A 57,671-nucleotide genomic window follows, 5' to 3' on the forward strand; every position below is an offset into this window, starting at 1 on the left:
CTTCTAGGGGTCGGGTTTGCACCGCCATCCAGATGAATAGTTATAACTCTTTTTGGGGTTTTCCCCGCGAGTTACCTGAGTCATACCCCTCCCGGTGAGGGAGGCTCCTACTCAGAACAAGCCGCACCTGACCAAAGAATCGATATCGAAGTAGTGGATATTGCCTGTCTGAGCATTTGACATGACTCTGACCCAACGCCTTGGTTTTGTCTGAGCTATAGCAGTCTGAGACAGGTAAGCGATCGCAGATAAGATTAACAGAAATTTACCCATAGAATTTACCAATAGTAGTATCAAACTATTAAGTATCAATTTAGTATCAACGGTGACAGCTGGGGTAGATGCCACTGTGTTATAGTTAATAGTAAACTCTAGCAGGATTTATTCAACTGTTTCCGAAGCAACCAGGCAAGCCCTATCACTCCTAAGGAGGCAGAAGAAACTGGTTCTGGTACAGACTTAGTCTTAGCCTTGTCTTGGGACTTCAGTGCGGCTAAGGTTGATTCCGCTATGATCTGATGGCCAGCTGTCGTTGGGTGGAAGCCATCCCAGAATAAAAACTCGTCTGGATTAGCACAGGCAATAAATGTTGTTCCATCTAAGCACGTTTCCGTCACATTCGTGAAACCAAAGTTTCCAGGATTGGTCAAAACCTGATTAAATAGGTCATACTGATCAACGGATATCAGGTTAATGTCAGGTAAAGATTGCCTCAAAACGTTAAGGGTGGAGTCCAATACAGAGTTATGCTGCTCGCTCAAATCCGTGAGGCCAGACGATAATACACTATCTAGTCTCAGTGATTGAGGTATCTTTCCCAAATCTGGTAAGTTAAGCACTAGGAAATTGCGAGCACCAAAGTTATACAGGGAGTTCAGGGCTGTCTGTATATTGCTCACCACCTGGTTAGGATTAGGAGGGTCCGCACTCTGGTAATCATTAGCACCTGACCACAGAATATAGAGGGCGTTGGGGTCAGCCATCTGATCAGATAGGATTAGGTCATTGGTAAACCCTGGGACTTGGGTGAGTAATCCCGGTAACAACGCCCCGAATTCACCAAGGCCAGCTAATCCGGCTTGAGAACCACCAAAAGCAAAGTTTACGCTTTGATTAGTCGTCGCACCATTGAAGAAAAAACTCACCCGAGGGCCATCGGGAGTGATAGTGATTGGAGAAAGTATCGGCGATTCCGGTAATACCACGGACAAGTCAGTAGATGGCTTCACCTCTATGTCCAGAGCATCTGCTAGATAATCTACCCAGATAGGACCATTGCTAAAACGTCCCTGAAAGTAGGGTGGACTCTGGGGGGTGATGGGAATGGTGGGATTTAGCTGATTGCTTGCCTTACTGATATTGAACAAATTGCCAGAATCCGATAGGCTATCACCAAACACATAAAGATTACTAAAATCTAAATCATATGCCCTAGCTTCAGAGGGCAACATTAAAGAGAATAGAGAAAATCCGAAGGCCGTAATTGCGTTTTTCATCGTTGATTGTCTGTGATTGTGGGCAGGTTTCAAGCCAAAACTAAAAACCTACAGAGATAGAGTACTGCTTTGGGTGACTCTCGTTATTAAGATATTGCAAAATTTTTGGGTTATAGTATAAATAAACAATAAAGTATTAAAATAAATTTAATCAGCCTAGATATGGTATCATGTCCGGAAACATCGCTCTTGTAAAGCATGGGTAATTGATAATTGGTAATGGGGAATTGGTAAGTAGTGTGATTACTACCAAGCTATTCCCTATTCACCCTTACCGATTCCTAAAACAAACAACAACAAAGAATACTACCGAAACAACCGGACACGATCTGAAAGGTTAGTCGCTTTTAAAAAAAATACGGTTATGGCATTTAGATACTCTACCAGTGGTGCTACATCAGTCATTTCCAGAAGAGTAGCTGAAAAACATTCTACTTATTCTCCTAGCAAGAATGAACTCCATGATGTCCAGGAGCCGATTATCACTGCTCCCCTAGAAGTGCGCCGAATTATAGAGCGAGTCTTGCAGGCAGAAAAGGATAAACTCTATATGAAAACTCCCCGTAATATTAATGATGATATCCTGAAAATTGTCAAGGAAGAAGTTCAGTCAATAACCCCATCCTCTTAGGTTGGGGCTTGGGTAGACGACCAACTGTCCGTGTTTGACTAGACCATTGAGCCGAATTTTGGTACGAACATCCGGATGCTTCCCCAGTCCGGATCTCTTCAAAACTGTGTCGTCAGTTGCTGTTAGACAGGACATCTTAGATTCGGTGGTCGTTCGCGTAGCGTGGCCTACGGCCAGGGGACGGGTAATCAACCCAAATACTTTTCTCGTGAGGTTTATCACCATGCTACGAGTTCCAGTTATTTCACCTGATGGCAAACCATTGATGCCTACAAAAGCCTCTCGTGCTCGGCGTTGGCTTAATCAAGGTTTAGCTGTTATTTACCAAAACGATCTAAATGTTTTTGCTGTTCAGTTAGTCAACCAACCGTCTGGAGAACAAACTCAGGACATTGCTATTGGGATTGATCCTGGAAAAATGTTTTCTGGTATTGCTGTTCAGTCAAATAATGCCACTCTTTGGACAGGGCATTTAGTGTTGCCGTACAACAAAGTCCGCGTGCGCATGGATACTCGACAAATGATGCGAAAAACTCGTAGAAGCCGTCGAATAAACCGCAAGGTACCTTACTCGCAAAGGTCTCATAAACAAAAACGATTCTCAAATAGAGTAAGCAAAAAGGTACCTCCTTCAATTCGAGCAAACCGCCAGTTAGAGCAAAGAGTAGCCAAAGAACTTAGTCTTTTGTACCCAGTAAAAGTCATCGTTTATGAAATAGTCAAGGCTAGGGGAAACAAGGGTTTTTCTCCTGTTATGGTAGGCCAATATTGGTCAATATCTCAGCTAGAAAAAATAGCCCCAGTCACTCAAAAAAAAGGCTGGGAGACTGCTCTAAAAAGGGAAGCGTTAGGACTAGTCAAGGACAAAACCGACAAAAGTCGGCAGTCAGTCAACACTCATGCGGTAGATGGGATAGCTTTAGCTGCTACTCAATTCTTCCGGCGCAATAATTACTATCACAGTAAAGGCAAATTGAGTGTTCCAGAAAACTGCAATATAACTAACACTTTACTCTTTGTTATTAGACGTGCTCCTATAAGTCGTCGTCAATTACACCTGTTGCAATTTTCTAAAGGTGGAAAACGGCGCAAATATGGTGGAACAACTACTAGTCATGGTTTTCGCAAAGGAGATTATGTTGAAGCTGTTAAAGCCGGAAAAGTAACCCGTGGTTGGGTGAGCGGCGGAACAGCAAAACAGGTTTCCGTTAGCGATATCGATTGGAAGCGGATAGGACAATTCACTGCCCGCAAAGTCCGACTCCTAAAACGTTCAACGGGCTTAATTGTAAACCACTAATTGGAGGCGCGGCTTTCGTACCCACCCTGTAGAGGGATGGGGACGAAAGCCGCGAAGACTTATGAAGCTGCTATCGATTCAGCTATGTAATTTTCGTCAGTTTTATGGTAAGACTCCCGTGATTGTGTTAGCTAGTGGCGAGCGAAACACTACGATTATTCATGGGAATAATGGTGCTGGTAAGACTACCATCCTGAATGCTTTTTCGTGGGTACTCTATGAGAGATTTAGTGCTGCTTTTGCTTCAGAAGACCAACTGCTGAATAAGCGAGCTCTTGCTGAAGCTCAGTTCAATAAACCAGTAGACTGTTGGGTAGAAGTAGCATTTGAACACAATAATAAACGCTACCAAGTCAAACGTCTATGTCGTACTTACAAAACTGAGGTAGGAGTCGAGCAAGGTAACACAGAATTGTATCTCCAAATCGCTGGAGATGATGGACGCTGGTTATTGCCTCAACAACTACCTGAGGATATTATTGGTCAAATTTTACCAGCTAGTTTGCACCAATACTTCTTTTTTGATGGAGAACGAATTGAACAACTGGTACGCTCCGATAAAAAGTCAGAAGTTGCGGAAGCAACCAAGACCTTGCTAGGGGTAGAAGTTTTAAATCGCTCCATTAAACATTTAAGGGAAGCGAAAAAAACCTTAGACTATGAATTATCTTTAATTGGTGACTCTGAAACTAAGCAATTGCTTAAACAACAGCGAAAATCGGAAAAGAAGAGCCAGAGTCTAATCAAGCGTCAAAGGGAAATCAAGCAGGAGTTAGAGGATCAAGATGAGCTAAAGAAGACAATTGGTCAACGGTTATTAGAACTCGGTGGCGCTCAGGAGTTACAACAGCTGCGGGATGAACTAGAAGCTAGAGAAAAGTTAATTAGAGAACAGCTAAAACAAAGTCAACATATTTTGAAACGAGCTATATCAACTCGTGGCTATACCGTGCTGCTCTCAGAGGTAAGCTCAACTTTTCAAGAAATTGTCAAAGATTTAATCACCGAAAGAGGGGAATTACCTGTTGGAATTAAGCGGCAATTTGTTGGGGATTTACTTAAACACAAGCGCTGTATCTGTGGTGTAGAATTAACTGAGGGAACTCATGCTCATCAGCAAGTAGCAGCCTGGATGGATAAAGCCGGAATGGCTGAAGTGGAAGAAACCGCAATAAGGATGGGTTCCCAGGTTGATGAAATTAACCAACAGGTGCCTGAGTTTTGGCAGGATGTTGACCAACAACAAGATACTATTGCTCAGGGAAGAACTGAGCTTTCTAGAATTGAGACCCAACTAGATGATATCAAGAAAAAGTTACGTAACTTTCCCGATGAGGATATCAGTCTGCTCCAACAACAATTAGATGAGATAGATACTAGGATTCGGGAGCTAACTCTAGAACAAGGAGGGAATCAACAACAACTTGAACAGTTGGATACAGACATTGACTTAAAGGATAAGCAGATTGCTAAGCACAAAATGAATGAAAGTAAGCAGGCGTTGATACAGCGACGGATTGCTGCTGCTCAAGATTCTATTGAACGGTTAATTGAAGTGAGGGAACGTTTGGAAACTCAGTTTCGTACTTCTTTGGAGAAGCGGGTCCAGGAGATATTTATCTCAATTTCTTTTACACCCTATATCCCTAAGTTGAGTGATAAGTATGAGTTAACCTTAGTAGAAAGTACTCTTGGAGAAGAAAATCTAGTTGCTGCGTCTACGGGAGAAAATCAGATTCTAAGTTTATCCTTTATCGGCGGAATTATTGACCGAGTTAGGGATTGGAGTCAAGAGCATTCTCTGATGGGACCTGATAGTAGTACTTTTCCTATTGTAATGGATTCTCCCTTTGGAAGCTTGGATGAAATCTATCGTCGGCGAATTGCTAATATCTTACCTAGACTGGCGAATCAATTAGTAGTTTTAGTGACTCAGACTCAGTGGCGAGGAGAAGTGGCTGATGAGATACTTCCTTTTCTTGGTAAAGAGTATGTGTTGACTTACAATTCTCCTAAGTCTGATTGTGAAGAAGATGTTATTGAGCTAGCTGGAAATCGTTATGATTTGGTAAGGCGTAGTCCAAATCAGTTTGAATATACTGAGATTGTCGAGGTCGATAATGATAGCTAGTTTGTTGAAGCTTCATGGTTTATTACCCAAGTAAGTGGGGAGTTTAGCGTGAATTAGACTGTGCTTTAAGGTGATACCGTTTTTTTTAACTAATTCTCCCTCTACCTATTTGGTATTATTCCGGTAATCCTTAAGCCAGTATTCTAAAGAGATAATTTTTGCTACCTGACAAACTAATGTTGATGCTACCATAATTAGTTACTATTTTGTTATTCTACAAGCTGAGTGCGATGCTCTTTCAGAGCCGCTACGCGAACGCATCTAGTAATCCCATCTAGTAATCCCATCTAGTAATCCGATTTTTTTTTGGCAACAATACTCCCCTTAACAATACGTCAAATTTATGAGTTATGAATCCTGACTCCCTATCTCTACTCCCTACTTTCTACTCCCTACTCCCATTAACCCATCACTTTCTCCCTAAACCGATAAAAAACATCTGTATATAGATATAAATCAAATCTATATAGTTAATACAATGTCTTACAGTGAATTTACTCTAGATACACTCAAAAATAAATTTAACCTATCGATTCAAGAACGAGTTAATTTATTTGAATCAGTTGAACCAGTTACTCCTAGCCCTTTATTAAACGAGATTTTGGAAGAAAACCTTCCTCTAGGATTGGAAATCGATACCGAAAAAGCCCGCTCTGAATTGATTGTTGCTCCTATTTTAGTTGAAATTCGCAAGCAATTTAACCGTAAAATTAGCCTTTTCTCTGGGACAGAGTTTACTATTGATAAGAGTAAAGGGCTAAACGGTAGGTGTGATTTTATCATTAGTCATTCTCCTGAACAGTTGGATGTTACTGCTCCCATTGCTATTCTAGTTGAAGCAAAAAACGATAACCTTAAATCCGCTATCCCTCAGTGTATTGCTGAAATGGTTGCTGCTCAAATTTTTAATGAGCACAAAAATAATCCTATTCCGTTTATCTATGGTGGAGTAACAACTGGCAGCCTCTGGAAATTTATGAAATTGGTCAAAAATTCGGTTTATATTGAGTCAGAAGAACACTTTATTGGTAATTTAGAGGCTCTGCTCGGTATTCTGTCACAGATTATTAATAGCACTCGCCCTCAATCTCTTGCTGAAACCTAGTGATAATTCTGGGATAGTGGCCAGAAAAATCGGGAAGTATAGCGCTACGCGCAAGTCAGAAGTTAGAAGTCAGAAGTCAAAAGTAAGCTATGACTAAGTTTCGGAGTTTATGAATGTCAAACATCTGAATGCGTAGTGCTATATAATATAATAGAGACTAAATCAAGGGGTAAGCAATAATATTATTGGTTTCAGTAGTTTTTTGGTTCTTGTTATGATTATCAATATTGTTAATAGTTATGATTTGGTATTGAGATGTTGATGCTCCTTCTGGAGAATAGTGTGAATTGTCACAAGTAGTCAATATTATTGAAGTGACTAGGGTTGAGGGTTACCTTGCTGCTTATGTTGAAGAATCTAAGGGGTAAATTGTGCTATAATATTGTAAGTTTTAACATCATCTCACGTAAAACAAAGAACATAAGCTGATAGCTGACGGCTGAATGCTTACAATAGCACTAGATACCCTACTCATTGCACAATAGAATAGTTATTTGCTATATCCTCTACTATGCCCATTGTCCTAACCGATACCAAAAACTTACTCTGTGACCTAATTGCTCAATATGGCTCCCGCGTCGATTACTTAGCCATTCGCTTAGAAGAAGCCGAAGGAACTAGCATTTTATTACGGGGTGACAAGATAGAAACCCTGAGTGAAGGTCTGTCTATCGGTGGACAAGTAAGGGCATGTTATAATGGAGGATGGGGTTTTTCGAGTTTTAACCAGCTTAGCGCTATTAAAGAACGAGTCGAAGATGCGATCGCAGCAGCTAGGATTGTGGGTAATCAAGAAACCACCCTTGCTCCCATTGAACCAATACAGGATGTTTGTAAGTTACCCCTGACTGGTACAGACCCTAGGGAAATTCCCTTGGCGCAGAAGAAAGCATTATGCGATCGCTACAATCAAATTCTCAGAAGTTATGACAATAGCATTGCTACTACTTCTGTCCGGTATGGGGATATTAACCAACGCATCATCATTGCTACTTCCGAAGGTACCTTGATAGAGCAGTCTTGGGCAGATCTGGAAATGCGTTTTGCTGCTACTGCTCGTAATGGCGATAGTGTCCAAACTGGTAGAGAAACCATTGGTTCTCGCCAAGGCTATGAAGATCTAACCAATCTTGATCAACAAGTCCATGGAGCAGCTCAACGCGCTGTCGATGCTTTGTCATTACCACCTGTAACTGGTGGCAATTATACAGTAGTCATCGACCCCATCCTTACTGGTTTGTTTGTCCACGAAGCCTTTGGACACCTATCTGAAGCTGACATGGCTTATGAAAATCCTGACTTACTAGAAGTGATGAGTATAGGGCGTCGTTTTGGCCCAAAAGAATTGCAAATCTTTGATGGAGCTGCGACCCAAGGACACCGAGGTAGCTATTTCTACGATGATGAAGGCACTCCAGCCACTACCACCCAGTTGATTAAAGATGGTGTATTCGTTGGACGTCTTCACTCCCGTGAAACTGCTGGTAGATTAGGTGAAACCCCTACTGGTAATGCTCGTTGTCTCAATTACCACTATCCGCCGATTGTTCGGATGACTAATACTTGGATAGGACCCGGAGCTACTCCAGTAGCAGACTTATTCGATGATATCACAGTAGGAGTCTATGCTCGAAATTGGCTAGGAGGTATGACTAATGGTGAAATGTTTACCTTTAGCGCTGGAGAAGCTTGGATGATTCGCAATGGTCAAATTGCTGAACCTGTGCGAGATGTCACCCTTTCTGGTAACGTGTTCAAGACCTTAGCTGATATTGAAGCTATTGGTGATGATTTCTATTGGGATGAATCCGGTGGCTGTGGTAAAGGTGGACAAAGTGGCTTAGCTGTAGGCTGTGCAGGACCAAGTTTAAGGATTCGGAATGTGGTAGTTGGTGGAGAAGTTGAAGGTTGAAGGTTTGAAGGTTGTTCGCGTAGCGTGGCCAAAGGCCAAGGTTTGGAGGTTGAAGGTTGGAGGTTTGGAGGTTGAAGGTTGGAGGTTGAAGGTTGGAGGTTGAAAAACAAAGGAGTAATGGCTAATCGAGCATTAGTAACAGTCGAAAACTATTCTCCAAAGTCCCACTCTGCTATCTGTCGTTGTCTGTGATCCAGAGTTCCCTACAACTGTAGCAAAAGCAATGAGTATCCAACGCTTGGTGATATCACCTACACAGTGTCAAGACCAAGGGATTGTTTTAACTGATGCCCAACAGCATTATCTAATTAGAGTGTTGCGGCTGAGAAAGGGCGATCGCTTTATTGCTATGGATGGAGAGGGTGGCTGGTACGTTAGCGAGCTAGAAGGTGATTTGACTCAAGCTAAAATTGTCGCATCTGAGCACATTCAAACGGAATTGCCTAAACAGGTAACCTTGATGGCGGCTATGCCTAAAGGGAGTGGATTTGAGCAAATTTGTCTGATGGCAACGGAGTTGGGAGTGACTCGGATTGTGCCGTTGAAAAGCGATCGCACTTTACTCAATCCTAGCCCTCAAAAGCTCCAGAGGTGGCGACGGATTACCCAAGAAGCAGCAGAGCAATCAGAACGGGAAGTTGTACCGAAAATTCTTGACCCTGTTGACTTTTCCGATAGTCTTCAGTTACCGGAAACCCTAGAAGCCTATCGCTATATTTGTGTAGCTCGGGGAAAGGCTCCCCATCTACTCAATTGCTTATTAGATTTACGATTAGGATTGGATACTGGCCAAACAGACCCTGCTCAACATCCTGGCATTGTCATTGCTACCGGACCTGAGGGTGGTTGGACAACTCAAGAGCTAGAACAAGCCACTGCTGCTGGATTTATCGCTGTTTCTCTAGGAAGTCGTATTCTCCGAGCTATCACTGCTCCTATTGTTAGCTTGTCTATAGTAGCAGCAGTGTCGGAATCATCAGTTAAGGCAAACGGTGAGGATTTTGCTTAAGCAATTAATAACATCCATGGGCAACTTAGGCAATAAACTGGGTTTGTCCATGGTTCAATTCAATTACTATAGCGCTAGTTTAAGTGTGAAATTCAATCTAATCAACCCATACAACCCTTAACTCTTCTAAAAGGGTAGGGCTAGTAAAAAAAATTTGATCACCAAATTTTCGCAAACTATAGCGTTATAGTAAGCTAACTGAAATAAAAATAGCGCTAGATAATTTTTGCTCGAAATAAATATAGCGCTATTTTAAAAAAAGATTAAATCCAATTACTTTATACACCCCGTAAGCCCTGAATAAGGTTCGCGCTATAGTATAGCTTCCATGAATCCCAAAATTAAATTAGCGCTATAGTATAGCCATCAACACTAATCATCCCATATACTCTTTACAACCCCTAAAAGAGTAGCGCTATTTAAATTTCCGGTATCACTTTATGAATTTTTGTAAAAATTTGGCAAATACAGAAATAATGTGTTATTATAAGTATAGCGCTAATTAAAGGAGCAAAAAAAATGACCGTAGTCGGAACTACCCAAGCAGCTTTTCTTCTAGGAATTTGTGTCCAACGAGTCCGTCAACTTCTCAAAAATGGCAGAATTAAGGGTGCTCAAAAAGTTGGCAGATTTTGGCAAATTCCCCTATTTAACGGCTTGCCCAAGGTCAGTCCCGGTCGCCGTGGACCAAAGGGAACCTGGAGAAGAGGTTTCCAAAAGGTGGCCACTTACGTTCATGTCAACCAGAACGTCATTAGGCAAAATAAAAAGAACGACACCTACGAGCCTGTCCTAACCGTCAAACAAGGTAATCGCAACACCTACGGTCATTATGTGGAAATCAAAGGACCGTCTCGGTTAGTTTATCAACCTAATTGTCCCAAGGATTGTGGAGCTACAGTGTGGCTGGAAGTTGATCCTTCTGTGGAAATTTTGACCAAACTTTTTGGCTAGTGGGACTTTACTATTTTTGGGTCTGTTTAGGGGAACTAGCAGTGAATCGTTAAATACTTTTAGACTGTGACAAGTAATTTATATTCAAAGAAAACTGTAGTTGTTGCTAAATCGGATAGGGCTGACTACACAACAATTGCGGAGGCGATTAAAAATGCCCAACCTGAAACCATAATTTTAGTAAAGCCAGGGATTTATAGAGAAAGCATTGTTATTGATAAATCTCTAGAAATTTTAGGAGATGGGAAAGTCTCCGATATTGTTATTGAGGCCACTAATCTGAACTGCATTCTGATGCAAACAGACTATGCAATAGTGCGAGGCTTAACTTTGCGAGAATGCACTGTAGGTGTGTGTGTCCCCAAGGGACAGTTAATCCTTGAAAATTGTGATATGACCGCCTATGACTGTGGTATAGTTATTTGTGATTCTAAAGCAAATCCCATTATTCGTCGCTGCTGTATTCATGATGGACAAGGTAACGGGATTCAGATTCAAGATAATGGTCAAGGAGTAATAGAAGACTGCGACATCTATGGCAATACTTATTCAGGAGTGAAGATCGATAAAGGTGGCAATCCCATGATCCGTCGCTGTCGTATTTATGATGGTAAACAAACCGGAATTTGGATTACAGACAATGGATTAGGAACCCTAGAAGACTGCGATATCTATGGCAATACTTATCCAGGAGTGTTTATTGATACAGGTGGCAATCCCACGGTCCGTAACTGTCGTATTTATGATGGTAAACAAACCGGAATTTGGATTACAGACAATGGATTAGGAACCCTAGAAGACTGCGACATCTATGGCAATACTGCTCCAGGAGTGTTTATTGATACAGGTAGCAATCCCACGATCCGGCACTGTCGTATTTATGATGGTAAACAAATCGGAATTGCGATTCAAGACAATGGATTAGGAACCCTAGAAGACTGCGACATCTATGGCAATACTGCTTCAGGAGTAGATATCTCTAAAGGTAGCAATCCCACGATCCATCGCTGTCGTATTTATGATGGTAAACAAATCGGAATTTTGATTCAAGACAATGGATTAGGAACCCTAGAAGACTGCGACATCTATGGCAATACTGCTCCAGGAGTGTTTATTGATACAGGTGGCAACCCCACGGTCCGTCGCTGTCGTATTTATGATGGTAAAAGTTTCGGAATTTTGATTATAGACAACGGATTAGGAACCCTGGAAGACTGCGACATTTATGGTAATACTTATGAAGAAGTGGTTATCTCTGAAGCTAGCAATCCCACTATCCGTAACTGTCGTATTTATGATGGGAAAGGATACGGAATTTGGATTAAAGACAATGGATTAGGAACCCTAGAAGACTGCGACATCTATGGTAATACTTATCGAGGAGTTGATATCGATAAAGCTAGCAATCCCACGCTCCGTCGCTGTCGTATTTATGATGATAAACAAAACGGAATTTGGATTACAGACAATGGATTAGGAACCCTAGAAGACTGCGACATCTATGGTAATACTTATTCAGCAGTGCAGATCGATAAAGGTAGCAATCCTACTCTCCGTCGCTGTCGTATTTATGATGGTAAAAGTTTCGGAATTGGGATTACAGACAATGGATTAGGAACTCTAGAAGACTGCGATATCTATGGTAATACTAGTCTAGGAGTGTCTATTGATAAAGGTAGCAATCCCACGCTCCGTCGCTGTCGTATTTATGATGGTAAAAGTTTCGGAATTGGGATTACAGACAATGGATTAGGAACTCTAGAAGACTGCGACATCTATGCTAATACTAGTCTAGGAGTGCAAATTAATAATAACAGTAATCCTACTCTCCGTCGTTGTCGAATTGAAAACCATCCTTTTCCAGGAATTCAAATTGAAGAAGGATGTAATCCATTGTTTCGTCGCTGTATTCTTAGGAGTAATAGACCATTCTATTTAGGAATTGCTGGTATACTAAGTCTTTCTATTGCCTTACCTGTAGCTATAGCTGGGGGTTTGGTAATTACTCCCACTATAGCTTTAGCCTTAGCTGTGATTGGATTTGTATTTTACAAACTGCGTAAAAATAGGTTTAATAAACAATATATTATCGAAATAATATCTCTCACCCTAGTATTAGGCGCAAATTTAGGATATACTTTTTTGCTAAGTTTTAATATTTATAGCTTTTTAGCCTCATTGATAACGGGTTGGGCCTGGCAAAGTAGGCTTTTTAAGCCACTTTTTAAGCAATCTAAGTTAGTATCCAAGTATCAGCTTAATAGATCTCTTTAATTCAATTATTTTTCGGTGAACTATGCTCTAAATCTTGAGGTATAACCAGTTTTAAAGACTGGGTAATTATCAATAATGATAAGTTAATGACATAAGGTTGGGATAAGTTTTTCACTCCAATTCGTTGACTGTCGGATATTTCAGCAATTTTTGATGATCATGCGTACGCCTTCAGCCTTGTTGATCGCCCTATCATTCACATTGGCCAGCAAAAGCGGTCAATAACTATAACAGTAGTTAAATTTTTCCACTCAATCCTCCGACTGTCGTAAATTCCAGCAATTTGGGCTAATCGCGATCGCGTAGCTTGACTGCATGTCAATCGCACTAGCAACAGCAACAAAGCCGTGAAAATCCTTGGATTATCGAAAATTCCAGCAATTTGGGCTAATAACAATAGCGCTAGCTTAATCAACCCACGATAGTTATCGAAAATTCCAACAATTTGGGCTAATAACAATAGCGCTAGCTTAATCAACAAAGGGTGAAAATCCTTTACTGTCGAAAATTTCAGCAATTTTGGGTAATCACGATACTACTAGCAACAGCAACAAAGCCGTGAAAATCCTTACTGTCGGAAATTTCAGCAATTTTAGAAATAATGCGATCGCGTTAGCTTGAGCAACGCGCGATAGTTATCGAAAATTCTAGCAATTTGGGCTAATAACAATAGCGCTAGCTTAATCAACCCACGATAGTTATCGAAAATTACAACAATTTCGGATGATCACGATAGCGCTAGCAACAGCAACAAAGCCTGAAAATCCTTTACTGTCGGAAATTTCAACAATTTTAGAAATAATGTGATCCCCCCTTGTTGAGCAACAAAGCCGTGAAAATCCTTTACTGTCGGAAATTTCAACAATTTTGGATAATCTCGATACTGCGTTGGTTGAGCAACAAAGGGTGAAAATCCTTTACTGTCTGAATTTCCAGCAATTTTAGAAATCATGCGTTCGCGTAGCGGCTCGTAGCGAGCATCGCGTTAGCAACAGCAACGGGCGATAGTTATGGAAAATTACAACAATTTCGGATGATCACGTTCGCGTAGCGTGACCAAAGGTCAATAGCGCTAGCAACAGCAACAAAGCCTGAAAATCCTTTACTGTCGGGATTTCCAGCAATTCGCGATCGCATAAGCGCGGAAGCTGAGCCCTTTGGCCACGCGGGGCGCGTTCGCGTAGCGTCGGCTTTGCCGAAACGCTTCCGGAGCGTAGCGTGACTGCATGTCAATGGCGCGTTGGTTGAGCAACGGGCGATAGTTATCGAAAATTCCAGCAATTTGGGCTAATAACGATAGCGCTAGCTTAATCAACGCGCGATAGTTATCGAAAATTACAACAATTTCGGATGATCACGATAGCGCTAGCAACAGCAACAAAGCCTGAAAATCCTTTACTGTCGGGATTTCCAGCAATTTTCGATAATCAGGATACTACTAGCAACAGCAACAAAGGGTGAAAATCGTTCACTGTTGGAAATTTCAACAGTTATCGTAAATTCCAACAATCTAAGAAATTATGCGATCGCACAAGCGATCACATTCTTCGATCTTACTCTTCAGATTCTTTCTCCATAGGCTCAGGTAAATCAAAAATAATAATAAATTTCCCATCAGGCATCAGTCGTTTAAGTGCCTGCAAATGCCCTTCGGCATCGGACCGGTTCCGGTAACGACCAACAACGACCCGTTGCATTTGTGGCAATAGGTGAATGACCGCCCATGGATAGAGGCGTTGGGAGTAGGTCATAATTCTAAGTATCTCCTTAAGTGGGGTACTAGAGCCAGCCCTAGAGCGTCGAAAATCCGTGGCTGGCTCTTAACGTTTTCACGTCTATAATCCTATTATAGCATATAAATAATCTTTAATTATAACATTTTTTTAAAAGTTTTGTAACAAACTTGTCAGGGAGTAGGGAGTAGGGAGTAGGGAGTAGGGAGATAGAGAAGATTCTGATTAACGGTAATTATCTTGATTTACAGCAATTTTCGCCCCCCTAGCCCCCCAATTTTGGGGGGAAATTGAGTTAAAGTCCCCCAGAATTGGGGGACCCACGGGGGCTTGTAGCTAAAGGGAGTGAGGTCGATTCATCTGAAAACAGCTGTAAATTAGCGCTAGATAAATTCGACCAAAGTATAGCGCTAATTTAACCTACTCCCTCAATTATCCCAAATACTCCTTAACACCCCAAAAATTCAGCGCTAGATAAATTCGGCTAAAGTATAGCGCTAATTTAAACTACTCACTTAATTATCCCAAATACCCCTTAACACTTTAAAAAGTGAGCGCTAGATAAATTCGGCTAAAGTATAGCGCTAATTTAAACTACTCACTTAATTACCCCAAATACCCCTTAACACTTTAAAAAGTGAGCGCTAGATAAATTCGGCTAAAGTATAGCGCTAATTTAACTTAATACCTTAATAATCCCAAATATCCCTTAAGACTACAAAAAGTCAGCGATTTTAACTGCTCCCTAGGAGCATCTGATTTTACACTTAAGTTAAAGGCGAGAGACCGAATGTCTAACACTTGGTGATCTAACACCTAACGCTATCATGCTTAAGCAAATTGCTGATGCTTTTGAGCACCATGATTATCAAACTGCTGCGCGATTAATTAAACAACTTCTGAAGCAAGAGCCCAATAATCCCTGGACACAGCTTTATCTAGGACGGCTCCAGGAAGTCAGAGGTAAGCTAGAAGCAGCTGAAAGAATCTATCGACAGTTACTGAAAGGAACACCTGTTCCTAAAATTATGGCGCAAGCTCGTCAGGGACTAGCACGCTTAGAAGCTACGGCAAAAGAACAGCGCCGACAAGCCCTAGCCCAAGCAACGGCTGACCCTGAAAGTAATCAATTGGGAGTATTAGTCCTAAAGCCGATCAGCCAAGAAGAGAAACCAACAGCAGCTCAAAACTTAGCTCGTATCCTGGGGATAGACCCTTACACCGCAAGGCTACAGCTACCTACGAGAGGCTGGCGTTTATACCGCACTGGACCTGTGGGAGAACTTAAGTATTATGGCTCCTTACTGCGAGAAGCATCAATAAAATGTTTGTGGGCAGCAATAGCAGATATCAAAACAATTAATATCTATCAAGTTAAGTATTTTTCTGACAGTAGTGACCAGGAAACTACTGTAGTTTGTCACAACTCTCAGGGACAGTTGGGGTCTTTTAGCTTTAACTGGTCCGAAGTGACCCAACGAGTAGAAGGACGGTTGCCTTTGTTTGAGAAGGTAGTAGACTTAGATGCGCGACGGAATTTAACTCGTAAAACCCAAACCTTAGACTATGCCCTGGTTTGTGACTTGCATTTACCAAAGCGCCACAGTATTCTCAGACTATGCGATCGCAATTATCAATTTCAGCAAGGAATTGCTCTAACCCTCAAGCCAGTTTCTCATCAGAACAAGCAATCCCAAGACTCTCGTATACACCAAAGCACTACAAGAGTCAACTGGAACAACTTAGCTGATTACTTAAATGTTCGATTGCTTGAGAAGCCAGTATGGTCTGACTTTAGCACCTTTGCGCAAACTGCTCTAGACTACCAAGATATGCTAGAAAAATTGGAGTCTCATATCGACTTATTTCGCCTGGTCGAGACTCCTTGGGATCCAGCATTTCAGTTGTATAGTGGACTAGTGTTTCTTGAGTAATAACTAATCTATTAACGAGGGGTCTGCATCTGAGCAGCCATGTCGAGGAACTTATTCATGCTAGGACCAGGACGCCGACGAGGCATGATCATTGGTACGTATTTGGTCGCAAAGGTCGTTTCCGGCTGCCCTTTTGCCTTGTTATTGACAAGTGCTGCTGCTGAATTGATTGCCGCTACTGGTGTTGGCTCAGGAGCAGCTGCCTTGTTTTTAGCTTCTGCTTCAGCTTGTTTCTTAGCCTTTGCTTCAGCCTTAGCCTTTGCTAGTTGTTCTTTCTTCGCTTGACGAGCAGATTTAGTATCAGCAGCAACAGCTGTTGGTTCTACGGTCGGAGTTTCAACTGTTGCTTCAGCTGTTGCTACTGGGGTCGGAGTTTCCACTGTTGCCTCAGCTTTAGCCGGTTCTGGCTTCTGTTCTACCGCCGGTTGCTCGGGGGTGCTAGTTTCGCTTTCGTCTAGCTCCAGATAAAAGCCCTTGGATTTATTGCGCTTAAACAAACCTACCATTTACAAATACCTCTCTAAATTAGTTTTAATGGAAGCTATTACCCTCAGTGCGATCGCAGCTGGGGCTACAAGCTTGGCCCAGGACATATATCGGTAATCGGTAATCGGTAATCGGTAATTGTGCTTAATCCTTACTGATCACCTTTACCAACTAACCATTTACTGACAAACCCGACTCTGTCCTGGCTTAAGTGAATAGGCTCACTGCTTATCTTGGGTGACCAATCGTTTGATGAAACTTAACCAAACGTTGCATTTGTTTAATAATTATGAGTGACTACTTCACTTATTGCAACATTTTAAAGAGTTTTGTTCATTAAACTTTACATTAAGCCCTTTCTAAGTATATTTACTTAGATTTTTAGAGCTAAAGACCACCAGGTAATTTAGAAAAGTTTACAGTTATCTCAGATTTTTGAGGAAAGCTATGGAAATTCGACGGATTGCTGAAGTTTTGCGCAATGGTCAACCAGATCAGTCTTTGACCATTCAAGGCTGGGTACGGACAAAACGAGAATTAAAGGACTTTGCCTTTATGGAAGTCAACGATGGCTCCTCCATGGCAAATTTACAGGTAGTGCTCAATCCAGACTTGTCAGATTATGAGACTATCCTGAAACGGCTTAATACTGGCTCATCAGTAGAAGTCACTGGTATACTAGTAGAATCTCTTGGCAAGGGACAGCGCATTGAAGTAAAAGCATCATCGGTGACAGTATATGGGGAAGCAGATGCCAATTATCCCCTACAGAAGAAACGGCACTCCTTTGAATTTTTGCGCACCATTAGCCATTTGCGATCGCGTACCAATACCCTAGGTGCAGTGTTCCGAGTTCGGAATGCCTGTTCCAATGCCATTCATCAGTTTTTCCAAGAACGAGGCTTCTTGTGGGTTCATACCCCAATTATCACCGCTAGTGACTGTGAAGGAGCGGGGGAGTTGTTCAGTGTCACTAACCTAGACTTAAAGAACATTCCCAAAACCGATAATCAAGCAGTCGATTACACTCAAGACTTTTTTGGACGACCCACTTACCTGACCGTCAGTGGTCAATTACAAGCAGAAATTATGTCAATGGCGTTTCGGGATGTGTACACCTTTGGTCCTACATTCCGAGCCGAGAATTCTAATACCTCTCGACATCTAGCAGAATTTTGGATGGTCGAGCCTGAGATGGCATTCTGCGATTTGAAGGGGGATATGGATTTAGCAGAAGCCTTTCTCAAGCATGTATTTAAGTCAGTATTGGAAAACTGTCCAGAAGATCTGGAATTTTTCAACAAGCGGATAGATAACAATGTTCTCGCTACTGCTGATAATATTATCAATAATCAGTTTGAGCGGATTACTTATACAGATGCGATCGCATTACTGGAGAAAACGGATCGTAAGTTTGAGTATGCGGTCAGTTGGGGTGTAGATTTGCAGTCAGAACACGAACGGTATCTAGCCGAAGAGTTGTTTAAAAAGCCCGTCATTGTCACGGATTATCCAGTAGAGATTAAAGCCTTTTATATGCGCTTAAACGACGACCAAAAGACTGTAGCCGCAATGGATGTGCTTGCGCCTAGGATTGGGGAGATTATCGGTGGTGCTCAGCGGGAAGAACGGCTGGATATATTAGAGAAGCGAATTCAGAATCAGGGGATGAATCCAGAAGATTTATGGTGGTATTTGGATTTGCGACGTTATGGTACAGTGCCCCATGCTGGATTTGGTTTAGGATTTGAGCGATTGGTGCAATTTATGACTGGTATGGCAAATATTCGGGATGTAATTCCGTTTCCCAGAACTCCTTTAAGTGCAGAGTTCTAAAAATCAAAACTATGGTTGGTTCTGCCCACAGCCGCCAAAGATGGGTAGTGGTAAAGATGTCGTGGTTTGGCTACGGTCTGGTAAAGGTAACGGAAGCTAAAATCACGAATTGTTTACCACTACCCAAAACTAGATTGACACAGTACTAGCTAAGTGCAGCATGGCTACGGTCATAGGTAGAGCGGAAACTAGGATGGGGTTTGCCTTGGATAGTACCCCAGTAGTCAGAATCTAAGCTATCTAGTCCTACTTCGGAAGCAACGCGACCGAGCATAGATTGCTGACGATTTTTGATCATGTGATGGTGATTCATCATCAGAGCCCTAGCTTTTTCTTGAGTAGACATTTTCCTTTCTCCGATTGCTTATATAAGATTGTTATGGAATTAACTTCCCTTACATTTATAACTATAGCAGTTATTCTGTATCAAAAACTACAAAATTACTTTTATTTACAAATCTTAATGAACTAGCAACTATCACGACTTTCCTTTAAAATATCCCAGAGCCACTGCTCTACGCGATCGCCCATGGCCTGATTAGAGTATTTAACTTCGAGGAGGCGACGGCATTCACGGCGGTCAATTCTATCGAAATTTCCCAAGGCTTCTACCAAGCCTTCCACAGAATCGGGTTCTACCAAAAAGCCATTTTTACCATCTTCGATAATTTCTGCTGATCCACCACGGTCATAGGAAATGACTGGCACTCCACAAGCGAGGGCTTCCATTGCCACAGTACTAAATGCTTCCACCCAATGAGGCGTCATCAGTAAGGCTCGACACTGGCGCAAGTGTTTTTGGAGTTGATCAGTTGGGAGAAAACCCAGGTATTCTATAGGGGCATTGGGGTAATCGTTGAGAATCTGCTGCCAATAGGGTTGATTTTGTATAAGACCCATAATTTTTAGTGGCTTAGCCGTTATATCTGATGCTGCCACTGCATCTTCTAAGCCTTTTTCTGGAGAAATTCGACCCACCCAGCCGAGCCAGGGTGAGGGGGAGTCACAAAAGGAATACACAGACAAATCAATGCCATTGCCCAAACAACGACAGCGATTCTTGAAGGAAAATGTTGCCCCTTGAGCCATTGAATGAACCCCTATTGTGCCAGGGAAATTAATGGCAACTTGTTCGATGATCTGATCCATCCCCTCGGTTAATGAACCCATACTCACTAGGTGAGCAATGGGACAAGTGAAAAAGGGAGTTAGATAAAACGGTAACCAGTCGTAGGCAAAGTTTACAATCAAGTCATAGTCAGTTTGAACTTGCCGCCCATAGTCCCACATATTAGCCAATACGGAGGATGGGGGGATGATAGTAGGAGTGTCTCTTGTTTGAGTTTGAATACTAGTTTCCAGAACACCATCAATTTCTACCAGAGGCATTCCCCAAGCTGTAGATCCTTTAGTTGCCACAATTGTGATCCTGTGACCCCGATTAATCAATTCCGTAGCAATGTTACGTAAAGTCAACTCAACCCCACCACCTAACCCTGAACCCAACGGACCAACTGGGGTGGAAATTAATAGCAATTTCAGGGAATTTAATTGACTCATTAATTTAAAATTAACCCTGGCCATTTGATAATCAAAACGATAACTATAAGCTTTTAATTAATTTTGAATTCAAAACATTTATTACTGTAAACATCTTCAAGCACGGTAAGTAAAGCTGAGTAAACTTTTATTCTATGCTATTCCATTTTAACGGTTTACACTTCCCTATCATAGCACGGTAAGTAAAGGTTACTAAACTTTTATTACCTGTTATGAATTTACCTAACTAGTCGCTATTATCTTGGTAATGGTTTGAATTATTTTCTGATGAATTCAGGTAATTTTGTGCTGGTGGCAAACTATCCAGTTTAGTGGAAGGGCGCATTTTATTAAACTGATCGATTGCCCATTTTGCCGTTTCTCGCACTTCGGAATCCGGGTCATCGGTAGCGTGACGCAACATCTGCAAGACTTGGTTTAGTAATTCATAAATTCGCGTTGCATCCCGAATCGCATTTTTCCGGACTTGGGGGTTGTCATCCTGCAAAGAAATGGCTAGGGCTTTGTTAATCGGTTTGAGAGTTTTGGTGCTAATTTGGGATAAGGCTTCCAAAATCAAACCACGCTGCTTAGAATCAGAATCTAGCATTAAGTCCACTAGGGGCTTTACTGCCCTGGAATCCCCCTTTTGGGCTAATTCCCAGATAGCTTGTTGTCGCTTTTTTGGATCTGGGTCTTCTAATTCTCTGATTAATTCCTCAACAATACTAAATTTAGTCAGGCGAGTGGTCTTTTTGACATGTAAGGAATCAGCTAAAGACTGAGGTTGAGGATTGCTAGAATTGGCGACATTATAACTAGCGCTATGGTTATAATCCCTTTGAGTATGGTGGTTTTGGGAGTCAGTTGACACTTGGACTTTGAGGTTATTGACTGTAGTATCTTGTTTAGCTTGGTTTTCTGTGGAGGACGCTAATGGTGAGTCTACGGGTCGTTTTGGTTTAGTCAGCCACTTGAATAGGAAAAAACCGCCACCAGCCATGATGATGGCTGGGATGATCAACCATGATGACGGGCTCTTTTCCTGGGTCGAAGGTTCGGTAGTAGTCGATTCTGCAGTAGTCGATTCGGCTGCCACTAATTGACCTGAGTTTGGAGCTGAACTCGTGCTGGTGGTTGTGGTCTTAGCAGCGTAGGCTTGCTCCAATTCCTTCCTAGTAACAGAATCAACAACACCCAGTTTTCTCAATCCAACGGATTCTTGGAATAAAGCGACTGCTTTCTCTGTATCTTCACCATAAACACCATCTTCAAGCCCATCGTAGAAGCCAAGATGCTTTAGCTTGGCTTGCACAAGAGCCACCTCTTTGCCCCGACTCCCTTTGAGCAGAATTGGTTGGTCAGTTTCTGTGGCAGAAGTGGGAGATTGAGCGATTAGCAATGGGTCAGGGAGGTTGTTGGGTGAAAATGCGTTCGCGAAGCGGTTCCTATGGAAAATCGCTTTTTCTAATTTCACCGCTAGGCTGGGTGCTGGGAACCAGCCTAGGCAGTTCAAACAGGTAGCTACAAGTATGATAGACCAATGGCGAGTCATAAAATTCTACAGGACTCGAATGTGAACGCCAATTCTAGCTTACGCACTTAACACACAACGCTAAATCCCATGTGCTTTAGTCTTCGAGCAACATAATTTTGGCTCGATTAATCTCAATTGTATCAAATCGGCTTCACTGCTGGGTTTATGGTAGCTTAGCACTACCTTCTTCAGACGATCTCAGTTGTTGTTTCCACTGCCAGTTTTCCCCTTTGGCTAGCCGCTGTTGTTTGCGAGCCTTGCTTTGACCCGATTGGCTATTTGTTCCCGCTGATTGACTAGATAAATGCTAAGCAATGTCACGCACACACCAGTCCACTGTAGAGCACTGAGTACCTCAGACAACACTAAATTCCCAAATAGCAGGGCAAATACTGGTGTCAGAAAGGTTAAGCTACACAGACTAGTGAGATTCCCCTTGGAGGCAAAGTAGAAGAATATACCGTATGCGATCGCACTCCCGAAAACAGTGGAGTAAGCTAATGCGATCCAGCCAACTCCATCAATATTCACCCATTGCTGGGATTCTATGACACTAGAGAGGGCAAATAACGGTAATCCTCCTAGGATCATGTGCCAACCAACCGCAGCAACTGGGTCAGCATAGCGGCTGATAATGGGAACCATTACTGTTCCTACTGCCATGGAAAGGGATGCTAACAGCATCAGCCACTCTCCATGATCAAACAGCTGTTCCCAGCTTAATTCTATAGCTTGAGCGTTGCCAGTAAAAAGGCTGAGAATCCATTGATCGGGCAAGCCAATCAAGCTGATTCCTACTATACCAAATCCTAGTCCTAACCAACCCCACAGTCCAATAAGTTCACCAAAGAGCAATGCTGATAGCAGGGCGACCACTAGGGGTTGACTATCAATCATGACCGAACCCAAACCCGCACCAGTGCTAACCAATCCCTGGGCTAGGAAACCCTGAAACATTGCCCCATCCACTAAGGCAAATAAGCTAATCCACAGCCAGGCTAGCCAACCTTTCGGCTGGGGGCGACCCATCACAGTTGCTGCTCCTAATACTAAAACTCCTGCTGGTACTAACCGCACCCCAGCCATAAACATAGGGGTTGTGTTGGGGATCACCCCTTTCATGGCTACCATAGCTGTACCCCATAGAAAAAAGGGGGAAATCAGCAGTAGTGAACCTAGTAGTGACCTTGGTGACAGTATTGTGTTGGCTTTTAGTTGCATAATCCTGATTTATGGTGAAGAACAAAAATAACCGACACTCAAGCAGCTGTGCAACATTTAACCTGTGCAAACCTACTTATCAGCAGGAATGACCTGTATAGCACCAGGTAAAAACCTGGTGGTTGTTGCCGACAAAGCACGAATCATTATGTTCCGTGCGCCATTCCAATCCCGTGGTAATGAGAAACCACATTTTGGGCATTGGAATTTTCTATTACCGCCTAATTTTTCGTGAATATGACCGCACTCCGGACAAGTCTTGCTCGTGTAAGATTCATTAACTAATACCACCCTTACATCATGCCGATCTGCCATTTGTATCAAATGTTGGCGGAATTTGTAATGACTCCAGGTAAGCAGATTGCGAGCTGTCTTCTTGTTCAACTTCCTAGCTGACTTGACGACCATCTCAGATGTATCAAACGTCGGCAAAAAGATGAGCTTGTAGTTACTAACAAGGAAATACGCTGACTTATTGTGACAGTCCTTAATTAGGTTTTGAATCTTTTGGCGTAAACGATGGGCGGCTTTTCTCATGGCTCGTCTCTGGCGTTTTGCAGAGCTTAAGTCAATACGACTCATCAACCGATCTAACTGCTGACAAAGTCTTTGGATTCTACCAATATCGCTCTTACCTATTTCTATATAATTACTGCCGTCAAATCCAGTTAAAAACGTTCTGATACCGGGATCTAAAGCTATAACTCGATCTTCACTAGTGGGAGTCGGTTCAATGTATTCAGGGAAAATCCCGTACCATTTGCCTTTGATCCAAACCAACTGGGTACCGTAGATGCACTCGTCAGGAAAACCTTGAGGTGAACGGAAAGACAAGCCTTTGACTTTTGTTGGATACCAGGAACCTTTCTTGAAGTTACCAGCCTTGAACTTGATCACTTGCCTTGTTTCTCGACAAGACTTAAACTTAGCAAAACCCTTGTTAGCTTTTGCCTGCTTAAACCCATCAATTGCATCAGCTACTGCCTCTTGTAGTTGATGACCTGGGAGTTTTCTTACCCACTGTGGTCTATCCGATGCCCTTGCTAATTTTTGTAAATCGTAGGCACTACCTTGATAGCCATTTTTGAGGGTAGCTATTGACCAGTTATAGATCCAGCGATAAGCATTAAGCCACGTTTTCCATACTTTATGAAGCTCTTTAGATGGAAACACCCTGAGTTTCTTGACACTGTTGGGTGTCAACTTCACCGTCTGGTTCCGAGGTTTTTTCTTGTACCGCTTGGCTGACTTGTTTTTGGTATTTTCTAAGTCCGTAAAGCCTAGCAGAGAAACAGTGGAGGATGGACACAATATCCTCGACCAGTTCCTGTTCTGGGGATAACTTGCGTTCATTGAGAACCACGAGTTTGACCCCACCTTTTTGACATAGCCACTCAAGCAATGGAAAGCCGAATCTAACTGCTCTGTCTGGATAGGCGACGACAAGTGCACAGATATCAGCGCAGTATATTCGTTCCAATATTTTGAGGAACTTGCGCCGTTTAAAATTGAGTCCCGATCCAACTTCTGTAACAATTTCTGCGTTTGGGTATTTTGCCCGTAAAAATTGAGCTTGGCGATCGAGGTCATCGAGCTGGGAATAGGTAGAGACTCTTGCATAGCACACAGTAGGCTTGTAATGCGTTGCTTCTCCTTCAACGCAGAAGCGCCTTTGATTGCCTTGGGTTCTGATACTGTCAAGTCTTCCCTCTCTATCCCATCTTCTAAGAGTTGAGGTTGAGACGCCGTAGTGTTCGGCTGCCTCTTTTGGCGTGACATATTTCTTCATAGTGTCTAAACTGCGATCAATCTACTTTAGCAAGTTTAGACAAGTTTGAAAAGCATTGAGAAACTTTTTGGTTAATAGTTACACCTCAGAAATTTGATTTAGATATTGACTTTAGATATTGACTTGGCTCAGGAGCAGGGGGCTCAGGAGCACAGGCGTGAGTTTTGGAGTTTTTCGAGCTTACTGAATAACATACAATTTCAATGGGCGACAGATTAAACGAGCTTTTTATATTTGGTTAAACACTTATTTACTTATTTACTTATTTATAGCCTCTGAGTAGCTAACCGTTTGAGAAAATGATGCAAACTATATATACAAGCTCCAGTAATCAGTTAAATCTAGACTAGATACTCACAATCACCTATGCCTTGGCCGTTTAAACGCAAATCTCTCAAACAAATTGCTCGAATTGAAATCACGGGGGCGATCGCTGGTGGTACCCGTAAACGGGTCCTCGAAGCCCTAAAAACTGTTGAAGAGAAGAAATTTCCCGTCTTACTATTACGGATTGACAGTCCTGGTGGTACAGTCGGGGATTCTCAGGAAATCTATAGCGCCTTGGTGAAGTTGCGAGAAAAGGTGAAGATTGTAGCTAGCTTTGGCAATATCTCCGCATCCGGGGGTGTTTACATTGGCATGGGAGCGGAACATATAGTAGCGAACCCTGGTACAATCACTGGAAGTATTGGTGTGATTCTGCGGGGAAACAATATAGAGCGCTTGTTGGATAAAATCGGTGTTTCCTTTAAAGTCATTAAGTCAGGTCCGTACAAAGATATCTTGGCGTTTGACCGGGAACTGACTGAGCCGGAAAAAACTATTCTTCAAGAGTTGATCGATACCAGTTATCAACAGTTTGTACAAACTGTTGCCCAGAGTCGCAAGCTAGATGTAGATGTGGTAAAAAGTTTTGCTGATGGTAGGATTTTTACTGGTGAGCAAGCACATAACTTGGGGGTGGTTGATCGCCTGGGAACTGAAGAAGATGCCCGTTGCTGGGCAGCGGAATTGGTGGGTCTTGACCCAGAGAAAACCAAGTCTTTCACCATCGAAGAACCCAAACCATTGTTGAGTCGCTTGCTACCGGGTAACCTTATTCGCAATAGATCTCAGATATCTGTTGGTATAGATTGGTTAGAGTTTGAACTATCAACTAGCGGTCAGCCCCTATGGTTGTACCGACCATAAGATAACATGGAGATTTGAGATTTAACAAGAGTCTAAAATCTCAAATCTCCCAGGGAAATTTGGAGGATATTACCTTGCACTGGAGAGTTAGAGCAATTCGAGGGGCAACAACTGCCTCAGAAAATACAGTAGCAGCGATTCGAGAAGCAGTGATGGAACTGCTAGATGAACTCGAAGCTCATAATCAAATCGACCATCAAGAAATTATTAGTGCCATTTTCACCACGACCCGTGATTTGGATGCTAAATTTCCAGCTGCGATCGCAAGAGAACGTCCCCATTGGGATCATGTTCCTTTACTTGATGTCCAACAGATGCATGTCGAGGGCAGCCTAGAGCGTTGTATCCGGTGTTTAATCCACATCAACACTCCTGTTTCTCAACTTGAAATTTATCATCCCTATTTACGTCAGGCCAAAAATTTAAGGCCTGATTGGACCTTAGCTCAAGTCAGCCGTTAGTTGTCAGGTTATTTATACTAACAATGGGGCTTAACCCTACCAATTAGCCAGCGGTAAGTTCAAGTTGTTATTAGTCATTAGTCAAAATAAAATTGTTAATGGTCAATGGTCAATGTTTAGTTAACAATTAACCATTAAAAATTAACAATTAACCATTAAAATGAATACAATTTTATTGAGTAAAATGTATCAATGGTCAACCATCAATGGTCAACCATCAAAAAAAAAATTTTCAGCTTGATTCGGTTTGTCTATTAGATGATTTGCGGTGGAAACGAATTCCTAAAAAGATGTCGTATACAAAGTTCCAAAAACTCTTTCGAGCCAGAAGTCCTAGAGATTGATCACAACCTTTTTCATCTAAAAGGGGTTTAACAGCACGGTAGGCGGGCTGATACTTGTACCAGGGTATGGTCGGCCACAGGTGATGAATTAGATGATAATTTTGTCCCATAATTAGCAGGTTTATGATGGGACTGGGGTAAACTCTAGCATTTTTCCAGCGATCACGTTCTTTGAATGGACGATGGGGCAAATAATCAAAGAACAATCCTAGCGCTATACCTACAACTAATGCTGGCACAAACCAATAGTTCATGATGTAGTCTAAAAAGCCATATTGACAAGCAAGATATATGATGATGGCGATGAATAGACGGCTAAAAAACCACTCCCATAGCTCATACTTACGCCACAAACGGCGCTTGAAAAAAAATATTTCGTGATAAAAAAAGCGAACTGCAATTAACCACAGCGGACCACCAGTGGAAACAAAATGATCGGGATCGTTTTCGGGATCGTTAACATTGGCATGATGCTGCATATGAACCCGCGTGAACACTGGGAAGGTAAAACCTAACATCAAGGCGCTACCATGACCCATTAGGGCATTGACGTAACGGTTTTTGTGGGCAACATGGTGAGAGGCATCGTGAATGACTGTTCCTACCATGTGTAAGGCAAGGACATTAATGCTAAAGCAGCAAGCGTTAGGCAAATCCCAAAGCCAGTAACCACTGGTGGAACAGACCACCAAGATGATCGCCGCCACAAACATGAGTAACGTTAAGTTAAACTTATCCGGGGCACCCAGGAACTCCTTGGGCACTGTCAGCGGCTTGATGGCCTCCGACATACTTGTTTTTTCTCCTTTCTACTGTCTTTTGGTAGTATAAGGTACAATGGCTCAATTATAAAGATTTGTTAAGATTAGAGCTTCTAATCAGAAACTAGAGTCAATTTCAGGAAAATCACTCTCGTCACGAGGGGAGTCACCCCCTCAGACCGTAAGGAGAGGGGAGCCTTGTCTTGATGCAGCCCCTCCTCACTCGCGCTTTGCATTAATAAAGGTCGTTGGTTAAAAGAAGTAGCTCGGTTACTCAAAATAATCCGGTCAATCCTATGGGGGGTTTTCAGAGCTACCTTCAAAGCCAGACAGACTTCCTTTCGACTCGCCACACAGATAAACGTCCTGTGAAGCTCCCTCGTTGAGTTCCGCTTCAATCAGGTTAACCACTACCCCTGACAACTTCTGAGAGTTGCTTAAATCATCCGTTGGGATCGCCAAACAACGGACATCAAAAGCAGTTTCTCAATGTTGAGTCTGTACTGCCAACAGCTCACCCTTTCGAACCATCCCTGGTAAATAAACAAATAGTAAATAATCACCGATTAGACTGTCCCGGAGTCAAGAAACACTGACAACTCTTAACTTTTGGCATTGTTGACTTTGAATATGAAGTAGAAGTAAGAAGGGAAGCAGGTCAAAGTTGCAGAACATATGAACTATTTACTATCAGAGTAAGCTAAAACACATGAGGGGGCTATAGCTTTAGTACAAATTCTATGCATAAGTGACATGCTCCCAGTAGTAAATGGGAAGTAGGAAATGGCAACTAGGAAATAGGAACTAGGAAATTGGTAGTTTAAATTAGTAAGCTATCAGCTATCAGCTATCAGCTATCAGCTATCAGCTATCAGCTATCAGCTATCAGCGATTAGCGCTACAGATGGTGCTACTTGAGGTGCTTTTGAATAAAATAAGCTGACGGCACCTCAAGTAGCGTGAGCTAAAAGCTCACGGCTGACGGCTGAATGCTTACATAAATTATGGTTATGGATCAAGTTTTTATTCAACCATAAGTGAGCCACAAACAAGCAGATTTTATCCTTTATCCTTCATACTTGATACTTGATACTTTATCCTTGATACCCTGTAGTAACCTAGCAATTTAATCCCGGCAGGTCTTAGTAATGGGGCAGACAATCTGTTTCCCTTGATAGTGTTACAGCTGTTTCTGTGTAATCCAAGAGGAATGTCCAACTAATACTACCACACGGCGATGAATAACCATCGGATGCCAACCCATTTGTTCAAATAGGGGTTCAGATGGGTCAAACAAACGTAACCATCCCAGCGGTATCACTGAGTGTACGATTTATTCTTGGGAAGCGATCGCGCTTTAGGCGCGGCGCTGCCTGTTTAACTGATGTCCACAAAGCTAAGTGGGCAAAGCCTTTATAAAACTTGCCTATTGCCAAAGGCTGAGTCAAATTCACCATTGGTTGGGCTCGGACTAGAAACACCCCAACCCAATGATTATGTTCGAGAAACTGAACTTGCCTGTTGTAAAAACGCCTACAGTGTATTTTCTGGTTTTTCTAGAGGGAAACAACCCATCTGCTGGACAACCCACCCGCATCACTGGTACTTGTCCCATGTAATGATCACAAGCAATGGGGATTGGTTGCCCTAAGGCTACCATCAACAACGGGACATCTAGAAAGCCACGATGGTTGCTCACTACTACAACGGCAGATTTATGAGGAATGCGATCCTCATCGATATTGGAACATTTGTCTTCCCATTGCAGCAAGCAGCGCATCATAAACCTGTAGAGGAAGATGGTCAGACACCAGTTTCAGTCATCAATTTCTAATCTAAATTAACATTTCTTAACATTATTTTCAAATTCTATCTATTGACAGATGCCTTAAAGTAGAGATAATGAGGTGCAACACAACTAATGGTGATAGACTGCCAGTGACTACAAGTGTGTAGCTTGACACATTAGGCATTAAGCCAGTAGTAGAAAAAGCCTGTTAAATCTAAACTAGACTACTAACTTATGTTAATAATTAATTTTCCTTATAATCAAGTGACAGAAGGTGGCCTTGATTCCATTCCTTCAAGGGAGTGGGATAACTTATCGGCTGCTTATCATTACTCCTTACTCATAAGTAACAGACTAAGGAGTAATGACTCGAAACCCCACAACTAAAATAGGTGGAATGAGTTACAAGATAATAAACAATTTTGAGTAACGTCAACTAAAAAGTAGCGACAGATACTTTTTATAAAAGGTTAAAACTTAAGTAAATCTGATTAGATAAATACTACATATAGTAACAACTAAAATTAATACTAGTAGCCATACACTAGGTTAGAAATCACTTAAATAAGTTAAATCAGTTGGCTGGAGGGCGTTTTTAACACTCATATGATTCATACGAATACTACTAAAAATACATTTGCCATTACAACACCCCTTTACTATGTGAACGACTTACCCCATATCGGCAGTGCCTATACCACCATGGCATCTGATGCAGTAGCTCGTTTTCAACGGTTACAGGGCAAAGACGTACTGTTAATTACTGGTACAGATGAACATGGACAAAAAATTCAGCGGACTGCTGAAACTCAAGGGGTAGATCCTCAAGTACATTGCGACAAGATAGCTGCTGGATTTGATGTCCTCTGGCAAAAGCTCAATATCCAGTATGACCGTTTCAGCCGCACTACTGCTAACCGCCACCAAGCCATTGTCAAAGAATTTTTCATGCGGGTTTGGGATAAAAGTGACATTTATCTGAGTCAACAACAAGGGTGGTACTGTGTCTCCTGTGAGGAATTTAAAGAGCAACGGGAACTTCTACCTGGAAACCGCTGCTCGATTCACCCCAATCAAGAAGCGGAGTGGCGGGATGAGCAAAACTACTTTTTCCGGCTCTCTAAATACCAAAAACAGCTAGAAGAACTTTACCAACAGCGACCGGATTTTATCCAACCGGAAAGTCGCCGTAATGAAGTGTTGAGTTTTGTCAGTCAGGGACTACAGGATTTTTCGATTTCGCGATTGAATGTCGATTGGGGCTTCCCAGTACCGGTTGATCCCAGCCACACCATCTATGTCTGGTTTGATGCCTTACTAGGCTACGTGACTGCCCTATTGGATCCCGATAGTGAAGCAACTCTTGATAATGCCTTACAAAAATGGTGGCCGATCAATTTACATCTTATCGGTAAGGACATCCTGCGCTTTCATGCTGTATACTGGCCTGCCATGTTAATGTCAGCCTCTCTACCTGTTACAGGTCAAGTATTTGGTCATGGCTTTCTGACCAAAGATGGTCAAAAAATGGGAAAAAGTCTAGGCAATACCCTAGACCCAGTGGAGTTGGTAGATAAATACGGTGCTGATGCAATTCGCTATTATTTTCTAAAAGAGATTGAATTTGGGCGAGACGGGGATTTTAGTGAAACCCGTTTTATCGATATCGTCAATGCCGATTTAGCCAATGACCTAGGTAATTTGCTCAATCGCACCTTGGGAATGGCTAAAAAGTATTGTCAAGGTATTGTTCCAGCTTTAACTGGCTCAGATATTTCACAGGTCAATCCTCTGCTCGAAATTGGCTTAGATCTCGGTTCAAAAGTCGCTAGGGCTTATGAATCCCTAGCGTTTAGCCAAGCTTGCCAAAAAATATTTACTCTGATTCGAGCCAGTAACAAATTTCTAGATCAGCAAGCTCCCTGGAGCTTGTATAAACAAGGAAAACAGCAAGAGGTTGAACAAGTGTTATATACAGTTTTAGAGTCAGTGCGCTTAGCTGCCTATCTCTTATCACCGATTATTCCCAGTATTAGTACGGAGATTTACAAACAACTAGGTTTTGCCATCGACTTTAGCCAAAAAGAACACATCTTTTTGGCTGCGCCCTATGTATCCCATGCATCTTGGGGGGTTTTACCTCAAAACCAGAAGCTAGGAAAACCCAAACCGGTATTTGCACGACTGGAACTCACCTAATTTGGTTCCGTCTTATTAACCAAAAACTTAATCGGCATCTTACCTTAATGCTGATTAAGTAAAAAGTTTTTTAAATTTTTTTTTTTAACAAAGAGGTATAATAAAAATGCTGAGCCATTATAATCATGACCCAATTTTTACACCTGAACAAGTCCTAGAAAACCGTGGTCGTGTTGCCATCTTTATCGATGGTTCAAACTTATTTTATGCTGCCCTACAACTAGGGATTGAAATTGACTACACTAAGCTATTGTGTCGTTTGACAGCAGGATCTAGGCTACTACGCTCTTTCTTTTACACTGGTGTTGATCGTACGAATGAGAAGCAGCAGGGCTTTCTGCTCTGGATGCGTCGTAATGGTTACCGAGTAATTGCCAAAGATTTAGTGCAGCTACCAGATGGCTCAAAAAAAGCTAATCTGGATGTAGAAATTGCTGTTGACATGATGGCACTAGTGGGTTCCTACGACACAGCAGTTCTAGTCAGTGGTGATGGCGATCTTGCCTATGCAGTAGATTCTGTAAGTTATCGGGGAGTTCGGGTTGAGGTAGTCAGCCTACGCTCGATGACCAGTGATAGTCTCATTAATGTAGCTGACCGCTATATTGACCTTGATACCATCCAAGAAAGTATCCAAAAAACACCCAAACAAAACTATACTTACCGTCCGTTGTCTGGGTTCAATGTGATGGATGAACAGCACAAATAGTTTGGTGATTAGTGATTAGTAATTAGTAAGTGGTGATTAGGGGCTGTCTGATGGGGTCCAAACTACGATTTAAGTGTGTGGGCGTTTCTTTCTCATGTCTTGTAGCATTCGGGCAGTAATTAGTGGCTGAAAACCTATAGTTTATGTCCGATGCTTTCCCCTCCTATAGTTGACATACAGACTTTATTAATGGAGTAGGGTCAACCATCTAAAAACTGAAAGCTAAGCAACTAAGTCAAGTATAGCTGAGGGGGTAACAGGTCGCCTATAATCATTAACTCATCTGGGTTTGGTCAATTCAGTTACAAAACTTATCTCCAACTTGAAGGAAATAATCAAAGATTGAGTTCTCAGTAATTGAAAATCTTCTGCCGAGCGCTGAGGGGGTGAAAGGTAGGCTATAATCCTTATCTGGTCAGGATGCGCGTCAATTCAGTTACCCAACTTATCAACTCGATTTTTCGACCAGTTGGACGAAATAATCAGGAATTGAATTCTCAGTAATTGAAAATATGCTCATGATTGTCTAGGTATAGTTTGGGATGAGAGTGACCTTAAACCTAGAGCTGACAAAGAATTTGGGGGGCTTGTCGCCCCCCAGGAACTATAGAGGTTATAAAAACTTCTAATAACTAAGGAGTAATAACTAGTATAGCGTTTCCTAGTAAGCAATTTTTATAAAAATTCCTTTTTTAAATCGATACAAGTCTTTATGATTAAGCTTTGTATCGATTATTTTATAGTCATTTATCCTAACCACACGCTCTTAAGCCATATGTTTTTATACTCCAAGAGATGTCTGATTTTTTTTATTTTGATTTTCACGGTTTACTCATTATCTGGTTGTAAGAGTGATCCGAAATCATTAAATCAAGTTCAGGAAGACACTAACGTTACTGAAAAAATTGAAGGAAGTCTAGTCTTTAAAAACGTCACTCTAGATCAGTCAGATAAGCAAGGTCGTCCTCTATGGAAAGTTACTGGAGATAAAGCGACTTACTCTCCAGATAGAAAAATCGCTTACATTGAGAAACCCAATGGGGATTTGTATCAAGATGGGAAACTGATTTTACAGGTTTCAGCCCAGAGTGGGGAAATCCTAGAGAATGGTGAGATAGTGTTTCTCAAAGGTCAGGTCACGGCTACAGATCCCCGTAATGGTGCTGTGTTACGAGGTGATGAGTCTGAGTGGAAACCTAAGGAAGATTTGTTAGTTATCCGCAATAACGTTAAAGGTAATCACCCTAAACTACAAGCATCCGCAAAGGAAGGGCGTTACTTAAGTCGCACCCATAATTTGGAATTAATTGGTCAAGTAGCAGCCATATCGAAAGACCCAAACTTGCAAATGAAAACAGAACGTTTGCTCTGGCAAATCGAACAACAGAAGGTAATTGGTAACAAAAGGATACTTATTGAGCGCTATAAAAATAAGATAGTAACAGAACGAGTGGAAGCAGACAATTCTGAGGTAAACCTTAAGGCAAATATAGCAACTCTCAAGAAAAATGTGCAGTTGACTTCGGTCGAACCACCGGTCGTGATATCGACTAATTCAGCAGTTTGGAATTTGAATGATAAAACTGTTGTGTCCGATCAGCCGGTTAGAATTGTTCACCAGCAGGAGAAAGTGATGGTAACAGCTAACAGGGGACGGGTAGATTTGGGTAAGAAAGTAGTTAGGTTAACGGGAGGAGTACAAGGGGAGGGAAGCCGTAAGCAAGCCAAACTGTACGCTAATCAGCTAACTTGGGATATCCCCACCCAACAGATGGAAGCCTCAGGTAATGTAATATATGAACAAGTTTCACCCCAATTTAATACGACTGGTGATAAAGCAGTGGGTAACCTTGAAGCTCAAGATATTTTAGTAACTAGTGGTGTTGGGGAAAGAGTGGTAACAGAAATTATTCCTTGAGCTGGTTGAAGGTTGTTCGCGTAGCGTGGCCTTTTGGCCAAGGTTGTTCGCGTAGCGTGGCCTTTTGGCCAAGGTTGTTCGCGTAGCGTGGCCTTTTGGCCAAGGTTAAAGGTTGTTCGCGTAGCGTGGCCTTTTGGCCAAGGTTGACTGTAGCCTAAATTAATTTATTGCTGAGACTGGCTTTGGATCCGTTGACCAAAGTTGACAGTTGACCAAAGTTGACAGTTGACCAAAGTTGACCGTTGACCGTCAACGGTCAAGCCAACTCGATATCTATTTGCTATTTTTTATTTTCAATCAACAAGGCACTGCTGATTTTTTCAATACGCTTGGGATCACCAATGATCAATGGTTTATGGGTTTGATTGCTACTCTTTTGGGTAAGGGCACCCCACTCGACAGACAGGCGTTGCAGTAGCTGATCCTGTTTTGCGCGAAATTCTAGGATATCGTTGCCACCGTTAATAATGGCAAACCACACTAAACCGCGATCGCGTGTTGGGAGAAAACCAGCTAGAGCACTAACTTCTCTGAGAGTTCCGGTTTTAATCACAGCCCCTGGGGGAATGTTACGGTCGAGCATGGTTCCCTTAGTATCCCGTCCAGCTAGGGGGAAGACATCCCTAAGATTAAGCTCGTAAGGCTGTAAAAAGCGCTCAATAGCCATGAGCATAGCACAAGCAGCACGGGGGGAAATTCGATTCTCCATACCTAAACCAGAGCCATTAATCAACTGAATTTCGCTACCGGGTACACCAGCTGACCTAGCCGCCAACCGAGCGGTTGTCTGAGCACCCCCAATGGCTTGAGACAACATCTGAGATACGTCGTTGTTACTGTAGATGTTCATCTCTCTAAGAATATCTACCAGGGGCAAGGACTTGTGGAGTAACAGATATTCCTGCTTGGGAATGGGAGTATCAGATACGACTACATTACCAGCAATTTCTAATTCGGGTTTCTCGGTTCCTTTGGCCATCGATTGATACTGGCGGACAATCTGCCAAGACCAGCTGCTGGATTTTAAGGCTTGCAAGAGTAGCCCACCAGCAATTTCTGGGTTGTCCTGATCATTCATAGTGAAATTGCCAATGATCACTAAATTTCCAGTGACCCGGCGGATTCCCAGTTGATTTAGACTATTACCCAATGCGATCGCTTCTTCCCACACAAAAAACGGGTCGCTACCACCAGTAATCACCAAATCTCCCTCCAATACCCCATCTTTAACTATTCCGGTGGCACTGACTCTAGTTTCAAATTGATGAGCTGGTCCCCATTGCTGTAATGCCGCTAGACTAGTGGCAATTTTCGTGATTGAAGCTGCGGGTATTGGAACATTTCCCCGGTGGGTCGCCAGTCTAGTCAGTCCCGATTGAATCCATACTCCTTGCTTAACTGCTGAACCTTGAACACGCCATTTTCCTATGAATTCATCCACAATCGCTTCAGCAGACGGGTCTGGTTCAGCTGGCAAGCTAAACAAGGAGGTATCCCGCCAAGCCATCAGTTGAGCTTGATCAAGGTTGATCGGTTGTAGAATTCTCCAAAGTTTGACAGATATAACGACAAAGGCACCGGCAAGGATCCCAGCAGCAAGTTGTTTTAGCATTCACTACACCACATTTGTTTCTTGAGGCTGCTCTATTTTAGCTAAGACCGCTAGACATGCCCCACACCTCAATGCGCAGCATGAGTGTGGGAACGAAGTTACCGCAAGAATAGGGCAGCCTTTATGGTTGGTCGGCTATGGGTAAAAGGGTTAAAACTTTATGATTAAGGCTGCCCTAATAAACAGGTTTCATCTCCGGGATGAATCGCGGACAGGATCTTTCATAGTTTTGAGATCGTCTATAATGAAAGTAGTAGGGAAGACAAATTAAGAGCTAACCGCCACCTACGTGCTTTAAAATCGAACTTTTCTGTATTGTAAGGCGTGCGGAGGGGCATCCTGTATCGTTAATAAAGCTTGCCGAACGCGCCCCGCGTGGCCTACGGCCTTGTATCCGTTCGCGCAGCGTCGGCGAAAGCCGATACCGATAGGTGGAGTTGGCAAGAAGCCCACACTGAACTCAACGAGTCAGTGTGGGAGTATGTCACATACTGAATGCTGCTACTGAACAGTTCTGTTGAGAACATGTCACCATGCAAGCCTTTCGGTTCCCAAACCTCAAGTTAAACTGATCACATTGTTTACTATTCCAGGTAATGGTTCTGGTAAGATGTGGAAGGTTTCTATAAACTTTGAGCAATGGCATCGACTAGCGCACGAATCGCAATAGACGCTATGGGCGGGGATTATGCCCCCCATGAAATAGTTGCTGGAGCTATTAGAGCACAAGCTGAGTTAGGGGTAGAGGTATTGTTGGTAGGGGATCCTGAGCAAATTAGATCCTCTATTTCCCAACACCACGGATCAAGTCAGATAGAAATTGTAGCTGCTGATGGTGTCATTGCCATGGATGAAGAACCCTTGGTGACCTTGAAGCGTAAGCCCAAGGCTTCTATTAACGTAGCCATGGACTTAGTCAAGCAAGGACGTGCTGACGCTGTAGTCTGTGCTGGTCACTCTGGGGCAGCCATGGCAGCGGCTCTATTGCGCTTAGGGCGTCTGCCAGGGATTGACCGTCCCGCAATTGGCGCAGTGTTTCCTAGCATCATGGCTGGCAAGCCAGTGATTATATTGGACGTGGGGGCAATTGTAGATTGTCGCCCTAAATATCTAGAGCAGTTTGCCATCATGGGGTCAGTATATAGCAAGTATGTCTTAGGCATCGAAGATCCTAAGGTAGGACTGCTAAACATTGGTGAGGAAGAGTGTAAAGGCAATGATTTGGCCATCCGCACTCATCAACTGCTACAAAAAAATCCCAGAATAAACTTTATAGGCAATGCTGAGGGTAGAGATGTACTCTCAGGTCAGTTTGATGTAATTGTGTGCGATGGCTTTGTGGGCAATATACTGCTCAAATTTGCCGAAGCTGTAGGGGAGGTGATGCTGCAAATTATCCGAGAAGAACTGCCTCAAGGGATACAAGGTCAGCTAGGTACAGCGTTGTTAAAACCCAACTTGAAGCGGATTAAGCAGCGTATGGATCATGCAGAACATGGCGGTGCCCTACTCTTAGGGGTGGCAGGAATTTGTATTATTAGTCACGGTAGCTCCCAAGCCCCATCAATTTTTAACGCGATTCGGTTGGCTCAAGAAGCCATTGATCACCGAGTAATAGAGCGGATTAAAGCCAATCACTTCAAAAGCTCTAAGGAATCAGTGGCTAGCAATTCCAGCAGTGAGGAGTAAGGCATGATCGGCTGAGCGGTATTTCAAGGCCACCATTAGCGCAACTGTTTTTTTTTGCAACTGTTTTTTTGTTGAGGGTTGAGGGTTGACGGTTGACAGTTTGCGTATAACCGTTATTCTTGAAAATGTCAACAAAAAGCGATCATGACAAAATGCGGACTAAATTTTTAGTAGCTGATCAAGTCTGGTGTTAAACTCATGCTTATAGCCATTAGGTAAACTCCGGTAGCTTTAGCAACAAATTATGCTATTTAACCGATAACGTTATGGAGAAAATCCACCTAATAATCTCTAGGGTTTCGTTAAACTAGGAAATTTTTAGCTTGAGCGTGGCACAAGCCCCACACCATAACCGTGTAAGGCTTGTGTAGTTTAGTTCACAGTGGCTGTGATGGCAAGATTGACCAATGACCAGTCTTTCCGCCTTCTCCCTAAGCAGCGAACTTGGGAAGAGAAAAACATGGGATGCAACTGATGGAGAAGAGCCTTGAATCAACTAGGAACAGGCATTGCTATTACCGGAAGCGGTTCCGCAGCGTCAGAGGTTACCCTCGATAACCATCAACTAAGCCAGATGGTTGATACATCGGATGAGTGGATTACCAGCCGTACCGGAATTCGGCAACGGCATCTGGTGCATGCACAAGGAAGTCTAAGTGAGATGGCTACTGGGGCAGCAAAGAATGCGATCGCTATGGCTGGAATTGCTCCTGAAGACCTAGATATGATTATCCTAGCCACCTCAACCCCGGATGATTTGTTTGGCAGTGCTAATCAAGTTCAGGCACTCCTGGGAGCATCAAAAGCAGTTGCCTTTGATATAACCGCAGCCTGCTCTGGGTTCGTCTTTGGACTGGCTACAGCGTCCCAATTTATCCGCACTGGCCTTTACCAAAATGTCTTACTAATTGGTGCCGATATTCTCTCAAGGTGGGTGGATTGGTCAGACAGAAGTACTTGTGTACTATTTGGAGATGGTGCTGGGGCTGTAGTTTTGCAGGCAAATCAATCCGATCGCTTACTGGGATTTGCACTGTGTAGTGATGGTACCCAAAATAGCTGTCTTCAGTTAGCCTACAAATCACAACAGCAGGAAATTGTCAAGGGCTTGACTGTTGCTAAAGGCACTTATCAGCCCATTACCATGAGTGGCAAAGAGGTTTATCGCTTTGCCGTGCAAAAGGTACCAGAAGTGATTGAAAAAGCATTATTTCGAGCTGATATCAGCACTGAACAGGTGGATTGGCTGGTCTTGCATCAAGCTAATCAGCGGATTCTTGATGGAGTTGCCCAACGTCTGAAGATTCCTAACCACAAGGTTCTAAGTAATCTCGCCCAATATGGTAATACCTCAGCGGCTTCTATACCTCTAGTGTTGGATCAAGCAGTGCGGCTTGAGAAAATTAAATCAGGAGATATTATAGCTACCTCCGGCTTTGGTGCAGGATTGACTTGGGGCGCAGCAGTTTTTCAGTGGGGAAGGTAATTGATGTACTCCAGCACCATCCTGAGCCAGTTAATCATTGTTGACGGTTAACAGTGAACAGTAAACCGCCAACGAATAGGTTTTCAAGGGTTACCGATAACCGACACTATAGAGTGAGGCTTTTCCAAACCATGAGCCTCCATCAGCTGCTGATTAGCCATCACCTGTTGAGGATGACCGTCAGCAATAATTTGTCCTTCGTCAAGTAGCAAAACGCGATCGCATACTTCTAAAATCAGTTCTAGGTCATGGGAGGAAATCAGTATTGTCTCCTCGGAGCGTTTCAAAAAGCTAATCAAGCGACGCCGGGAACGAAGGTCAAGATTCGCACTGGGTTCATCGTAAAGCACTAGGGATGGAGCCATGGCTAAAACCCCTGCGATCGCTACCATACACTTCTGACCCCCAGACAGGTTGTGGGGAACTCGACCCGCTAAGTGTTCCACACCCGTCAGGGATAGGGCTTCTTGAACTCGCTGTTCAACCTCAACCGCTGGTAACCCCATATTCTCTGGTCCAAAGGCTACGTCATCCCAGACCGAAGGGGAAAATAACTGGTCATCGGGATTCTGAAACACCAGACCAATTTCTGGGCGAAACTCACCCGCGACCACGGGTTTGCCAAATAACAGCATCACTCTTGCCCTAGTTGGTTTTAAAATGCCGCAGATGGTTAGAAATAGGGTAGTTTTACCAGCACCATTCGGACCAATCAAACCCACCCGTTCCCCTGGCTTAATGGTGAGATTTATATTGCGTAAACTATCCGGTTGGTCTGGGTAGGAAAAATACAGACTATCAATGGCAAGGACGTAGTGTAACGAAGTAGGTGACTGATACGGTTCAATGTAATCTTCTCGGTAAAACAATTCTTGTTTTTGCTGTTTCACGGTAAAAGTCTGAAGGATGAAGTCTGTTCGCGTAGCGTGGCCGTTCGCGGAGCGTGGCCTACGGCCTTAAGGCCAAGGATGAAGTCGTTTCGCATGATAGCGTTCGGTGTAGGCTAGGATAAATTCAGCAGCCATATTAATTACGGCTAATCACTTATAGTCGGGGTGAGCGAATTTTGTTAAGTGTTAATTTAAGTGTTAATTTTATTAAATTTAAATTAACAAAACACCAACCCAAACCCTAAACTTATAAGTCGTTAACCGGAATCAATATTACCTTGATTTGATGACCATGAATTATTCATCATTGATCAGTCTGAATTCGCTTCGGTCATCTGTCCGCCTCCTTGGAGACTCCGCCTATAATCTTTGACGCACGCGGTGAGACGTGCCATATAAACACCTGGGGTTCCCCCAGGTGTTTATATGGCACTCAGGAAAGGGAGGACAGGATCTAAGTCGTATAAGCATAACCATCTTTTCTGTGAATAAATTGACAATACTTGTGACTGATACCCTCTACTAATCCTGATTTAGTTGAGATATTGAAAGACCCTGACTTTCTAGTTGCGACTCGTCCGACATAGGTGCCGATTTTTTTGCCTTTGGTGACTACGGCACGAACAATATCGCCTGTCTGAAAACCTTTATGAAACTTGATTCTGGAGCAATGACGAGTGGGAAAGCCATATTTGTTAGTTCTACAGATTTGACGAGTGCCATGTCCTTTGGCGGTTATTATCAAAGGATTGGTTACTTCGATAATCAATGTTTCGACTTTCCCGACATTTGCCGCATCCAACCAATGAGTTTTCGGAAGATTTTGACGACACCTATTGAATTTGGTTAATCCGCCACTACCTACTTCAACAGGTAGCCCTGTTGACTTGAGATCGTGGTACAACTTCCATCGGGTTGAATTAACACAAGCCGCATCAGCCAGAGGGCGTTTAGCTTTACTCAGTATGCGTTTCAGGATACTAGGCTTGTTAGACAAGAAAAGTTCAATGTCTTGATTAGATTTCGCCTGGTTACATGGGTGACATGCAATCGCTAAATTAGAAACTCGATCAGAACCACCTTTGGACTTGGGTTTAATGTGCTCAATTTCTAATTGAGTTCCTGTTGTCCCACAATAAGCACATTTACGATTCCATTTTTCGAGTAAATATTCTCGAAGTTCATAACCGTAAAGTGTGCCCTGTTGATACTCAATTCCAGATATTTCAGGGTTTTCTAGTTTTTGAGTATCAAATTTAACCAATTCTTGAGAAATGCCTGCGACCGGACATAATTTAATCAGTTTCTTAGTCCAAGTTTCAATATTTTGAACTCTAGACATCAAGCTAGGAGCTAGCCAACCTTTTGGTCTGGTTCTATTAAGAAACCTGGGCTTGCGGTATCGAGTCTTGCGATTACGTCGGCTGCGTCTTAGCTGCCTACGAGAAGTCAAAGAATCTCGGATCTGGAAACCCCTATGTATAAGTTCGGCTCCCCAGACCACTCGTTCTCCTTGAACAATAGCAAAACCGCTTGTTTTTGCTCCAGGATCTATTTTGATTTTGTGATCGTGAGTTACTGGATCTATTATTTCCTCAGTCAAGATTATAGTGAATGGGTAACGGCGATAGACCTTTGCCTTGCCAGTTGATAATAAAATCCTGGCTCTTGCCGGTCTACATGGATCTAGTGGTTGTCGATTTTTGTTTAATACAAAGACACGCATAATTGTGTTTCCTCCTGTTGCCAGGGTAAAGTTAGCTTAGTCAATGTTATTTCTCGGTACTTTCCCAATCGCACTGGCTTAACTCAACTACACCTGTTTAACGACCGGGTTCTAGAGCTGGGGACTAGCTACGCATCCCTAGGTAGGAACTTTAACTCTTAAAAATAACGTAGCCCTCTAAAGGCTTAGACTGGTAAACTTTGAGCTTTAAAGCTCCCGCTATACTCGCGTTGTGAGTTAGCGGCGAGTTGTTTACGCTTCTGTTAAGAGAATTTCTACGATCACAAATCCTACTGAAATCAAGCTAGTGAGTCCCAGAGCAATGTAGTGGTGGAAACCAGCAGTATTTGTACTAGACCCCATACGCTTTTCCCTAGGAAGCGGTAATGAAAAGCTCTGTGTTCTACTCCCTATTGTCACACCAGAACTCTCAGAAACCATAAATTTAGAGGTGTTACTATACCCTCGTAAAATCATCGCTTTATAGACTTGCTGGGATTGCTGGTAACTGCGCACCAAAAGTGTTCCGGTTAGGGACGCTAAAACTCTAAGGTTACGGTAACTACGGGCGAAGGATTCCAGTAACCAAGCAACTGGGTGACGTCCAAATTCCTGCCATGAAAGCTTTGGTCCTTTGCCACGAAAACCTCGCAGCTGCATTGCCCGCTTCATTTTAGCTAGGTCGTTACTAAATTGCTCAATATAGCGGTAAGACAACAGAGTCATATCCGCAACCAGTGAGGGCAGACCAAGCGATCGCATAGCTTTGATGTTGGTCAAAAAGGGTGCGGTGCCAAATAAAATCACACTAATGGTCAGAATACATAGGAAACGGGTGGCAATCAGCACTAGGGTTAGCAGTCCTTCCTGTCGCACGGCGATTGGACCAAGCTGGATGATCACGGTAGTGCCTACTGTGAAGGGGAGTAGCAGTGTGATCCCTAACAGAAACAATCCCGGATAGCGCAACCGATTCAACAGAAAGGACAGTGGCAGGCGAGAGACTCGATAAAAAATTAGGGTCAGAGCCACCATCCCTGGTAGCACTATCAAATGCTGTACAAAGGAAAACGCAAAAATTAGGGTCAATAGGGCAATTAGCTTGGCACGAGGTTCCCAACTGTGGATGGGGGAGTCCAAGTGAGCGTAGGCATCAAGTCCATGTTTCATTTAGTCATTGATTGTAATTGGTGATTGCTAATTGGGTCTAATCCACATAGGAGCCATAGGTTCTATCGCTCCACTTCACCCTTAATACTTCATACTTGATACTTCACCGTTCATCCTTTATATTTTCTCTATGACCTATGACTAAGAGCTGATTTCTAAAGGTAGTCTAAAGAAATGGACTACAACTGCGGTAGTCGAAGTAGATTATTACCTTGACTTCCTCTGGCATTTCTCCATGAGCCGCTTACCTAAGATTGCTAACCCCCATCGCCCAACCTATCGAGCGTGACCTCAGTGATGCGGAATGGAGCATCATTGAACCCTACAAACCCTTGTCCTAAAGGGTTCGGTCATCCCAGAACGGTTAATCTTCGTATTGTTCTGAACGGGATATTTTACGTGCAACGTACGGGCTGTCAATGGGAAATGTTGCCTCATGATTTACCGCCCTATTCTACTGTCTATAAATACTTTCGCAAGTGGCAACCGCTTTGGCATATGGCAAGGGATTCATGACAAGTTACCAGGCCAGTTACTCACCGAATCAGGACGTGACGAACAATCAACGGTGGCGATAGCCGATTCTCAATCGGTGAAAACCACCGAAAAAAGGGGGATGTCTACGGCTATGACGGTGGCAAGAAGGTTTTTGGCCGTAAACGGCATATCGTCGTAGATTCGCAAGGTTTGCTGTAGGGAATGTTAGTGACCGAAGCAAACATGTCAGAGCGATTGGGAGCTGTTGTTGTTTTTAATGAGTCGAAAGAAGCTCTCTCCAAGTTGAAAGTGGTTTGGGTGGCTGTGCGGGTATTCGGGAAAGAATTTTGCCCATGCGGTCAAACAAGTGTGTGGTGAGTCAGTGCAAGTAGAAGTCATAGAACGCTTTGTCATTGGAGTTTGAGATATTGCCAAAGCTAGGAATCGTGGAACGCACGTTCGGGTGGTTGAATCGATTTCGCCGTTTGAGTCACGGACTATGAACAGTATACACAGATGAGTGAGGCGATGATTTATGGTTCTCTCATTCGCCTGATGACAAAACGACTGGCAACAGTTTAAGGTTCTGTTTAGAAATCAGCTCTTAGCCTGTTTCGAGTGGCAATGATGGGGTTGCGGCAATATCTACTAGACCATACGGCTAATAAAGTAGATGCAGCACTGATTGTAGGATTTATTCGCCATACACTGCGGTTGCCTCTCTCGTTTTTCGAGTCCCGCTATGTTGGTTATATTATATCACGGGTTCAAGAAAACCGCAAGATTGAGCGGTTCCTTACCGGTGAGGCGTTATCAATTCTGCTGGATTTACTAACAGTATTTATCTATGTAGGATTGATGGTTTGGTACAGCTGTAAAATGGCATTATTGGCCTTAGTGATTGTGCCGCAATTCTTATGGCTAGCATTGATTGCGACACCGTTTTTACGAATGATTTCCCGGGAAATATTTCAATCGACGGCTAAAGAAAATAGTTATCTAATTGAAGCGCTTTCCGGTGTAAGTACCGTTAAATCCACAGCAGTAGAACAAACAGTACGTTGGCATTGGTAGGAGTTATTAAATAAGGAAATTAAGACAATTTTTGATGGGCAAGTTATCAGCAATCGTCTGCAATTTTTTAGTAATGCTATTGAAGCCGTAGTAACCACAAGCCTGCTGTGGTATGGAGCGTGGTTAGTGATTCAAAATCAGTTAACCATTGGACAATTAGTGGCATTCAATATGCTGCTGGGAAATATTATTACTCCCTTCCAGCGGTTAACGGTGTTATGGAATCAATTCCAGGAAGTAGTAATTGCTATGGAACGGATTAATGATGTGTTGGATGCTGAACCAGAGGAGGATTTGCTGAATCAAGCCCGTCAATCGTTACCATCAATTCAGGGTAACATTACCTTTAATAACGTCACCTTTCGCTATCACTCAGAGAGTGATTTAAATGTACTGGAAAATCTATAATTTCAAGTGAAACCAGGACAAATGGTAGCCCTAGTCGGACGCAGTGGTTCAGGTAAAACAACGATTTATAAATTGGTGTTGGGATTGTATCCACCCACAGATGGGAAAGTATTGATTGATGGCCTTGATATTACCAGTCTGTCCTTACAGTCTTTGCGATCGCAAGTGGGAGTAGTAGACCAAGATACCTTTTTGTTTGGTGGAACGATTAAGGAAAATATTAGCTTAGGTCATCCTGCCGCTAGTTTAGACGAGATTATAGAAGCAGCACGATTGGCAGGTGCTGATGAGTTTATTAAACAGTTGCCCATGGGCTATGAAACCCAGATTGGAGAAGGGGGAGGGACATTGTCTGGTGAACAACGGCAACGGATTGCGATCGCATTCGATATCTTCCGCTACACTAGCTAATAGATCACAAACAAACCCAATGTCTCAAAGACTTGATTAGATCATTGACCAGTGTTTCCTCCTGCACCTCTGACTCGTCTATCCCAAGGACAGCTGAACGTATTAGAAACCTGTCCCCGTAAGTTCCAACACATTTACTTTGACCAGCTGGGAACACCCGTGTCTCCTGAACAACAAGAGCGTCTTACTTGGGGAAGCCGCTTTCACCTATTAATGCAACAGCGGGAACTTGGGTTACCAGTGACATCTTTAGTAGAAGAGGATAGCCAACTCGACTACTGGCTGACTGGTTTAGTCAATGCCGCACCAGAACTTTCCCACCCAGAATCTGAAAGTTTCCGAGAAGCGGAACATTGCCGAACCCTGTATTTCCAAGGTTATCTACTTACAGTTATCTATGACTTATTGATTGCAGGGGAAGACTCAGCCCAAATTCTTGATTGGAAGACCTATCCTCAACCGAAAAATCGGGATTGGTTAGCCCAAGACTGGCAAACACGCCTGTATCTCTACATCCTAGCGGAAACTAGCGATTATTGGCCAGAACAAATTTCCATGAGTTACTGGTTTGTCAAATCCCAACCCTCTGCCCAGAGTCTTAAATTTACTTACAATAGCGCACAACACCAGAAAACTAGGGAGGATTTGACTCAGTTGTTGACCCGCTTGGCTGGGTGGCTACAAGGGTACCAAGATCAAGGTTTAGCTTTTCCTCAAGTAGCAGCATCCCTTGGTCGATGTCGTGATTGTACCTTTGCCGTGCGTTGTCAGCGTTATGGGAATAGGTTGACGAACGATAGTACAGAATTACTACCAAATTTAGCTGATATCCAAGAAGTTTCCCTGTGAGCTACCACCCCTGACTAGGTTGGCCCGTAGCACCAGTAAAAGTTCAAAATAGTTAAGCAGAGATCCCTGGGGAACCTCTGCTGTAGCTAGTGCGCTAACCAGCCCATAGGCTACAAAGTCTGGTCGAAATGGATTTGATCAGACTCAGTGCCGCTGGCTTCTTTGTGTTTCCTAAGGTTATAATAACACAAAATCTCTAAATAACACAAAAAACTTAAAATACCTATTGAGTTGTTTACCCCTTAGTAGGATAATTGGGAGGTCAAAGTTGTCAAAAGATGTGTCAGAAGAAAAACAAGTTAGCTACAAACTATTTTTGCCTGAATCCTTACGGGCAAAATTCAAATCTATGTGCGCTCTCAAGGGAGTCACCATGAATCATATCTTATTGGAGTTAATCGAAGAATGGATAGAGGAAAATAAACCTGCTTCATCCCCTAAGCAGAAAAAGAGTTAATCGGCTGATATAGCTTGAATAGTGCTGAATGCGGAATGGTAAAAGCTAATTGCTGAGTTATTTGTAACCAGCTCATAGTCTATTATCAGAGGGCTGCTCTTCCTGAGGGTCATACCCTAAGCATATGCGCTACGCGCACGGGTGCGCGTTCAGCTATCAGCCTATGGGCGTAGCGCATATGGTTACAGGAATAATTAATGCGATTGGCCGTAGGCCACGCTACGCGATGCTCGGTACGAGCCGCTACGCGAACGCTAATAAAAGACAATAATGAAAGACGATTCTAAATTATTTGAAGAACTGAAGAATCAAGCCATTGATTCAGACCATGAGCAAGGGTTGACAGCCCTTGGTGAAGAATTGCTCAAAGAGTTTGATAGCGGTTCATCACAAGCGGTCACTGATATGGCTCGTTATCGGTTGGAAAAACATCGAAGTGCTTACAAAAAAGCCTACACAAAACTGATGGCTACCATTGGTATATAGCATTTACATTTGAGTTGTGAACATACTCGCGCTTGGGAAAGGCAAGAGGAACCCACCCCTAACCCCTCCCAGGAGGGGAAGGCAAGAGGCAATAGTTAATCAATCATTGTATAGGAATTTTTGGGAATATAAAAAACTGTAATATAAGATATTTTAACAATTCCTTTGTCAAGGCTATATGAAGAGTGTCTATGGAAAACTATCGACTGGTATCAGTCAAAATCAAGGGGTTTCGAGGCTTTCCTGAACAAGCCGGAGAACGGGAATTTCGGTTTGATCAAGCTTGCACATTAATTGTAGGAGCTCAGGGGGGAGGCAAAAGTAGTACCCTGAATGCCATTGAGTGGTGCCTATTTGGCAAAGATGTCGCTAATAAAAGTGCTACTAAAATTGAAGAGCGCAAGAATTGGTTAGTGAAAAATCAATCCTCAAGGGAGACTACTGTCGAAGTTATCTTTGAAGGGAATGAGGAAATCCTAAAGGTATATCGGAGTGACCGCAAACGTCGTGGTAATCCCAAGTTTTACTATCAGATTAATAATGGTTTGTGTCATGAAGATGAAGCTGATTTGCGGGTGCTACTGGGTGTAGAATTGTCTGACTACATGAGTTGTGTGTACCTACATCAAGAAACTATCAGTGCGCTACTGATTCAGGAACCAAAAGAGCGCAAAAATGCTCTGGATCGCCTCATGGGTTTGACGGATTGGCGCAATCTATTGGATGGAATTAAGCGAGCTAAAGCCCAGGAAGAGTTTAAGAAAGTTGATCAAGAGTTTAGTCAGATTATCAGCAAAATTGAGACGGCAAAAGCGATTAAGGAAAATGACTTAGGTCTAGCAGAAGAAGAAGCTATCTTTCATGATATTCCCCTGAGCAAACTATCCCTCAATGGAGCAAAAGCTATTTGCCAAGGGGTTGAAAATGCAGTTGAAAATTTTGCCAAAGACTATGGATTGCTGGTGCCCTCTTTACCAAGATACCAAACTACTGATGATTTGGAACGATTTGTAGATGGTGGCAAGGAGGCGATTAAGCAATTACGTAATGCGCAGCCCGACTGGGAACGGCAGAAAGAATTGCTGAATCAACAAAGTGAATTAAATCGTTTGAAAGCTAATGTTGAGACCAAGGTTATGGAACTCAACCAAAAAGAAAACGAAATTCACCAACTGGAAGCTCAATACGGCATGCTACCAGAAATTTTGGCAAAAAAAAATAAAATTGAACAAGAAGAGTTACCGGCAAAGCAAGGGAGTCTAAACACTATCAACAATCGTGCCGGTATCATTATCGAAACCCTGAAATTTCTGAAGTCAGTACAGGAAGATCAAGCACAAAATTGTCCCGTTTGCTCCACACCAATTAATCCAGTTCAGTTGCATCAGGAATTAGAATCCTGGCAGCAAGACATGAAGTTACAGCTAAAACCGATTCAGAAGGAGATTCGGGAATTAGAAATAGCAGTAGAGGAGTTCCAGAGACTGATTAAAACCTTGGAGCGGTTGCAACGGGAAGGATTAGATAAGCATAAGGGATTACAACAAGCAAAAAATGCGATCGCAGTAGCTTTAGAAACAGAAATTAATGACTCTGGTCACGCTCTGGCTCTGCTCAATCAAGCCATTACTGACGTAGATCAGGAATTAGGTAGGATTCGTACCGCAGTTGAGCAAAGTAATCAGCGTATCGATAGCATTGATCAAGACTTAGAAAACATTAAACGGATTATTACTGTCCTTCGTTATCGCCAAGAGGTGGATAATTTGTTTGCGATTCAAGATTGCCCTGAATATAAAGAGGTTGAAGGAGCAAAAGCTGACTTGGAAGCCTTCTGTGACCGATTGTTAACTATTGGTGAAGCCGTGCAGGAAGTGCTAGGAAACTCAGCTAAAGAAAAAATCGATGCTACTAGAGCAGCAATTTCTAGTATCTATCGTCAGCTGGCTCATCGAAGTGACTTTCCAGATATTGAGATTGACCCAGACAAATATGAAGTGATGGCGGTGGGATATGGAGAGTCAGAAGTTGCATTACGACTGTTGAACAAGGGTGATATTAATTGTGCTGCTTTGAGTATATTTCTAGCCCTAGCCACCTCAGAGCAATTGACTCATAATATTGGTTTCATGGTGCTAGATGACCCGTCGCAAAATCTAGACCCAGTCCATAAAGAACGGTTGGCTGAGGTGTTGGATCAGGTATTGGATAAAAAACAATTGATTATTGCCACTTCAGAAGATGATTTCGTCGAGCAGCTGAGTTTCAAGCTAACTAAGCCCAACCAACTCTACCGATTGGGACAGTGGACACCAACTCGTGGACCAACTATCGAGGGTAATGGGTAACTGAATGTAGAATTAAGAATTAAGAATTGAGAATTGAGAATTGAGAATTGAGAATTGAGAATTAACCATTCTTCATTCTTCATTCTTCATTCTTCATTCTTCATTCTTCATTCTTCATTCTTCATTCTGCATATGGATGCATCAACATTAAACCATTTAAGCAGCATTAAAAAACACCTGAATAGTCGGTCTAGAAAGGACAATGGCTTTGGCAAAACTTGTCAAATTTTCCTAGCGATTACCTTCTGTCGCTTGGGTTTTCAGGTAGAAAACTATTCCTCTCAAGGTGTAGATATCGATAGTTGGAATCACTCCTACTTTCCTAATATTTCCATTGAAGTGAAGACTACCACCAAACATACGGTGACACTAGGACAGAAGGATGTGGATGGTTTGAAGAAAAAAGCGAGAGAAGGATATGAACCTATCTTTGCGGTTTTGAGATTAGAGTTATTGTCAAGTTGGATTATCGCTAAAGCCAAGGGAATTAAGGCAGGTAATCATCCTTTAGGGAGACTACAAACCTCAGTAAGGGCAATGCCCGAATTGCAAGATCAGGTGAATCAGATATTCTCTAGGGTTGTCAATGACTATGGCGCTATAGTATCAAGTATTCCGACTGAGGAAGTTCTCACGTACTTGGATAAGTGTTTGGATAGGGAAAAACTAAAAGTATTGCCAAAAGGAAGTGTTATGGGACTGCCTGCAGGGCATAGGTTTCAGGGTTAGGGTGTGTTTTTTGCCCTAAGCATTCAGCTGATAGCTGATCGCTAATAGTTGAATCCTTAGGGTTGCAGCACACCATAGCCTTCAACCTTTCTCAACTTCAATTAGACTCACTAATAGACTCACTGAGCAACAACTGAGCAGGCAATCGCTGAAAGGAAAGCCGTTCATTGTTCACATCTACAAAGATAGTGTCCCCATCATTAAATTCACTCCTGAGAATTCCCTTAGCAATAGGAGTTTCCAACTCCCGCTGAATAGCTCGCTTCAGGGGTCGTGCTCCAAACACTGGGTCATACCCTAATTCTGCCAAAAAGTCAAGAGCTGCATCGGAAAGTTTTAGAGACATCTTCCGCTCTGCTAACCGTTGCTCTAAGCGCAGGGTTTGCAGCTGGACAATATTGCGCAACTGATGTTTTTGCAAGGTATGGAAAATAATCACCTCATCAATCCGATTGAGGAATTCAGGACGGAAACTAGAGCGCATCGCTTCCATGACCCGACTCCGCATTTCCTCATACTTGGAGTCATCCCCAGCTACATCCAGAATATACTGGGAGCCAATATTGCTGGTCATGATAATAACGCTATTCTTGAAATCTACGGTATGCCCTTGAGCATCAGTAACTCGACCATCATCAAGGATTTGCAGCATGACATTAAAGACATCCGGGTGTGCTTTTTCGATTTCGTCAAATAGAATTACCGCATAGGGACGTCTACGGATGGCTTCGGTTAACTGACCTCCTTCTTCGTAACCCACATAGCCTGGAGGAGCACCAATCAGTCGGGAAACGGTGTGCTTGTCCATATACTCAGACATATCGATGCGCACCATAGCCTCTTCGGTGTCAAACAGATAGGCTGCTAAGGCTTTTGCCAATTCTGTCTTACCCACACCGGTAGGACCGAGGAAAATAAAGCTAGCGGTGGGACGATTGGGATCAGCTAATCCCGCACGCGATCGCTGAATAGCATCGGCAACAGCAGTAACGGCTTCCTCTTGGCCAATCACCCGCTTGTGTAGTTCTTCTTCCAGGTGCAGTAGCTTCTCTTTCTGAGACTCGACCAGCTTACTAATGGGAATTCCAGTCCACTTAGAGATAATTTCCGCAATGTCAGCTTCTGTAACTTCTTCCCGCAGCAGGGATTTACTACTGGTTTGGTTCTCGGCTAGCTGTTGCTCAACGGTTTCCAAGGATTTTTGCAACTCGGCTAACTTGCCGTATTTTAACTTAGCGGCTCGGTTGAGGTCATAATCTCGTTCTGCTTGTTGAATTTCTACATTAACTCGATCAATCTCTTCCTTAATCCCCTGAATCCGGTCAATCACATCTTTTTCTGATTGCCACTGGGCATTCAAAGTACGCTGTTCTTCTTTTAGATCAGCCAGTTCTTTTTCTAGTCTTTCGAGCCTTTCGATGGAGGCGAGATCAGTTTCTTTTTGTAAAGACAACCGTTCCATTTCCAGCTGGATAATTTTGCGGTCAATTTCATCAAGTTCTTCTGGCTTGGAAGTAATTTCCATTTTTAGCCGTGCTGCCGCTTCATCCATTAAGTCAATGGCTTTGTCGGGTAAAAAGCGATCGCTAATATACCGAGTAGACAAGGTCGCTGCTGCCACTAAAGCACTATCGGCAATTTTCACCCCATGGTGAACTTCATACCGTTCTTTGAGACCTCGTAGAATCGAGATAGTATCAGCTACACTAGGCTGGTCAACATAGACCTGCTGGAAGCGTCTTTCGAGTGCTGCATCTTTTTCAATGTACTTGCGGTACTCATCGAGAGTAGTAGCACCAATACAGCGCAATTCACCCCGTGATAACATTGGCTTGAGTAAGTTTCCGGCATCCATTGCTCCTTGAGAAGCACCAGCACCGACAACGGTATGGATTTCATCAATGAACAGGATAATTTTGCCTTGGGAATCGGTAACTTCTTTTAGTACTGCTTTCAGGCGTTCTTCAAATTCTCCCCGAAACTTAGCCCCAGCAATCAATGCGCCCATATCCAGAGCAATCAATTGTCGGTCTTTGAGGGATTGAGGCACATCACCAGCTATAATCCGTTGTGCCAAGCCTTCAGCAATAGCAGTTTTCCCAACACCAGGTTCCCCCATCAGCACTGGGTTATTTTTAGTACGGCGCGAGAGAATTTGAATTGTGCGCCGAATTTCATCATCTCTGCCAATAACTGGGTCAAGCTTTCCCTCCCGCGCCGCCTCTGTCAGATCACGTCCATATTTTTCCAGTGCTTGGTATTTGCCCTCTGGATTTTGGTCGGTCACTTTCTGATTCCCTCGAATGTCAGCAATGGTAAGTTTAAGCCTATTTTCATCTAGTTTAAACTTCTGGAATAATGACTTACCAAAGCGGTCATCTTTCAGATAAGCCAGGATCAGATGCTCAATCGAGATATAATCGTCTTGGTATTCTTTACGATAAGACTCTGCTCGGTCTAGCAAGCTATTCATGCTGCGTCCTAGGTAAACCGAGTCGCTATTACCAGAAACCTTAGGTTGTTTTTTGATAAAAGATTCCGTTGCTTCCCTTACCCCTGGCACAGAGACTTCCGCTTTGTTCAGAATACTGGTAGCAAGTCCATCTTGATCCAGCATCGCCTTCATCAAGTGTTCGCTTTCGATTTGTTGTTGCCGTGCGGTTTTAGCAACATCTTGGGTGTGTGCGATCGCTTCCCAGGCTTTTTCGGTAAACTGGTTAGGGTTACTTGGTTGCATCTCTAATCACTCATTCCTCTAACTGTTCACAATTCTAAAAAAGCCAGTGAGATGCCATAGATCGGTCTTCACGTCTTCTGTTTGGGATATTGCCGTCCTAGTCAAGTAATACCAATTCTTAAAACTCAGCTATCAGCTGATAGCTGATGGCTTACCTTCCGGTTAATTATCAATTGGTTAATTATCAATTGGTTAATTGGCAATTTTAAATTTTCAATGTTCCATTCTCAAGTTTTTCAACAACCTTGGGAGCTATGCCGTGCCGACCTGCGGGGGTTTCCCCCACTCCCGCTTTGCATCAAGGGATTGTCTCCATTTTCTTCAATCCAACAAAGCCTCAGCATGATGGCTGATATGGTCTTTTATAAAGGTGGCGATAAAATAGTAACCATGGTTATAGCCGACCTGGAGACGGAAAGTCAGGGGCTGATCTGCCTTTTCACAAGCTTTCTCAAACACCTCAGGGAGCAACTGCTGCTTCTCGTAAAAGGGGTCAGCGGTGCCTTGGTCAATCAAAATTGTATGGTTATAGTTGGCTGTCAGCACCAGTTCGCTGGCATCGTAAGCTCGCCATTGCTCTTGGTCTGTCCCGAGGTAATTGGTGAATGCCTTCTGACCCCAGGGGCTGCGCATGGGAGCAGCAATGGGAGCAAAAGCAGAAACGGATAGGTACTGCTTGGGATTCCTTAAAGCACAAATCAACGCACCATGACCGCCCATAGAATGACCAAATATACCTTGTTTCTCCACTTGCGCGGGAAAATTTTGGGCAATTACCTCCGGTAACTCGTGGACAACGTAGCTATACATTTGATAGTGAGCTGACCAAGGTTCAAGGGTGGCATCTACGTAAAAACCGGCACCAGACCCCAAGTCCCACTCATCGTCCTCACCTGGAATGCCTGTATTCCGAGGGCTGGTATCTGGAGCCACCAACATCAATCCATACTTGGCTGCAAATCGCTGAGCCCCTGATTTTACCATAAAGTTCTCTTCTGTACAAGTCAGACCTGACAGGTAATATAGAACTGGAACGGATTGGACTTTCGCCTGAGGGGGTTGGTATACGGAAAACCCCATCTCGCTCCTACAAGTCTGAGAGTGATGAGTGTAAAAACCTACTGTACCGCCGAAGCAACGGTTTTCTGAGACGAGGCGAAGGTCTGTGGACATGGGGCTGGTTCAAATGGACGTACCATGAAGGCGAATGTGGCTGTCCTGCATTTTAACGTTTCTTCAGGTGTGTTTGCCGAAGCTGCACTTAAATTTACTAAACTACCTTCTAAATAAACAATTTTCAACTAACTTGCCTGATGGAATTAATTCTTTACAGTAAACCCGGTTGTCATCTTTGTGAGGGATTGCTTGAAAAGCTAGAGATGATTGAAGGGTTAACCTTTCAACTAGAGGTTCGAGACATTACCAGTCGAGAGGATTGGTTCCAATCCTATCAGTATGAGGTGCCAGTACTATGTATTAACCACTGTAGTCAGGAAAAGCTCCTACCTCGCCCCTCTCCTCGTGCTAGCGTTGCACAATTGCAGCGAATGTTACGGAAATATTTCACTTTTTGTGAGTCAAAATAGGCGATACATCAGGTTGACGGTTTGACGGTTGACGGTTTGATGGTTGACAGTTGACTGGTGGCTGTGATGATTCGGTAGATCTTATAGTGTCGTTTGGTGCGATAAATATGAAGCTAAGGGAATTATTAGCCAAAATTGCCAATAGTGTGAAAATGCCTAGCTCCGAGGGTCTTGATTTGGTCGTTACAGGCATCTGTACCAATTCCCACGCCTGCCAACCGGGGGATTTATTCATCGGGATGCCAGGCACTAGGGTAGATGGTGGAGAGTTCTGGGAAAGTGCGATCGCATCTGGGGCAGTGGCAGCGATAATTTCTCCCCAAGCGGCTGCCAAACACCCCCCCAAGGAACTTTCACCAGAAACAGGAGTTTGTGTAATTGCCGCCGATGACATGACCACCGTGTCTGCTCAAACTGCAGCAGCCTTCTACGACTACCCAGCACAGCAGCTAAGACTGATTGGAGTCACTGGTACCAATGGCAAAACTACCACTACCCATCTGATTGAATTTCTGCTCGCTCGTAGCTCTAGTCCTATCCCCACAGCACTTTTGGGTACCCTCTATGCCCGTTGGCCAGGTTTTGAGCAAACAGCAAGCTACACTACACCATTTGCTGTTGAATTGCAACAACAGCTCCAGTTAGCGGTCAAAGCAGGTGCGCAAATGGCAGTGATGGAAGTTAGTTCACACGCCTTAGCCCAAGGTCGAATCCAGGGCTGTCCGTTTGAGGTGGCGGTGTTTACCAATCTCACCCAAGACCATTTGGACTACCACCAGAACATGGATGATTACTTCAGCGCTAAAGCTAAGCTGTTTAGTGCTGACTATCTCAAAGGTAGGGCAATTATTAATGCTGATGACTCCTATGGAGAGCGGTTAATCCAACAGTTACCAACTGAGCAAGTCTGGAGCTATAGTATCCAAAACCCATCCGCTGATTTCTGGACGAAGGACTTAAGCTATGAGCCAACAGGGGTTAGAGGAATTATGCATACTCCAGTAGGAGAGGTTAGCTTTAATTCGCCCCTAGTGGGTCAATACAATCTGTCTAACTTGCTCGCAGCAGTAGGAACAGTTTTAGAGCTGGGTTTGGATTTAGAATCAGTAGCAGCAGCCTTGGCTCAATTTCCAGGAGTGCCAGGGCGGATGGAACGGGTGCAAATTCAAGCGGAACAGGATATTAGTGTAATTGTCGATTATGCCCACACCCCAGATAGTTTAGAAAACTTACTCAGGGCATCACGACCCTTTATTGAAGGCAAGATGATTTGTGTATTTGGCTGTGGTGGTGATCGCGATCGCACCAAGCGTCCTAAGATGGGGAAAATAGCGGCTCAGTTAGCTGATGTTGCTGTAGTAACCTCGGATAACCCTCGCACCGAAGACCCAGAAAGCATCTTAGATGATGTTTTAGAGGGGATTCCTAAATCAGTGGAACCAATGGTAATTTGCGATCGCGCTACCGCCATTCGGACTGCCATCTTGCAAGCCAAACCAGGGGACGGAGTCTTAATTGCTGGTAAGGGTCACGAAGATTATCAAATTCTGGGTACTGAAAAAATCCACTTCGATGACCGAGAGCAAGCCCGAGATGCTTTGATGAGTAGGCTACAGGTTATAGGTTAGCAAATTGACAGCTATTTCAGCGGGCAGGTTGTAGATTATCACATGGAAGGTCAACGTTTAAGCTTTAACCAAACCACCTTTAACGAAACCACCTCTAACCATAAATGAACCTGCCACCTAATCGAGAATTGTCTCTCTACCAGCTGGTTTTAGAAACTCTTGCCTCTCCCGAGTCTCTAACAATCACTCCTGTCACCCTGAAATCCCTAGTCACAGCCACCTTTGACCTGCTAATTGAGCAAAACATCTCAGCCACAATTTGGGTCAAGCCACAGGGTGAGGGCTGGCACAGAGAAATACAACGGTATCAACAACAAGTTGATGTACCAAAAAAAATTTATCTGTGCCACTGTTTAGGAGATAACTCGGAAGAGGTAGTTAACCTGAACAGAGATTCTCAACTGTTTTCCCTACCATTGGAGACTGAAACTCAAATAAAACAAGAGTATTTCTTACTTATTCTCTGTAAGAACTATAGTAGTTTAATTGTGGCTTGCCAGCCTGAGCTATCGGAATCAGAAAATTTAGCTGATAGTGAACTCAGTCAAACATTATTAGCTGTTTTTACCCTTGAGCAATCAGTAATTCGGCAGTTCTTAGAGGGGTTAAGCAAAGTTATTGGAACCACTACAGCAAAGCAACGCAGCCATTGGGAAACCCTTTTACCTGCCCCTCAAAGCTATAATCATACACTACTAACCCAGTTGTTGGTTAAACAAGTACAACGTACAGAAGAAATTGTTCAGGATACCCTGGCAACACAGCCAATCGGGGAGACTAACCCATCTCCCCCATCCCTGCCAGGGGTTACTGATCCGGTTGTGGTAGGGAAGAATTCCTTATCAAGGGTCGAGCCTTATATGAGTAATGAGATACTTCAGCGAGTGGCTCAGGAATTACGGACACCGATAACGAACATGAAAACTGCCCTGAAGCTGCTGGATGCCTCACACATGAAGCTCGCCCAACGCCAACGCTATATTGGGCTTCTTTATAAAGAATGCGATCGCTTAAATTCCTTAGTGGCTGGATTACTAGAACTGGTTCAGCTAGAGGGTGACCCCCAAACTGATCAAACTTGGCCGTTGCAGCTAGCAGAGATTGTTCCTGGTATTGTCAGCACCTATCAACCCCTTGCCCAAGAAAAAGGCATCCAGCTCGGCTACACCATTCCTGCCAATCTCCCCTCAGTCTTGTTTTCAGAGGTTGGCTTGAGGCATATCGTGATTAATCTATTGCACAACAGTTTAAAGTTTACTCCCGCTGGCGGTAAGGTTAGAGTACAGGCAACTCGTAAGGGCAAGTATGTTCAGCTAATATTTAGTGATACAGGTATTGGCATTGCTGAAAGTGACATACCTAAGATTTTTGACAGTTTTTATCGGGGTAGGTCAACACCTAGGGAAGACCTTGGTGCAGGGATAGGTTTAACCATTGTGCAACAGTTATTACAACGGGGCGGTGGTAAGATTTCAGTAGTTAGTCGATTTGGGCAAGGCTCCCAATTTAAAGTCTTGCTACCAATTGCCTCTGAAACGTAAAAATCTGAAACCTAAAAAATCGTTGAGGTAATGGTCAACCAATCCCAGGGAGGGGTGTCTTAGCCAGGTCAGCTAACGGTAAAAATACTGTCATCACCTCACCCTGTT

The 57,671-nt window shown here is 43.1% G+C and carries 51 protein-coding genes and 2 pseudogenes (1 of these 53 running past the window's edge); 28 read left to right on the top strand and 25 right to left on the bottom strand.

All coding sequences use genetic code 11. The annotated features are described in order from the left end of the window. Nucleotides 1–111: 111 nt before the first annotated feature. Together F6K51_RS11065 and F6K51_RS11070 are read right to left on the bottom strand one after the other, a co-directional pair. Complete coding sequence (locus tag F6K51_RS11065) at nucleotides 112–348, bottom strand: hypothetical protein (protein ID WP_293020306.1); 237 nt, start codon at nucleotides 346–348, stop codon at nucleotides 112–114. 23 nt (nucleotides 349–371) lie between these two features. Next, a complete protein-coding gene (locus F6K51_RS11070) occupies nucleotides 372–1,496 on the bottom strand; it encodes an SGNH/GDSL hydrolase family protein (RefSeq protein ID WP_293020308.1) in 1,125 nt (374 codons plus the stop codon). Nucleotides 1,497–1,860: 364 nt separating this feature from the next. Between F6K51_RS11070 and F6K51_RS11075 the strand changes: the two genes are divergently transcribed. Beyond that, nucleotides 1,861–2,127 (top strand): hypothetical protein, encoded by a 267-nt coding sequence (locus F6K51_RS11075; protein ID WP_293020310.1) that lies wholly within the window; start codon nucleotides 1,861–1,863, stop codon nucleotides 2,125–2,127. Here F6K51_RS11075 and F6K51_RS11080 read toward each other — a convergent pair. Beyond that, nucleotides 2,107–2,352, bottom strand: a complete 246-nt coding sequence (locus F6K51_RS11080) for a hypothetical protein (RefSeq protein WP_293020312.1) — start codon at nucleotides 2,350–2,352, stop codon at nucleotides 2,107–2,109. The genes F6K51_RS11075 and F6K51_RS11080 overlap by 21 nt on opposite strands. Between F6K51_RS11080 and F6K51_RS11085 the strand changes: the two genes are divergently transcribed. The 7 genes from F6K51_RS11085 (at nucleotide 2,351) to F6K51_RS11115 (ending at nucleotide 12,812) form a co-directional block, all read left to right on the top strand. Then, nucleotides 2,351–3,427, top strand: a complete 1,077-nt coding sequence (locus tag F6K51_RS11085) for an RRXRR domain-containing protein (protein ID WP_293020314.1) — start codon at nucleotides 2,351–2,353, stop codon at nucleotides 3,425–3,427. The two genes, F6K51_RS11080 and F6K51_RS11085, sit on opposite strands and share 2 nt — an antisense overlap. Nucleotides 3,428–3,488: 61 nt before the next feature. After that, complete coding sequence (locus F6K51_RS11090; protein ID WP_293020316.1) at nucleotides 3,489–5,558, top strand: AAA family ATPase; 2,070 nt, start codon at nucleotides 3,489–3,491, stop codon at nucleotides 5,556–5,558. Between the two features lie 478 nt (nucleotides 5,559–6,036). Next, nucleotides 6,037–6,663 (top strand): hypothetical protein, encoded by a 627-nt coding sequence (locus F6K51_RS11095; RefSeq protein ID WP_293020318.1) that lies wholly within the window; start codon nucleotides 6,037–6,039, stop codon nucleotides 6,661–6,663. Nucleotides 6,664–7,174: 511 nt separating this feature from the next. Beyond that, nucleotides 7,175–8,575 carry a TldD/PmbA family protein gene (locus F6K51_RS11100; RefSeq protein ID WP_293020320.1) on the top strand — a complete coding sequence of 467 codons (1,401 nt, stop codon included), beginning with the start codon at nucleotides 7,175–7,177 and terminating at the stop codon, nucleotides 8,573–8,575. A 223-nt stretch (nucleotides 8,576–8,798) separates the two neighbouring features. Further along, entirely contained in the window at nucleotides 8,799–9,584 is a 786-nt protein-coding gene (locus F6K51_RS11105; RefSeq protein WP_293020322.1) for a 16S rRNA (uracil(1498)-N(3))-methyltransferase, read from the top strand. Between the two features lie 519 nt (nucleotides 9,585–10,103). Continuing rightward, nucleotides 10,104–10,538 (top strand): helix-turn-helix domain-containing protein, encoded by a 435-nt coding sequence (locus tag F6K51_RS11110; protein ID WP_293020323.1) that lies wholly within the window; start codon nucleotides 10,104–10,106, stop codon nucleotides 10,536–10,538. Between the two features lie 66 nt (nucleotides 10,539–10,604). Then, nucleotides 10,605–12,812, top strand: coding sequence for a right-handed parallel beta-helix repeat-containing protein (locus tag F6K51_RS11115; protein ID WP_293020325.1), 2,208 nt, complete (start codon nucleotides 10,605–10,607; stop codon nucleotides 12,810–12,812). 196 nt (nucleotides 12,813–13,008) lie between these two features. Here the strand turns inward: F6K51_RS11115 and F6K51_RS11120 are convergent, their stop codons facing one another. The 4 genes from F6K51_RS11120 to F6K51_RS11135 all read right to left on the bottom strand — a co-directional run bounded on the left by F6K51_RS11120 (nucleotide 13,009) and on the right by F6K51_RS11135 (nucleotide 14,563). After that, entirely contained in the window at nucleotides 13,009–13,293 is a 285-nt protein-coding gene (locus tag F6K51_RS11120; RefSeq protein ID WP_293020326.1) for a hypothetical protein, read from the bottom strand. Nucleotides 13,294–13,539: 246 nt separating this feature from the next. Continuing rightward, complete coding sequence (locus tag F6K51_RS11125) at nucleotides 13,540–13,764, bottom strand: hypothetical protein (protein WP_293020328.1); 225 nt, start codon at nucleotides 13,762–13,764, stop codon at nucleotides 13,540–13,542. 150 nt (nucleotides 13,765–13,914) lie between these two features. Beyond that, the gene (locus tag F6K51_RS11130; RefSeq protein WP_293020329.1) at nucleotides 13,915–14,127 is read right to left on the bottom strand and encodes a hypothetical protein; all 213 of its coding nucleotides are present in this window, start codon (nucleotides 14,125–14,127) and stop codon (nucleotides 13,915–13,917) included. 238 nt (nucleotides 14,128–14,365) lie between these two features. Further along, nucleotides 14,366–14,563, bottom strand: coding sequence for a hypothetical protein (locus F6K51_RS11135; RefSeq protein WP_293020330.1), 198 nt, complete (start codon nucleotides 14,561–14,563; stop codon nucleotides 14,366–14,368). Nucleotides 14,564–15,372: 809 nt separating this feature from the next. Between F6K51_RS11135 and F6K51_RS11140 the strand changes: the two genes are divergently transcribed. Next, nucleotides 15,373–16,479, top strand: coding sequence for a tetratricopeptide repeat protein (locus tag F6K51_RS11140; protein WP_293020332.1), 1,107 nt, complete (start codon nucleotides 15,373–15,375; stop codon nucleotides 16,477–16,479). 11 nt (nucleotides 16,480–16,490) lie between these two features. Here the strand turns inward: F6K51_RS11140 and F6K51_RS11145 are convergent, their stop codons facing one another. Next, on the bottom strand, nucleotides 16,491–16,985 hold the full coding sequence (locus tag F6K51_RS11145) for a hypothetical protein (protein WP_293020334.1): 495 nt from the start codon (nucleotides 16,983–16,985) through the stop codon (nucleotides 16,491–16,493). Nucleotides 16,986–17,412: 427 nt separating this feature from the next. Here F6K51_RS11145 and asnS point away from each other — a divergent pair, with 427 nt between their 5' ends. After that, nucleotides 17,413–18,801, top strand: a complete 1,389-nt coding sequence (gene asnS / locus F6K51_RS11150) for an asparagine--tRNA ligase (protein ID WP_293020336.1) — start codon at nucleotides 17,413–17,415, stop codon at nucleotides 18,799–18,801. 145 nt (nucleotides 18,802–18,946) lie between these two features. On the opposite strand, the gene F6K51_RS11155 is transcribed toward asnS, so the two are convergent. The 6 genes from F6K51_RS11155 to F6K51_RS11180 form a co-directional block, all read right to left on the bottom strand. Next, a complete protein-coding gene (locus F6K51_RS11155; RefSeq protein ID WP_070390908.1) occupies nucleotides 18,947–19,147 on the bottom strand; it encodes a hypothetical protein in 201 nt (66 codons plus the stop codon). A gap of 122 nt (nucleotides 19,148–19,269) precedes the next feature. Continuing rightward, entirely contained in the window at nucleotides 19,270–20,361 is a 1,092-nt protein-coding gene (locus tag F6K51_RS11160) for a glycosyltransferase family 4 protein (RefSeq protein ID WP_293020340.1), read from the bottom strand. 226 nt (nucleotides 20,362–20,587) lie between these two features. Beyond that, a complete protein-coding gene (locus tag F6K51_RS11165) occupies nucleotides 20,588–21,817 on the bottom strand; it encodes a HEAT repeat domain-containing protein (protein ID WP_293020342.1) in 1,230 nt (409 codons plus the stop codon). Between the two features lie 294 nt (nucleotides 21,818–22,111). Further along, nucleotides 22,112–23,098 carry a DMT family transporter gene (locus F6K51_RS11170; protein WP_293020344.1) on the bottom strand — a complete coding sequence of 329 codons (987 nt, stop codon included), beginning with the start codon at nucleotides 23,096–23,098 and terminating at the stop codon, nucleotides 22,112–22,114. 72 nt (nucleotides 23,099–23,170) lie between these two features. Next, nucleotides 23,171–24,271 (bottom strand): transposase, encoded by a 1,101-nt coding sequence (locus F6K51_RS11175; protein WP_293020345.1) that lies wholly within the window; start codon nucleotides 24,269–24,271, stop codon nucleotides 23,171–23,173. Beyond that, on the bottom strand, nucleotides 24,258–24,887 hold the full coding sequence (locus F6K51_RS11180; RefSeq protein ID WP_293020346.1) for an IS607 family transposase: 630 nt from the start codon (nucleotides 24,885–24,887) through the stop codon (nucleotides 24,258–24,260). The genes F6K51_RS11175 and F6K51_RS11180 overlap by 14 nt, the downstream gene beginning before the upstream one ends. Before the next feature lie 366 nt (nucleotides 24,888–25,253). Between F6K51_RS11180 and sppA the strand changes: the two genes are divergently transcribed. Both sppA and aroH read left to right on the top strand, forming a co-directional pair. Next, a complete protein-coding gene (gene sppA / locus F6K51_RS11185; RefSeq protein WP_293020347.1) occupies nucleotides 25,254–26,078 on the top strand; it encodes a signal peptide peptidase SppA in 825 nt (274 codons plus the stop codon). A 74-nt stretch (nucleotides 26,079–26,152) separates the two neighbouring features. Further along, nucleotides 26,153–26,539 (top strand): chorismate mutase, encoded by a 387-nt coding sequence (gene aroH, locus F6K51_RS11190; protein ID WP_293020428.1) that lies wholly within the window; start codon nucleotides 26,153–26,155, stop codon nucleotides 26,537–26,539. 232 nt (nucleotides 26,540–26,771) lie between these two features. Here the strand turns inward: aroH and crtR are convergent, their stop codons facing one another. The 4 genes from crtR to F6K51_RS11210 all read right to left on the bottom strand — a co-directional run bounded on the left by crtR (nucleotide 26,772) and on the right by F6K51_RS11210 (nucleotide 29,427). Then, nucleotides 26,772–27,674 (bottom strand): beta-carotene hydroxylase, encoded by a 903-nt coding sequence (gene crtR, locus F6K51_RS11195; protein WP_293020349.1) that lies wholly within the window; start codon nucleotides 27,672–27,674, stop codon nucleotides 26,772–26,774. A 264-nt stretch (nucleotides 27,675–27,938) separates the two neighbouring features. Continuing rightward, nucleotides 27,939–28,106: a hypothetical protein gene (locus F6K51_RS11200; protein ID WP_293020350.1), complete on the bottom strand. Its 168-nt coding sequence runs from the start codon at nucleotides 28,104–28,106 to the stop codon at nucleotides 27,939–27,941. A 718-nt stretch (nucleotides 28,107–28,824) separates the two neighbouring features. Continuing rightward, the gene (locus tag F6K51_RS11205) at nucleotides 28,825–28,965 is read right to left on the bottom strand and encodes a hypothetical protein (RefSeq protein WP_293020351.1); all 141 of its coding nucleotides are present in this window, start codon (nucleotides 28,963–28,965) and stop codon (nucleotides 28,825–28,827) included. A gap of 150 nt (nucleotides 28,966–29,115) precedes the next feature. Then, nucleotides 29,116–29,427, bottom strand: a complete 312-nt coding sequence (locus tag F6K51_RS11210) for a 1-acyl-sn-glycerol-3-phosphate acyltransferase (RefSeq protein WP_293020352.1) — start codon at nucleotides 29,425–29,427, stop codon at nucleotides 29,116–29,118. A gap of 588 nt (nucleotides 29,428–30,015) precedes the next feature. Here F6K51_RS11210 and metG point away from each other — a divergent pair. From metG to lptC, 3 genes are all read left to right on the top strand, one after another. Continuing rightward, the gene (gene metG, locus F6K51_RS11215) at nucleotides 30,016–31,632 is read left to right on the top strand and encodes a methionine--tRNA ligase (RefSeq protein WP_293020430.1); all 1,617 of its coding nucleotides are present in this window, start codon (nucleotides 30,016–30,018) and stop codon (nucleotides 31,630–31,632) included. A gap of 106 nt (nucleotides 31,633–31,738) precedes the next feature. Next, nucleotides 31,739–32,341, top strand: a complete 603-nt coding sequence (locus F6K51_RS11220; RefSeq protein ID WP_008182130.1) for an NYN domain-containing protein — start codon at nucleotides 31,739–31,741, stop codon at nucleotides 32,339–32,341. An 814-nt stretch (nucleotides 32,342–33,155) separates the two neighbouring features. After that, complete coding sequence (gene lptC, locus F6K51_RS11225; protein WP_293020354.1) at nucleotides 33,156–34,259, top strand: LPS export ABC transporter periplasmic protein LptC; 1,104 nt, start codon at nucleotides 33,156–33,158, stop codon at nucleotides 34,257–34,259. Nucleotides 34,260–34,539: 280 nt separating this feature from the next. On the opposite strand, the gene F6K51_RS11230 is transcribed toward lptC, so the two are convergent. Next, entirely contained in the window at nucleotides 34,540–35,871 is a 1,332-nt protein-coding gene (locus tag F6K51_RS11230) for a D-alanyl-D-alanine carboxypeptidase (protein ID WP_293020356.1), read from the bottom strand. Nucleotides 35,872–36,510: 639 nt separating this feature from the next. On the opposite strand from F6K51_RS11230, the gene plsX reads away from it, so the two are divergent. Together plsX and F6K51_RS11240 are read left to right on the top strand one after the other, a co-directional pair. After that, complete coding sequence (plsX, locus tag F6K51_RS11235) at nucleotides 36,511–37,560, top strand: phosphate acyltransferase PlsX (RefSeq protein ID WP_293020357.1); 1,050 nt, start codon at nucleotides 36,511–36,513, stop codon at nucleotides 37,558–37,560. A 487-nt stretch (nucleotides 37,561–38,047) separates the two neighbouring features. Continuing rightward, nucleotides 38,048–39,046 carry a beta-ketoacyl-ACP synthase III gene (locus F6K51_RS11240; RefSeq protein WP_293020358.1) on the top strand — a complete coding sequence of 333 codons (999 nt, stop codon included), beginning with the start codon at nucleotides 38,048–38,050 and terminating at the stop codon, nucleotides 39,044–39,046. Between the two features lie 83 nt (nucleotides 39,047–39,129). On the opposite strand, the gene F6K51_RS11245 is transcribed toward F6K51_RS11240, so the two are convergent. From F6K51_RS11245 to cbiQ, 3 genes are all read right to left on the bottom strand, one after another. Beyond that, the gene (locus tag F6K51_RS11245; RefSeq protein WP_293020359.1) at nucleotides 39,130–39,936 is read right to left on the bottom strand and encodes an ABC transporter ATP-binding protein; all 807 of its coding nucleotides are present in this window, start codon (nucleotides 39,934–39,936) and stop codon (nucleotides 39,130–39,132) included. A 454-nt stretch (nucleotides 39,937–40,390) separates the two neighbouring features. After that, the gene (iscB, locus tag F6K51_RS11250) at nucleotides 40,391–41,662 is read right to left on the bottom strand and encodes an RNA-guided endonuclease IscB (protein WP_293020360.1); all 1,272 of its coding nucleotides are present in this window, start codon (nucleotides 41,660–41,662) and stop codon (nucleotides 40,391–40,393) included. 252 nt (nucleotides 41,663–41,914) lie between these two features. Beyond that, the gene (gene cbiQ / locus F6K51_RS11255) at nucleotides 41,915–42,832 is read right to left on the bottom strand and encodes a cobalt ECF transporter T component CbiQ (protein WP_293020361.1); all 918 of its coding nucleotides are present in this window, start codon (nucleotides 42,830–42,832) and stop codon (nucleotides 41,915–41,917) included. A 266-nt stretch (nucleotides 42,833–43,098) separates the two neighbouring features. Between cbiQ and F6K51_RS11260 the strand changes: the two are divergent. From F6K51_RS11260 to F6K51_RS11295, 8 genes and pseudogenes are all read left to right on the top strand, one after another. Then, a pseudogene (locus F6K51_RS11260) lies at nucleotides 43,099–43,891 on the top strand (IS5 family transposase). Between the two features lie 27 nt (nucleotides 43,892–43,918). Next, nucleotides 43,919–44,791: pseudogene (locus F6K51_RS11265) on the top strand (ABC transporter transmembrane domain-containing protein). A 6-nt stretch (nucleotides 44,792–44,797) separates the two neighbouring features. Continuing rightward, nucleotides 44,798–45,202 carry an ATP-binding cassette domain-containing protein gene (locus tag F6K51_RS11270; RefSeq protein ID WP_293020362.1) on the top strand — a complete coding sequence of 135 codons (405 nt, stop codon included), beginning with the start codon at nucleotides 44,798–44,800 and terminating at the stop codon, nucleotides 45,200–45,202. Between the two features lie 51 nt (nucleotides 45,203–45,253). Further along, nucleotides 45,254–46,051 carry a PD-(D/E)XK nuclease family protein gene (locus F6K51_RS11275; protein WP_293020363.1) on the top strand — a complete coding sequence of 266 codons (798 nt, stop codon included), beginning with the start codon at nucleotides 45,254–45,256 and terminating at the stop codon, nucleotides 46,049–46,051. A 268-nt stretch (nucleotides 46,052–46,319) separates the two neighbouring features. Further along, entirely contained in the window at nucleotides 46,320–46,508 is a 189-nt protein-coding gene (locus F6K51_RS11280; RefSeq protein ID WP_075896118.1) for a hypothetical protein, read from the top strand. Between the two features lie 270 nt (nucleotides 46,509–46,778). Then, nucleotides 46,779–46,994 (top strand): hypothetical protein, encoded by a 216-nt coding sequence (locus F6K51_RS11285; protein ID WP_293020364.1) that lies wholly within the window; start codon nucleotides 46,779–46,781, stop codon nucleotides 46,992–46,994. Nucleotides 46,995–47,185: 191 nt separating this feature from the next. Further along, nucleotides 47,186–49,342 carry an AAA family ATPase gene (locus F6K51_RS11290; RefSeq protein ID WP_293020365.1) on the top strand — a complete coding sequence of 719 codons (2,157 nt, stop codon included), beginning with the start codon at nucleotides 47,186–47,188 and terminating at the stop codon, nucleotides 49,340–49,342. A 132-nt stretch (nucleotides 49,343–49,474) separates the two neighbouring features. Next, on the top strand, nucleotides 49,475–50,071 hold the full coding sequence (locus F6K51_RS11295) for a hypothetical protein (protein ID WP_293020366.1): 597 nt from the start codon (nucleotides 49,475–49,477) through the stop codon (nucleotides 50,069–50,071). A gap of 97 nt (nucleotides 50,072–50,168) precedes the next feature. On the opposite strand, the gene clpB is transcribed toward F6K51_RS11295, so the two are convergent. Next, nucleotides 50,169–52,808: an ATP-dependent chaperone ClpB gene (gene clpB, locus F6K51_RS11300; RefSeq protein ID WP_293020367.1), complete on the bottom strand. Its 2,640-nt coding sequence runs from the start codon at nucleotides 52,806–52,808 to the stop codon at nucleotides 50,169–50,171. Nucleotides 52,809–53,129: 321 nt separating this feature from the next. Next, entirely contained in the window at nucleotides 53,130–53,981 is an 852-nt protein-coding gene (gene fghA, locus F6K51_RS11305; RefSeq protein ID WP_293020369.1) for an S-formylglutathione hydrolase, read from the bottom strand. A gap of 140 nt (nucleotides 53,982–54,121) precedes the next feature. On the opposite strand from fghA, the gene F6K51_RS11310 reads away from it, so the two are divergent. The 3 genes from F6K51_RS11310 (at nucleotide 54,122) to F6K51_RS11320 (ending at nucleotide 57,563) form a co-directional block, all read left to right on the top strand. Continuing rightward, nucleotides 54,122–54,394 carry a glutaredoxin family protein gene (locus F6K51_RS11310; RefSeq protein ID WP_293020371.1) on the top strand — a complete coding sequence of 91 codons (273 nt, stop codon included), beginning with the start codon at nucleotides 54,122–54,124 and terminating at the stop codon, nucleotides 54,392–54,394. 107 nt (nucleotides 54,395–54,501) lie between these two features. After that, complete coding sequence (locus tag F6K51_RS11315; RefSeq protein ID WP_293020372.1) at nucleotides 54,502–56,022, top strand: UDP-N-acetylmuramoyl-L-alanyl-D-glutamate--2,6-diaminopimelate ligase; 1,521 nt, start codon at nucleotides 54,502–54,504, stop codon at nucleotides 56,020–56,022. A gap of 104 nt (nucleotides 56,023–56,126) precedes the next feature. Next, on the top strand, nucleotides 56,127–57,563 hold the full coding sequence (locus tag F6K51_RS11320) for a DICT sensory domain-containing protein (RefSeq protein ID WP_293020373.1): 1,437 nt from the start codon (nucleotides 56,127–56,129) through the stop codon (nucleotides 57,561–57,563). Nucleotides 57,564–57,597: 34 nt separating this feature from the next. On the opposite strand, the gene F6K51_RS11325 is transcribed toward F6K51_RS11320, so the two are convergent. Next, nucleotides 57,598–57,671: the 3' end of a HAMP domain-containing sensor histidine kinase gene (locus F6K51_RS11325; protein ID WP_365939943.1), read on the bottom strand. 1,657 nt of this gene lie beyond the right edge of the window; only the last 74 of its 1,731 coding nucleotides appear in the window; its start codon lies beyond the right edge, outside the window; it ends in the stop codon at nucleotides 57,598–57,600.

Source organism: Moorena sp. SIO3I8, from assembly GCF_010692325.1.
GTDB lineage: Bacteria > Cyanobacteriota > Cyanobacteriia > Cyanobacteriales > Coleofasciculaceae > Moorena.

What these genes read in the sequence shown, in the direction of transcription:
- F6K51_RS11070 (WP_293020308.1), bottom strand. Translation starts at nt 1,496, where the DNA reads ATGAAAAACGCAATTACGGCCTTCGGATTTTCTCTATTCTCTTTAATG.
- F6K51_RS11075 (WP_293020310.1), top strand. Translation starts at nt 1,861, where the DNA reads ATGGCATTTAGATACTCTACCAGTGGTGCTACATCAGTCATTTCCAGA.
- F6K51_RS11085 (WP_293020314.1), top strand. Translation starts at nt 2,351, where the DNA reads ATGCTACGAGTTCCAGTTATTTCACCTGATGGCAAACCATTGATGCCT.
- F6K51_RS11080 (WP_293020312.1), bottom strand. Translation starts at nt 2,352, where the DNA reads ATGGTGATAAACCTCACGAGAAAAGTATTTGGGTTGATTACCCGTCCC.
- F6K51_RS11090 (WP_293020316.1), top strand. Translation starts at nt 3,489, where the DNA reads ATGAAGCTGCTATCGATTCAGCTATGTAATTTTCGTCAGTTTTATGGT.
- F6K51_RS11095 (WP_293020318.1), top strand. Translation starts at nt 6,037, where the DNA reads ATGTCTTACAGTGAATTTACTCTAGATACACTCAAAAATAAATTTAAC.
- F6K51_RS11100 (WP_293020320.1), top strand. Translation starts at nt 7,175, where the DNA reads ATGCCCATTGTCCTAACCGATACCAAAAACTTACTCTGTGACCTAATT.
- F6K51_RS11105 (WP_293020322.1), top strand. Translation starts at nt 8,799, where the DNA reads ATGAGTATCCAACGCTTGGTGATATCACCTACACAGTGTCAAGACCAA.
- F6K51_RS11110 (WP_293020323.1), top strand. Translation starts at nt 10,104, where the DNA reads ATGACCGTAGTCGGAACTACCCAAGCAGCTTTTCTTCTAGGAATTTGT.
- F6K51_RS11125 (WP_293020328.1), bottom strand. Translation starts at nt 13,764, where the DNA reads ATGATTTCTAAAATTGCTGGAAATTCAGACAGTAAAGGATTTTCACCC.
- F6K51_RS11135 (WP_293020330.1), bottom strand. Translation starts at nt 14,563, where the DNA reads ATGACCTACTCCCAACGCCTCTATCCATGGGCGGTCATTCACCTATTG.
- F6K51_RS11140 (WP_293020332.1), top strand. Translation starts at nt 15,373, where the DNA reads ATGCTTAAGCAAATTGCTGATGCTTTTGAGCACCATGATTATCAAACT.
- F6K51_RS11145 (WP_293020334.1), bottom strand. Translation starts at nt 16,985, where the DNA reads ATGGTAGGTTTGTTTAAGCGCAATAAATCCAAGGGCTTTTATCTGGAG.
- asnS (WP_293020336.1), top strand. Translation starts at nt 17,413, where the DNA reads ATGGAAATTCGACGGATTGCTGAAGTTTTGCGCAATGGTCAACCAGAT.
- F6K51_RS11155 (WP_070390908.1), bottom strand. Translation starts at nt 19,147, where the DNA reads ATGTCTACTCAAGAAAAAGCTAGGGCTCTGATGATGAATCACCATCAC.
- F6K51_RS11160 (WP_293020340.1), bottom strand. Translation starts at nt 20,361, where the DNA reads ATGAGTCAATTAAATTCCCTGAAATTGCTATTAATTTCCACCCCAGTT.
- F6K51_RS11170 (WP_293020344.1), bottom strand. Translation starts at nt 23,098, where the DNA reads ATGCAACTAAAAGCCAACACAATACTGTCACCAAGGTCACTACTAGGT.
- F6K51_RS11180 (WP_293020346.1), bottom strand. Translation starts at nt 24,887, where the DNA reads ATGAAGAAATATGTCACGCCAAAAGAGGCAGCCGAACACTACGGCGTC.
- sppA (WP_293020347.1), top strand. Translation starts at nt 25,254, where the DNA reads ATGCCTTGGCCGTTTAAACGCAAATCTCTCAAACAAATTGCTCGAATT.
- crtR (WP_293020349.1), bottom strand. Translation starts at nt 27,674, where the DNA reads ATGTCGGAGGCCATCAAGCCGCTGACAGTGCCCAAGGAGTTCCTGGGT.
- F6K51_RS11210 (WP_293020352.1), bottom strand. Translation starts at nt 29,427, where the DNA reads ATGATGCGCTGCTTGCTGCAATGGGAAGACAAATGTTCCAATATCGAT.
- F6K51_RS11220 (WP_008182130.1), top strand. Translation starts at nt 31,739, where the DNA reads ATGCTGAGCCATTATAATCATGACCCAATTTTTACACCTGAACAAGTC.
- F6K51_RS11230 (WP_293020356.1), bottom strand. Translation starts at nt 35,871, where the DNA reads ATGCTAAAACAACTTGCTGCTGGGATCCTTGCCGGTGCCTTTGTCGTT.
- plsX (WP_293020357.1), top strand. Translation starts at nt 36,511, where the DNA reads ATGGCATCGACTAGCGCACGAATCGCAATAGACGCTATGGGCGGGGAT.
- iscB (WP_293020360.1), bottom strand. Translation starts at nt 41,662, where the DNA reads ATGCGTGTCTTTGTATTAAACAAAAATCGACAACCACTAGATCCATGT.
- cbiQ (WP_293020361.1), bottom strand. Translation starts at nt 42,832, where the DNA reads ATGAAACATGGACTTGATGCCTACGCTCACTTGGACTCCCCCATCCAC.
- F6K51_RS11285 (WP_293020364.1), top strand. Translation starts at nt 46,779, where the DNA reads ATGAAAGACGATTCTAAATTATTTGAAGAACTGAAGAATCAAGCCATT.
- F6K51_RS11290 (WP_293020365.1), top strand. Translation starts at nt 47,186, where the DNA reads ATGGAAAACTATCGACTGGTATCAGTCAAAATCAAGGGGTTTCGAGGC.
- F6K51_RS11295 (WP_293020366.1), top strand. Translation starts at nt 49,475, where the DNA reads ATGGATGCATCAACATTAAACCATTTAAGCAGCATTAAAAAACACCTG.
- clpB (WP_293020367.1), bottom strand. Translation starts at nt 52,808, where the DNA reads ATGCAACCAAGTAACCCTAACCAGTTTACCGAAAAAGCCTGGGAAGCG.
- fghA (WP_293020369.1), bottom strand. Translation starts at nt 53,981, where the DNA reads ATGTCCACAGACCTTCGCCTCGTCTCAGAAAACCGTTGCTTCGGCGGT.
- F6K51_RS11310 (WP_293020371.1), top strand. Translation starts at nt 54,122, where the DNA reads ATGGAATTAATTCTTTACAGTAAACCCGGTTGTCATCTTTGTGAGGGA.
- F6K51_RS11315 (WP_293020372.1), top strand. Translation starts at nt 54,502, where the DNA reads ATGAAGCTAAGGGAATTATTAGCCAAAATTGCCAATAGTGTGAAAATG.
- F6K51_RS11320 (WP_293020373.1), top strand. Translation starts at nt 56,127, where the DNA reads ATGAACCTGCCACCTAATCGAGAATTGTCTCTCTACCAGCTGGTTTTA.